The sequence below is a fragment of the Pseudoalteromonas sp. P1-11 genome, assembly GCF_001399995.1.
Classification (GTDB): domain Bacteria; phylum Pseudomonadota; class Gammaproteobacteria; order Enterobacterales; family Alteromonadaceae; genus Pseudoalteromonas; species Pseudoalteromonas atlantica.
Genome location: NZ_LJSP01000002.1, coordinates 60,172 through 117,842 on the forward strand (window position 1 = coordinate 60,172; position 57,671 = coordinate 117,842).

51 protein-coding genes and 1 riboswitch (1 of these 52 running past the window's edge) are annotated in these 57,671 nt (G+C 40.5%); of the genes, 31 read left to right on the forward strand and 20 right to left on the reverse strand.

Going from position 1 to position 57,671, the window contains the following annotated elements; genetic code table 11:
* Positions 1-26: 26 nt before the first annotated feature.
* Genes AN390_RS02980 through AN390_RS02995 form a run of 4 tightly spaced genes read left to right on the forward strand, consistent with a single transcriptional unit; the run spans position 27 to position 2,100 of the window.
* The gene (locus tag AN390_RS02980; protein WP_173644022.1) at positions 27-539 is read left to right on the forward strand and encodes a hypothetical protein; all 513 of its coding nucleotides are present in this window, start codon (positions 27-29) and stop codon (positions 537-539) included.
* Positions 532-1,053 (forward strand): hypothetical protein, encoded by a 522-nt coding sequence (locus tag AN390_RS02985; protein ID WP_055252932.1) that lies wholly within the window; start codon positions 532-534, stop codon positions 1,051-1,053. The genes AN390_RS02980 and AN390_RS02985 overlap by 8 nt, the downstream gene beginning before the upstream one ends.
* Complete coding sequence (locus tag AN390_RS02990; protein WP_055252933.1) at positions 1,046-1,558, forward strand: hypothetical protein; 513 nt, start codon at positions 1,046-1,048, stop codon at positions 1,556-1,558. The genes AN390_RS02985 and AN390_RS02990 overlap by 8 nt, the downstream gene beginning before the upstream one ends.
* The gene (locus AN390_RS02995; protein ID WP_055252934.1) at positions 1,558-2,100 is read left to right on the forward strand and encodes a hypothetical protein; all 543 of its coding nucleotides are present in this window, start codon (positions 1,558-1,560) and stop codon (positions 2,098-2,100) included. The genes AN390_RS02990 and AN390_RS02995 overlap by 1 nt, the downstream gene beginning before the upstream one ends.
* Before the next feature lie 41 nt (positions 2,101-2,141).
* Here the strand turns inward: AN390_RS02995 and coaD are convergent, their stop codons facing one another.
* Entirely contained in the window at positions 2,142-2,633 is a 492-nt protein-coding gene (gene coaD / locus AN390_RS03000; RefSeq protein WP_054983183.1) for a pantetheine-phosphate adenylyltransferase, read from the reverse strand.
* 325 nt (positions 2,634-2,958) lie between these two features.
* Between coaD and AN390_RS03005 the strand changes: the two genes are divergently transcribed.
* Together AN390_RS03005 and thiI are read left to right on the forward strand one after the other, a co-directional pair.
* Positions 2,959-3,612: a TetR/AcrR family transcriptional regulator gene (locus tag AN390_RS03005; RefSeq protein WP_004588522.1), complete on the forward strand. Its 654-nt coding sequence runs from the start codon at positions 2,959-2,961 to the stop codon at positions 3,610-3,612.
* A gap of 97 nt (positions 3,613-3,709) precedes the next feature.
* The gene (gene thiI / locus AN390_RS03010; RefSeq protein ID WP_029773596.1) at positions 3,710-5,167 is read left to right on the forward strand and encodes a tRNA uracil 4-sulfurtransferase ThiI; all 1,458 of its coding nucleotides are present in this window, start codon (positions 3,710-3,712) and stop codon (positions 5,165-5,167) included.
* A gap of 26 nt (positions 5,168-5,193) precedes the next feature.
* Here thiI and AN390_RS03015 read toward each other — a convergent pair whose 3' ends face one another.
* On the reverse strand, positions 5,194-6,096 hold the full coding sequence (locus AN390_RS03015; RefSeq protein WP_029773597.1) for a ketopantoate reductase family protein: 903 nt from the start codon (positions 6,094-6,096) through the stop codon (positions 5,194-5,196).
* Complete coding sequence (locus AN390_RS03020; RefSeq protein ID WP_004588519.1) at positions 6,089-6,442, reverse strand: VanZ family protein; 354 nt, start codon at positions 6,440-6,442, stop codon at positions 6,089-6,091. The genes AN390_RS03015 and AN390_RS03020 overlap by 8 nt, the downstream gene beginning before the upstream one ends.
* 150 nt (positions 6,443-6,592) lie before the next feature.
* Here AN390_RS03020 and AN390_RS03025 point away from each other — a divergent pair, with 150 nt between their 5' ends.
* The 3 genes from AN390_RS03025 to AN390_RS03035 all read left to right on the forward strand — a co-directional run bounded on the left by AN390_RS03025 (position 6,593) and on the right by AN390_RS03035 (position 10,241).
* Positions 6,593-7,075, forward strand: a complete 483-nt coding sequence (locus AN390_RS03025; protein WP_004588518.1) for a YajQ family cyclic di-GMP-binding protein — start codon at positions 6,593-6,595, stop codon at positions 7,073-7,075.
* A gap of 267 nt (positions 7,076-7,342) precedes the next feature.
* Positions 7,343-8,125, forward strand: a complete 783-nt coding sequence (locus AN390_RS03030; RefSeq protein ID WP_055252935.1) for a hypothetical protein — start codon at positions 7,343-7,345, stop codon at positions 8,123-8,125.
* Between the two features lie 86 nt (positions 8,126-8,211).
* A riboswitch (cobalamin riboswitch) is annotated at positions 8,212-8,375 on the forward strand.
* Between the two features lie 36 nt (positions 8,376-8,411).
* Positions 8,412-10,241 carry a TonB-dependent receptor domain-containing protein gene (locus AN390_RS03035; RefSeq protein ID WP_055252936.1) on the forward strand — a complete coding sequence of 610 codons (1,830 nt, stop codon included), beginning with the start codon at positions 8,412-8,414 and terminating at the stop codon, positions 10,239-10,241.
* Between the two features lie 179 nt (positions 10,242-10,420).
* Here the strand turns inward: AN390_RS03035 and msrA are convergent, their stop codons facing one another.
* The 3 genes from msrA to AN390_RS03050 all read right to left on the reverse strand — a co-directional run bounded on the left by msrA (position 10,421) and on the right by AN390_RS03050 (position 15,210).
* Positions 10,421-10,957 (reverse strand): peptide-methionine (S)-S-oxide reductase MsrA, encoded by a 537-nt coding sequence (gene msrA / locus AN390_RS03040; RefSeq protein WP_055252937.1) that lies wholly within the window; start codon positions 10,955-10,957, stop codon positions 10,421-10,423.
* 89 nt (positions 10,958-11,046) lie between these two features.
* A complete protein-coding gene (locus AN390_RS03045) occupies positions 11,047-14,154 on the reverse strand; it encodes an efflux RND transporter permease subunit (protein WP_055252938.1) in 3,108 nt (1,035 codons plus the stop codon).
* Positions 14,155-14,157: 3 nt separating this feature from the next.
* Positions 14,158-15,210 (reverse strand): efflux RND transporter periplasmic adaptor subunit, encoded by a 1,053-nt coding sequence (locus AN390_RS03050; protein ID WP_055252939.1) that lies wholly within the window; start codon positions 15,208-15,210, stop codon positions 14,158-14,160.
* Between the two features lie 246 nt (positions 15,211-15,456).
* Between AN390_RS03050 and AN390_RS03055 the strand changes: the two genes are divergently transcribed.
* The 6 genes from AN390_RS03055 to AN390_RS03080 all read left to right on the forward strand — a co-directional run bounded on the left by AN390_RS03055 (position 15,457) and on the right by AN390_RS03080 (position 21,035).
* Positions 15,457-16,161 carry a DUF2982 domain-containing protein gene (locus AN390_RS03055; protein WP_029773870.1) on the forward strand — a complete coding sequence of 235 codons (705 nt, stop codon included), beginning with the start codon at positions 15,457-15,459 and terminating at the stop codon, positions 16,159-16,161.
* 20 nt (positions 16,162-16,181) lie between these two features.
* Positions 16,182-16,514 carry a hypothetical protein gene (locus AN390_RS03060; protein ID WP_024034321.1) on the forward strand — a complete coding sequence of 111 codons (333 nt, stop codon included), beginning with the start codon at positions 16,182-16,184 and terminating at the stop codon, positions 16,512-16,514.
* A gap of 150 nt (positions 16,515-16,664) precedes the next feature.
* A complete protein-coding gene (locus AN390_RS03065) occupies positions 16,665-18,320 on the forward strand; it encodes a DUF1566 domain-containing protein (protein WP_055252940.1) in 1,656 nt (551 codons plus the stop codon).
* A 9-nt stretch (positions 18,321-18,329) separates the two neighbouring features.
* Positions 18,330-18,848 (forward strand): DUF1566 domain-containing protein, encoded by a 519-nt coding sequence (locus AN390_RS03070; RefSeq protein WP_055252941.1) that lies wholly within the window; start codon positions 18,330-18,332, stop codon positions 18,846-18,848.
* 175 nt (positions 18,849-19,023) lie between these two features.
* Positions 19,024-19,941 (forward strand): ExeA family protein, encoded by a 918-nt coding sequence (locus tag AN390_RS03075; protein ID WP_024034318.1) that lies wholly within the window; start codon positions 19,024-19,026, stop codon positions 19,939-19,941.
* A gap of 11 nt (positions 19,942-19,952) precedes the next feature.
* Positions 19,953-21,035 carry a general secretion pathway protein GspB gene (locus tag AN390_RS03080; protein ID WP_055252942.1) on the forward strand — a complete coding sequence of 361 codons (1,083 nt, stop codon included), beginning with the start codon at positions 19,953-19,955 and terminating at the stop codon, positions 21,033-21,035.
* A gap of 49 nt (positions 21,036-21,084) precedes the next feature.
* On the opposite strand, the gene AN390_RS03085 is transcribed toward AN390_RS03080, so the two are convergent.
* Together AN390_RS03085 and putA are read right to left on the reverse strand one after the other, a co-directional pair.
* Complete coding sequence (locus tag AN390_RS03085; protein WP_054983194.1) at positions 21,085-22,278, reverse strand: HD-GYP domain-containing protein; 1,194 nt, start codon at positions 22,276-22,278, stop codon at positions 21,085-21,087.
* Positions 22,279-22,398: 120 nt separating this feature from the next.
* Positions 22,399-26,202 carry a bifunctional proline dehydrogenase/L-glutamate gamma-semialdehyde dehydrogenase PutA gene (putA, locus tag AN390_RS03090; protein ID WP_029773864.1) on the reverse strand — a complete coding sequence of 1,268 codons (3,804 nt, stop codon included), beginning with the start codon at positions 26,200-26,202 and terminating at the stop codon, positions 22,399-22,401.
* A gap of 207 nt (positions 26,203-26,409) precedes the next feature.
* Between putA and AN390_RS03095 the strand changes: the two genes are divergently transcribed.
* Entirely contained in the window at positions 26,410-26,892 is a 483-nt protein-coding gene (locus tag AN390_RS03095) for a winged helix-turn-helix transcriptional regulator (RefSeq protein ID WP_055252943.1), read from the forward strand.
* 111 nt (positions 26,893-27,003) lie between these two features.
* On the opposite strand, the gene AN390_RS03100 is transcribed toward AN390_RS03095, so the two are convergent.
* Complete coding sequence (locus AN390_RS03100) at positions 27,004-27,609, reverse strand: TIGR04211 family SH3 domain-containing protein (RefSeq protein WP_024034313.1); 606 nt, start codon at positions 27,607-27,609, stop codon at positions 27,004-27,006.
* A gap of 215 nt (positions 27,610-27,824) precedes the next feature.
* Between AN390_RS03100 and AN390_RS03105 the strand changes: the two genes are divergently transcribed.
* The 3 genes from AN390_RS03105 to AN390_RS03115 all read left to right on the forward strand — a co-directional run bounded on the left by AN390_RS03105 (position 27,825) and on the right by AN390_RS03115 (position 32,551).
* The gene (locus AN390_RS03105; RefSeq protein ID WP_004587167.1) at positions 27,825-29,345 is read left to right on the forward strand and encodes a CYTH and CHAD domain-containing protein; all 1,521 of its coding nucleotides are present in this window, start codon (positions 27,825-27,827) and stop codon (positions 29,343-29,345) included.
* 163 nt (positions 29,346-29,508) lie between these two features.
* Positions 29,509-30,318 carry a phosphate/phosphite/phosphonate ABC transporter substrate-binding protein gene (locus tag AN390_RS03110; RefSeq protein WP_055252944.1) on the forward strand — a complete coding sequence of 270 codons (810 nt, stop codon included), beginning with the start codon at positions 29,509-29,511 and terminating at the stop codon, positions 30,316-30,318.
* Positions 30,305-32,551 carry an ATP-binding protein gene (locus AN390_RS03115; RefSeq protein WP_055252945.1) on the forward strand — a complete coding sequence of 749 codons (2,247 nt, stop codon included), beginning with the start codon at positions 30,305-30,307 and terminating at the stop codon, positions 32,549-32,551. Before AN390_RS03110 ends, AN390_RS03115 begins: the two co-directional genes overlap by 14 nt.
* A 24-nt stretch (positions 32,552-32,575) precedes the next feature.
* Here AN390_RS03115 and AN390_RS03120 read toward each other — a convergent pair whose 3' ends face one another.
* A complete protein-coding gene (locus AN390_RS03120; RefSeq protein ID WP_055252946.1) occupies positions 32,576-34,093 on the reverse strand; it encodes a S10 family peptidase in 1,518 nt (505 codons plus the stop codon).
* Positions 34,094-34,430: 337 nt separating this feature from the next.
* Between AN390_RS03120 and AN390_RS03125 the strand changes: the two genes are divergently transcribed.
* From AN390_RS03125 to mrcB, 4 genes are all read left to right on the forward strand, one after another.
* Positions 34,431-35,651: a response regulator gene (locus tag AN390_RS03125; protein WP_029773860.1), complete on the forward strand. Its 1,221-nt coding sequence runs from the start codon at positions 34,431-34,433 to the stop codon at positions 35,649-35,651.
* Positions 35,652-35,871: 220 nt separating this feature from the next.
* Positions 35,872-36,210: a P-II family nitrogen regulator gene (locus tag AN390_RS03130; RefSeq protein ID WP_004587162.1), complete on the forward strand. Its 339-nt coding sequence runs from the start codon at positions 35,872-35,874 to the stop codon at positions 36,208-36,210.
* A 12-nt stretch (positions 36,211-36,222) separates the two neighbouring features.
* Complete coding sequence (locus AN390_RS03135; RefSeq protein ID WP_004587161.1) at positions 36,223-37,452, forward strand: ammonium transporter; 1,230 nt, start codon at positions 36,223-36,225, stop codon at positions 37,450-37,452.
* A 149-nt stretch (positions 37,453-37,601) separates the two neighbouring features.
* Positions 37,602-39,944, forward strand: coding sequence for a penicillin-binding protein 1B (gene mrcB / locus AN390_RS03140; protein ID WP_004587160.1), 2,343 nt, complete (start codon positions 37,602-37,604; stop codon positions 39,942-39,944).
* A 62-nt stretch (positions 39,945-40,006) separates the two neighbouring features.
* Here the strand turns inward: mrcB and AN390_RS03145 are convergent, their stop codons facing one another.
* From AN390_RS03145 to AN390_RS03165, 5 genes are all read right to left on the reverse strand, one after another.
* Positions 40,007-41,848, reverse strand: a complete 1,842-nt coding sequence (locus AN390_RS03145) for a methyl-accepting chemotaxis protein (RefSeq protein WP_055253183.1) — start codon at positions 41,846-41,848, stop codon at positions 40,007-40,009.
* 157 nt (positions 41,849-42,005) lie between these two features.
* A complete protein-coding gene (gene hemL, locus AN390_RS03150) occupies positions 42,006-43,286 on the reverse strand; it encodes a glutamate-1-semialdehyde 2,1-aminomutase (RefSeq protein WP_004587157.1) in 1,281 nt (426 codons plus the stop codon).
* A gap of 35 nt (positions 43,287-43,321) precedes the next feature.
* Entirely contained in the window at positions 43,322-44,338 is a 1,017-nt protein-coding gene (locus tag AN390_RS03155; protein WP_004587156.1) for an aspartate carbamoyltransferase, read from the reverse strand.
* Between the two features lie 116 nt (positions 44,339-44,454).
* Complete coding sequence (locus AN390_RS03160) at positions 44,455-44,889, reverse strand: CopD family protein (RefSeq protein WP_055252947.1); 435 nt, start codon at positions 44,887-44,889, stop codon at positions 44,455-44,457.
* 7 nt (positions 44,890-44,896) lie between these two features.
* A complete protein-coding gene (locus tag AN390_RS03165) occupies positions 44,897-46,579 on the reverse strand; it encodes a chloride channel protein (RefSeq protein ID WP_055252948.1) in 1,683 nt (560 codons plus the stop codon).
* A 248-nt stretch (positions 46,580-46,827) separates the two neighbouring features.
* On the opposite strand from AN390_RS03165, the gene erpA reads away from it, so the two are divergent.
* Positions 46,828-47,166, forward strand: a complete 339-nt coding sequence (gene erpA, locus AN390_RS03170; RefSeq protein ID WP_002958911.1) for an iron-sulfur cluster insertion protein ErpA — start codon at positions 46,828-46,830, stop codon at positions 47,164-47,166.
* A gap of 48 nt (positions 47,167-47,214) precedes the next feature.
* Here the strand turns inward: erpA and AN390_RS03175 are convergent, their stop codons facing one another.
* Complete coding sequence (locus AN390_RS03175) at positions 47,215-47,403, reverse strand: hypothetical protein (RefSeq protein WP_004587152.1); 189 nt, start codon at positions 47,401-47,403, stop codon at positions 47,215-47,217.
* A gap of 499 nt (positions 47,404-47,902) precedes the next feature.
* Here AN390_RS03175 and AN390_RS03180 point away from each other — a divergent pair, with 499 nt between their 5' ends.
* Positions 47,903-48,142: a helix-turn-helix domain-containing protein gene (locus AN390_RS03180; RefSeq protein ID WP_004587151.1), complete on the forward strand. Its 240-nt coding sequence runs from the start codon at positions 47,903-47,905 to the stop codon at positions 48,140-48,142.
* Between the two features lie 71 nt (positions 48,143-48,213).
* On the opposite strand, the gene AN390_RS03185 is transcribed toward AN390_RS03180, so the two are convergent.
* The 4 genes from AN390_RS03185 to AN390_RS03200 are packed head-to-tail and all read right to left on the reverse strand — an operon-like array spanning position 48,214 to position 51,964.
* Positions 48,214-49,593: an AmpG family muropeptide MFS transporter gene (locus AN390_RS03185; protein WP_004587150.1), complete on the reverse strand. Its 1,380-nt coding sequence runs from the start codon at positions 49,591-49,593 to the stop codon at positions 48,214-48,216.
* A 46-nt stretch (positions 49,594-49,639) separates the two neighbouring features.
* Entirely contained in the window at positions 49,640-50,257 is a 618-nt protein-coding gene (locus tag AN390_RS03190; protein ID WP_004587149.1) for a peptidylprolyl isomerase, read from the reverse strand.
* A gap of 2 nt (positions 50,258-50,259) precedes the next feature.
* The gene (locus tag AN390_RS03195; protein ID WP_004587148.1) at positions 50,260-50,820 is read right to left on the reverse strand and encodes a YajG family lipoprotein; all 561 of its coding nucleotides are present in this window, start codon (positions 50,818-50,820) and stop codon (positions 50,260-50,262) included.
* A 1-nt stretch (position 50,821) separates the two neighbouring features.
* Positions 50,822-51,964: a methyltransferase gene (locus AN390_RS03200; RefSeq protein ID WP_055252949.1), complete on the reverse strand. Its 1,143-nt coding sequence runs from the start codon at positions 51,962-51,964 to the stop codon at positions 50,822-50,824.
* 42 nt (positions 51,965-52,006) lie between these two features.
* On the opposite strand from AN390_RS03200, the gene AN390_RS03205 reads away from it, so the two are divergent.
* From AN390_RS03205 to AN390_RS03230, 6 genes are all read left to right on the forward strand, one after another.
* Positions 52,007-52,618, forward strand: a complete 612-nt coding sequence (locus AN390_RS03205; protein ID WP_004587146.1) for an alpha-ketoglutarate-dependent dioxygenase AlkB — start codon at positions 52,007-52,009, stop codon at positions 52,616-52,618.
* 55 nt (positions 52,619-52,673) lie between these two features.
* On the forward strand, positions 52,674-52,985 hold the full coding sequence (locus tag AN390_RS03210; protein WP_004587145.1) for a BolA family transcriptional regulator: 312 nt from the start codon (positions 52,674-52,676) through the stop codon (positions 52,983-52,985).
* 124 nt (positions 52,986-53,109) lie between these two features.
* Positions 53,110-54,303 carry an enoyl-ACP reductase FabV gene (gene fabV / locus AN390_RS03215; RefSeq protein WP_024034299.1) on the forward strand — a complete coding sequence of 398 codons (1,194 nt, stop codon included), beginning with the start codon at positions 53,110-53,112 and terminating at the stop codon, positions 54,301-54,303.
* Positions 54,304-54,656: 353 nt separating this feature from the next.
* Entirely contained in the window at positions 54,657-56,000 is a 1,344-nt protein-coding gene (locus AN390_RS03220; protein WP_004587143.1) for a Na(+)-translocating NADH-quinone reductase subunit A, read from the forward strand.
* Between the two features lie 3 nt (positions 56,001-56,003).
* Positions 56,004-57,206: an NADH:ubiquinone reductase (Na(+)-transporting) subunit B gene (locus tag AN390_RS03225; RefSeq protein WP_004587142.1), complete on the forward strand. Its 1,203-nt coding sequence runs from the start codon at positions 56,004-56,006 to the stop codon at positions 57,204-57,206.
* On the forward strand, positions 57,199-57,671 hold the 5' portion of the coding sequence (locus AN390_RS03230) for a Na(+)-translocating NADH-quinone reductase subunit C (RefSeq protein ID WP_004587141.1). Its footprint extends 280 nt past the window's final position; the window shows 473 of its 753 coding nt (coding positions 1-473); it begins with the start codon at positions 57,199-57,201; the stop codon falls past the right edge of the window. Before AN390_RS03225 ends, AN390_RS03230 begins: the two co-directional genes overlap by 8 nt.

Consider the following 57,671-nt stretch of genomic DNA (forward strand, 5'->3'; position numbering starts at 1 on the left):
TCGTTCTTTGCTAAGAAACCGCAATAGTGAATAATGTTCTAATCCCTCCTGAAGTGTCAGTTTATATCGGTGCGTTAGTGCAGTGGGGGTTTTTAATGGCCTTTTTATATTCACTAACAACTAGCATTAACAATCCATCAAAACAGGCAGTATGGCTATCTTTAGTTATGGTAGTTTCTTACTGCTTAAGTACAGTTATAGATATTTACAACATTAGTTACATAGAACTGTTTTGCTATGATGTAGGCACTTTATTTTTTATTTTATTTCTGCGGTATTTCCTACCTGAAAAGCGCATATCTACTTACTTATTATTTGGCTTGAGCATCAATTCGTTATTATTTTTAGCTATGCACATAGATGTGTTTGTACGTGGTAATTACGAACCGTGGTGGTTTTGGTCTGTTTATACAGTTGTTATTAATATGATGGATATCATCATGGTTGGTATTTTTTTCGTTAAAAAGGATTTTTTAATGTTAGTGCATGCTAATGATAAGTTGGTGAACGGTGTTATGAGATTGAAGCAAAGTGGCTGATGTTCTTTGGGGACTGGTCGATTTAGGGTACAACGTAGGTATTTTGTTTACGTGGTTTTTTCTTATTGCCTTTTTGTATAACTTATCGGCAAGTATTAATAAGCCAGATAAGAGCAGGGCACAACTTTCATTTATTATGATGGTATCCTACATAGCTAGTTTGTTTATGGATCCAATTATAGAAACACCGCACTTAAATTATTTTTATTATGATGCTGTAACTATCTTGGTTTTACTTCTGTGGCGTAATTTCACCAAACAAACTATACCTACGCCCTTTTATTATTTAATTGTAGGGCTAAGCTTTAATGCCTGCTTATTTTTAGGTATGCATTACGATATCGAAGTGCGTGGCACATTGTATTATTGGTGGTTTTGGAATGTTTATGTGTTTGGCATGTATTTTACTGATTTATTAATGCCGTTGGTTTTAGTTGTTAATAAAGATATTTTAGGTTTAGCGAGGCTAAGTAATTATTTAACTACAAAGTTGAAGCGTTTCCGATATGCATAGCCTGTTATGGGCGATGGCTGACCTTTATGATTACATAACCATTTTAATTACATGGCTGTTTGTTTTTGCATTTTTATATTGCTTATCTACAAGCATAAATAAGTCAGATAAAAGTTTAGCCCAAATATCATTTATTATGATGGCTTCATATACATCAAGTATGGTTATGGACCCGCAAACAGCCACACCTCACTTAAAACTGTTCTTATTTGATGCAGTTACCATAATCGCTTTGATGATATGGATGATTTTTTTATCGAAAGCTAAACCGATCGCTTTTTATTATTTAATCGTGGGGCTTAGTTTTAATGCGTTTGTATTTTACGGTATGCATTACGATAGTATCGTTGTTGGGAATATAGAGTATTGGTGGTTTTGGGGGCTTTATGGTATTGGGCAGCTTACAAGTGACTTAGTAATGGCATTGGTTTTATTTATAAATAAAGATATTTTAGGGTTAATAAAAGTCAAAAAATATCTCGTTAAAAAAATGGGTGCTTATTAATGCTCCAACATGTATTTATGGCATTGAGCACAGTAAATGACTACCTAAGTATTTTTATTACATGGGCTTTTGTAGTTCCATTTCTTTATAATTTTGCTTGTACAATAAACTGCCGCAATAAGCATATTATGTACATTTCTTTGGTGATGATGCTCTCTTATACGCTCAGCCTATTTATGTTCAAAGCATCATTTATCCTTACAGGCTCAATATATTTAGATTTAGTAATTGCAGATTTACTTACCATTTTCACGCTTGCTTGCCTCTCCTATAATTATAAACACGCTAACGCCACAGCCTATTATTATCTTCTTTGTGGTTTAACGTTTAATGCAACATTACACATGGCTATGCATTACGATTATGTGGTGTTGGTTAGTTATGACTATTGGTGGTTATGGGGGGTCTATGGGGTTGGCCAGTTTTCGAGTGACTTAATAATGGCAATAGTATTAATTATAAACAAAGATATTTTAGGCTTGGTAAGGCTTAAACGCGTTTTATTTAACCACAATGAATTACAAGCTATGGCTAAAAAGTAGTTAGGTATATTAGCGCACCAAAGTGCGCTAATTGTGTTTAATTAGCTTGCGTCGCAGCCTAACCTTTGTTTTAAAGCATCCACTACAAGTGGGCTTACAAATTCGCTCACATCGCCATTATGGCGGGCAACTTCTTTTACCAAGGTTGATGATATAAACGAGTTGCGCTCAGAAGGTGTTAAAAACACGCTTTCTAAATCTGGATTTAGGCGGCGGTTCATATTTGCGAGCTGAAATTCGTAATCAAAATCAGATACCGCTCTAATACCGCGAATAAGCACATCGGCTTTATGATCAAAAGCTAAATCGGCTAGTAAGCCTGAAAAGCCAATCACTTTTACATTACTTAAATGCCCTAAAATAGTGTTGGCTAAATCAACTCGCTCATCGAGACTAAAGCACGGCTTTTTAGAAGGGTTATGAGCAATAGCAACAATAACCGTGCTAAACATTTTAGCTGCGCGCTGAATTAGGTCTGTGTGGCCGTTGGTTAACGGGTCGAATGTACCAGGATAGATTGCCGTAACGTTCATAGATTTCACTAACTATTATTTTTCAAGTAGTCTATCAGTGTTTGTTCTACAAATCAGCCTAGGAGATCAGGTTGAGCTTTTATGTTTGATATTTAATCAGTAAAAGTGCTTTAAATGAGTTACCATTTTTTAAAGTGTAATTACGCTGCTTAGGCTTTGCGTTAGCTAACAGCACTACATTATTGCAAATGTCTGCGTGCAGCATAATCAGACTTCGTTTTTAAAATAGTAAATTATGATGGTATTTAAACCAGCCCGATTTGTTTATACTGCAAGGCTGATATTTAGTGTAATGTAGTTTATAAGTTAAATTGAGTCGTCGCATATGAATACTAAGGATAAAATAATACACACCAGTATTTCGTTATTTAATGAACATGGTGAGCGTGCAATATCAACCAATCATATTGCATCACATTTAGGGATGAGCCCGGGTAATCTTTACTATCATTTTAAAAATAAAGAAGACATTATCCGACATATTTTTGCGCTTTACAGCGAGCATTTACATACTCATTTTAAACCCATTGAAGCAAACGATGATGCGTTTGATCATTTAACTGCTTATTTAGATTCATTATTTGAGCTAATGTGGCGCTATCATTTTTTTTACGACAACTTAGGCGACATCCTCTCCAGAGATGAAAGCTTAAAACAAGCCTACATTGGTTTTCAGTCAACTTTATTAGAGCAGGTTCGCCAAGTTATTTTAGGCCTGCGCGATAACGAAATGATTGCCATAGAAGAGCAAGATGCGCTTGAACTTGCCCATACTCTTAAGCTAACCGTTAGTTTTTGGACTCCGTATATTAAAGCGCGTAGGCTCAGTGGTAATTTAGCTGAGCAAGATATTTATCATGGCATTTTAAAAGTATTAGCATTATTTAGGGCTTACAGCACCGAAAAAAGCATTCTTAAAATGAATCAGTTACGTGAAAAATACACCCAACTTGCAGAGCAAGCGCCAGCGCTTGCCTAACTGCTGTTAGTTGGTTAGTTCCTAGACGCAAAAATTTTTGCTATAATCGCGCGCCCAATGCCTGGGAGCGCGAATTCCCGCAGTCTAAGAGTGAACTATGCTTAAATTTATCGTCAAACTACATCCTGAAATTGCCATTAAAAGCCGTTCGGTACGTAAACGCTTTACTAAAGTGTTAGAAAATAACATTAAAATTGTATTGCGCCGTGTTGACGAAAAAGTACAAGTAAGAAACAACTGGGATAATATTTCTGTTGTAACTAAGCTTGATGATGCACAAACACGCCTAGACTTTATCGATAGCTTGCAGCGCATTCCTGGTATTGTGCAATTTATTGAAGTGACCGAAACTGACTTCACAACGCTTGACGATATCTATAAAAAAACCATAGACCTAGTAGGGCACACCATTGTTGGTAAAACGTTTTGTGTACGCGCAAAGCGTATTGGTCAACACGACTTTACTTCTACGGATTTAGAGCGTTACGTGGGTGGTGGTTTAAACCAGCACGTTGAAGGCGCTCGCGTTAAGTTAAGCCGCCCAGAAGTAACTATTCGCTTAGAAGTAAAAGACGATAAAGCCTACATAGTTACGCAAACTCACCAAGGTATGGCAGGCTTTCCACTGCCAACACAAGAAGACGTGCTTTCGTTAATGTCAGGCGGCTTTGACTCTGGTGTAGCAAGTTATCAGATGATCCGTAAGGGCGCTCGCACGCACTTTTTATTCTTTAATTTAGGTGGCGCAGCACACGAAATTGGTGTTAAACAAGCCAGCTACTACTTATGGAAAAAATTTAGCTCTACTCATAAAGTTAAATTTATCACGGTTGATTTTGAACCGGTTGTTGCCGAAATTTTAGAGAACGTTGAAAACAGCCAAATGGGTGTTGTGCTAAAACGCATGATGATGCGTGCTGGCAGCCAAGTAGCCGAAAAATTAAATATTCAAGCCTTGGTAACTGGTGAGAGTATAGGTCAGGTTTCTAGTCAAACCTTAGCTAATTTAAGTGTGATTGACCGCGTAACAGAAACCCTGATTTTGCGCCCACTTATTCAGCACGACAAACAAGAAATTATTAATATCGCCCGTAAAATTGGCACCGCAGAAATGGCCGAAACCATGCCTGAGTACTGTGGCGTAATATCTAAAAAGCCAACGGTTAAAGCTAAACTTGACGTTATTAAAGCCGAAGAAGAAAAGTTCGACTTTGATGTGCTTAATACTGTTGTTGAAAACGCTCGCATTATGGATGTGCGTGATATAGACGTAGAAGCTAAGCAAGAACTTAAAGAAGCTGAGTCGGTAGTTGATTTACCAGCGGGTGCAGTGGTTGTTGATATTCGCTCACCAGAGGAAGAGGATGCAGCGCCGCTTGAGATTGACGGTATAGATGTAGTGCATTTACCGTTTTTCCGCTTAGCGACTAAATTTGGTGATCTGCCAAAAGATAAGGATTACTACCTGTATTGTGAAAGAGGGGTTATGAGCCAGTTACAGGCGCTTATTCTTCATGAAGCAGGCTTTACGGGTGTAAAAGTTTACCGCCCGTAAAGGTTAACCGTAATTTAGAGCGTGGTTTATACCACGCTTTTTTTTGCCTTAATTTTAGCAAGTAGGGCATCGTTTAGCGGGGTGCTGATATTTAATCGCTTACCTTGTTGGCTAATATAGCCACAAATGGCGTCTATTTCGGTTTGACGGTTATGCGCTACGTCTTGATGCATTGAAGAGTAGTTTTCAGCGGTTAGCATCATAACGTTGTAAGCGTTGTTAAGCGCATCGGCAAGTTTAATATCAAGCTTTAAAGCCTGAGCTACTTGGCATGCCTCAGTTAATAAATTAAAGATAATGCTATTAAAATAAGGGGCACGTAACTGACCATTTTTAATATCATACAGTGCGCTTAATGGGTTAATGGCAATATTTACTAATAGTTTTTCAAAACGTAGCTGCTCAATATTAGTACTGTAGCTTAGCTGCGGCACGTTTTGCAATTGTTCACACATTGCTTGGCGATAACTGTGCGCGCAAGGGTTGCAGGCACCTAATACGCTTTTACCTTCACCGGTGTGCTGTACTATAAAGTCGTTTGTTTTAAAGCCAGCCATGCTGGTGGTTAAAAAGTACAACGCTTGTCGCTTATCGAGTTGCTCATTGAGCGTTTCAACATTACCCATTCCGTTGTGCGATACAACAAGTACACTACTTGGCGATAAAAAGGGTTTAACTTGCGTAAAGGCCGATTGAACCTGAAAAGCCTTTACAGCAAAAATAACAATATCAAACGCGGGCTGTTCATTAATTTGCTTAAGCGTAATAAACCGCGCATTAATTTTTTGCGAAGGCTGTTTTGCTTTGCAATAAAAGCGTGTATTTGCAGTGGCTTTGCGTGTTAACACATGAACAGTGTGAGCTTTAGATAAAAAATGGCTTAGCAATAAACCAATAGCGCCGTCGCCAATAATAAGAATATTAGCCATAAGGGTTCTTTTTTCGAGGAGTAAAAATGGTTCTTAGTAAAAAGTACGTGGCCGCACCGGCAAAATCAGCAACAAAATCACCTAACGAGGCCTGCCTGTAGGGAAGCGCATCTTGCATTATTTCTATTGCTGCACCGTAGCCCGCAAGCAAGAGTACTTGCGTGTACAGCGGTAACTTAAAGGCTTTATCCATAATGATGGCAAGTATAAAAAATATCCCAAAGTGGGCAACTTTATCAACATGTGGAAATAAGTTCGTAACGCCGCCTTTTATTTCTTTGGCAAATAAGAGGGTAAACACCACAATACTAATCAAAAAAACTGCTTGGTAAACACGCCTTGTCACGATAAATCCTAAAACCGCTTAAAAAAGAGGCTGCAGTATATCAAACTAAATTAGTATCGCACCTGAACAACTGGCAGAAAAATGTAAAGATTTATAATTTTAGCGTTATAATCGGCGCATAAATTTAGATTTAATAGTTAGGAGAACCCAATGCCTTCATTTGATATCGTATCAGAAGTAGAAATGAACGAAGCTAAAAATGCAGTAGATAACGCAAACCGTGAGCTAGAAACGCGCTTTGACTTTAGAGGTGTTGACGCATCAATTGAGCTAAACGACAAAACAATTAAACTAAAAGCTGAAGCTGACTCACAAGTTATGCAATTGTTTGATATTTTAGCAGGTAAAATTTCTAAGCGTGGTATGGACGTAGCAAGCTTGGAGCTGCAAGACATCACTCGTGCTGGTAAAAACGTGTTTCGTAATGTTGCACTTAAACAAGGCATTGAGAAAGACATGGCTAAAAAAGTAGTTAAAGCCATTAAAGACTCAAAAGTAAAAGTACAAGCTGCTATTCAAGGTGAAGAAGTACGTGTAACGGGTAAAAAACGTGACGATTTACAAGCCGCTATGCAAGTCGTTCGCACTGCAGATTTAGGTCAGCCTTTCCAGTTTAAAAACTTTCGCGATTAATTAGCTAAGTGTCTTTAGTATTTTAAAGTGAAAATTTAAATGTGTGGTTATTGAATATATTAGCCACACATTTTACCCCGCCCTAATTACAGCCTTTACTTACTCGCAAGCCTAAACCCCTTTTACCTGTGTAAAATTAGTCCACTGTTATTCCATACTCTTTTAACGTTATTTAAATGCATTATTAAACCTGCTTATCACGCAGTTGCGTATATTAGGCTATTCTTAATATCAATATTACTTAATAGCGACTGTTAAAGGCTTTAAATGCTTAAGTTTTTTGTTTTTATACTTATTATTGCGAGCAGTAAGTTTAGCTTTGCCAAGCCAATAAATGTAGATGTGTTGGTAGAGGACGGTTACTTTCCAATTATTATTAATGCCGAAAAAGAGCAAGGGTTAGCGCCTGAGTTTGTAAAAATACTCAATGACTCTCAAAGCGAATATAAATTTACTCTTAACTCTTTGCCTGTAAAAAGGCTCAAAAAGTGGGTCGAATGGGGTGAATTCGACATGTTGTTTTTAATGGCTATGCAATGGGTGCCTGAGGTAGCAAGAAGTGCCTTACAGGAAACGAGCTTTTATGTTATTGCTAAAAATGAGTTGTATACGCTGGCACAAAACACCCAAAAGCAAAGCTATTTCGATGACTTACATGCTTTAACAAAAGCGGGGGTATTAGGGTATTCCTATCGTTTTGCTGATTTTAAAACCGATGCACAATATTTAAGTGAAGAACACCAAGTTAGTTTAACAATCGATGAGTTTAATGTTGTTAAAATGCTGCTATTAAAGCGTGCCGATGTAGGGGTGTTAAATAACATAGCTTATCAATACTTTAAAAAGAACAACATTTTTAATATGAACCTGCTTTATAAGAGTAATACCCCAGATGCTATATACGATACTCATTTTTTAGTTAATCCTGCGCGCAGTAAAATTACGGTAAAACAAATGGATAAGCTTTTAAATTCGCCCGAAATAAAACCTAAAATCACAGTGCTTTTAAGTTTATACGGCGTAACATCCAGCTTTACTGAAAATAAATAATTTAACCTTTAGCTATATAGACGTCCGTTGACATTTGTAAACAAACTGCTCACAATAACCGCCTATTTTCAAGGTGCTTGCTGGTTGCTAAATACAGGGTTTAAAGTATTAAAACTAACAGCGAGATAATCGGGAAGTTGGTGCGCCTTTATGACAAAAGCAATCCCAACACTGCCCCCGCAACGGTAAAGTATTAACGCATTTATGTGTTTACTGAGTCCGGAGACCGGCCTTGAAGTAATCTTACTTACTTAAATCTTTGCGGTGGGCAAAGATAGGGAACATCATGCTAAATAAAACAACTCTTGGCGTTGCTATCTCGGCTGCGCTGTCTTTTTCTGTATCTGCTGCACAAAGCCCAATTGAAAAAATCACTGTTACCGCTAATAAATTTGAACAATCAATAAATAATGTATTAGCGAGCGTTAATGTAATTGAACGCGCCGAAATAGATGCAAGCAATGTACGCGATTTACCAACCTTACTAAGCACACAAGTGGGTTTTCAAATTAATCCTAATGGTGGCTTTGGCCAAACGTCGGGCGTATCTTTGCGTGGTACAGGTTCTGGCGATACGCTAATTTTAATTGATGGTGTACGCACGGGCTCAGCCACGCTAGGACAAAAAGCATTAAGTAACGTGCCGCTAAATAGTATTGAGCGAATCGAGATCATAAAGGGCTCGCGTGCAGCTGTGTATGGCTCAGATGCATTAGCTGGGGTTATTAATATAATAACGCGTGAAGCGAGCAATGTATCACTTGATGCCACATTTGGCTCTAACGCTTATCAAAACTATCAACTTGCAGGTTCAGTAAAATCAGATGAAGTGGTTAGCGCATTCAATGCAGGCTTTGAAAAAACCGATGGTTTTGATGCATTACAAGGTATAGCGCCCGATGACGACAGCTATGAAAATAAAAACGTAGGCTTTAAAGTAAACTATGCAGATGCACACTACGGTAACTTTAAGCTACTAGGCCAGTACAGCGAAGGTTACGCGGATTACGATAGCAGCTTTAGCCCTGCAACGAGCACGGTTGAAAGAGGGGACTTTAAAAACTATCAACTGTCGGCGCAGTGGAGCAAAAATTACACTAACCAATCTCATGCTATAGATGTTGCTTTTGCAACCGATGATTCTGACAGCACATATGTGGACTCTTTTACCGGCGGGCCATTAACCAGTACATTTATTACTAAGCGCTCGCAAGTAGATTACAGCGGCCAATACCGCTTAACAAATGCGCTTAATATTAGCGGCGGCGTTAATTGGTATAACGATGATGTATCGCACAGCTCGCAAGCATTTGATGAGGATAGCCGCGATGTATTAGCAGTGTTTGTTGGGGCTTATTACGACACCGACACTGTGCTTGCCAATTTAACTCTTCGCCAAGACGACGATGAACAGTTTGGTGATGAAACAACCTATACTGCGGCGGCTGGTTATCATTTATCTGAAAATTCAACATTTAGAATTAGTCAAAGCACAGGTTTTAAAGCGCCAACATTTAACGATTTATACTACCCAAATTTTGGTAATCCAGATCTCCAACCTGAAAAATCAATAAACCGCGAGCTTGGTGTAAATGTTAATTTTGACAGTGCACAAGTCGATTTTGCAATTTTTAGAAACGACATCGAAGATAAAATTGATTACGATGAAAACTTTGCGTTAGCTAATATAAACGAAGCTCGCTATGAAGGGGTTGAGTTTAGCCTTACACAACAAATTTTAGGGTTTGATAGCCACTTTAATTTTGCATACTTAAGTGCCGAAAACAAAGAAACCGGCGATGAGCTACGCAATGTTGCCAAGCGCACTGTTAATTGGGAGCTCGCAAAGCAATTTGGTGATTTTGATGCTCGCATTGATATGCAATACCGCAGTGATCGCGAGGGGGCAGTAACGCGCCTAGGATCGTATACACTTTGGAACCTAGCGGGTAACTATCATGTAAACGATAATATTGAGCTGTCGCTGCGTGTAGAGAACCTATTTGACAGAGATTACAATGTGGTTGACTCAAGAGCTGACTTTACAAGCGGTGACGTATATTACTACAACACCCCAGAGCGCCGCTTTTTTGCAGGTGCAAGCTATCAGTTTTAATAGCGTTTTTTAATGTGTATTTATACCAATTCGCATTAATACTTAATCATTTTCAGGGGCTAAATGTGTCGCTATCTGCTTTAAAAAATTCTCGTTTAGAACAAACGTTTATCCATCCTCAAAATAGATCACTTAATTATGCGGATTGGTATTAGAATTATTTTAACAACGCAAATTAGCTAGTCAGCTAAAAACTCTTTAAATACAGTTTCAAACTTGTGTAACTTAGGCGCAATTAAAATACTACAGTAACCCTGCTGTGGGTTTTCGTTGTAGTAATCTTGATGATAATGCTCTGCTGGGTAATATGTGGTCGCAGGGCTAACCTCTGTCACTATTGGCTCGCTAATATGGTTTTGTAACTGGGCTATCATCTCATTGGTTTGACTTAATTGCGCATCGTTGTGGTAATAAACAACACTTCTATACTGTGTGCCAATATCGTTACCTTGGCGATTTAATTGCGTGGCATCGTGTAACGTAAAAAACATGCTAAGCAGTGTTTCAAAACTCACTACAGCGCTGTCAAATTCCAGTTGCACAACCTCAGCATGGCCTGTTGTACCAGAGCAGACTGATTTATACGTGGGGTTGTCGGTATGGCCGCCGGTGTAACCTGAGCTTACGTTTAGTACACCTTTTACTCGTCTGAATGCAGCGTCTATACACCAAAAACAGCCTCCACCAAATGTTGCTAGTTGTGTTGATGTGCTCATAAGTTGTCCTAATTATGTCTGTTACAGTATTAAGGCGAGCATAAATTGAATACGCCGTAACAGCAAGTTACGGCGCAGTGTAAGCTCAGTTAAATTTCTTCGCTGTCTTTTAACGGGTGAGAGTCGGCTTGCTTATTTAATTTTTGCTGTAAGAACTCTGGCGACTGTGTGTTGCGGGCTAGGGCATAATACGCTGCAGGCACAACATAAAGTGTTAGCAATGTTGATACAATAACCCCTGTAAATACCACCACACCAATTACCATGCGGCTCTCTGCGCCTGGGCCTGATGCCAATACTAAAGGCACTGCGCTCATTACCGTAGTCAGAGAGGTCATTATTATTGGGCGCAGGCGCTGAGTGGCCGCTTGCAAAATAGCCTCGCTAAATTCTACGCCTTTATCACGCAGTTGGTTGGTAAATTCGACTATTAAAATACCATTTTTAGCGCTTAAACCTATCAGCATTACAATACCAATTTGGCTATAAATATTAAGCGTTAAGCCAGTTGTCCATAGGCCAAACATGGCACCCATTAGGCCAAGTGGTACTGTTAGCATAATGACAAACGGGTGCATAAAGCTTTCAAATTGAGCAGCTAAAACTAAAAAGGTCACAGTTAGGGCAAGCACAAATACATAGGTCATGGCCGATGCGCCTTCGTAATATAATTGTGATTCACCTTTATAATCTACAGCGCCGTCTATGTCGTTTTCCTCAGCGGCTACTTTGTTTAAAAAGTTAAGTGCTTGTTCAAGTGTATAACCGTCAGCAAGATTAGCGCTTAGTGTAATGGCGCGCATTCGGTTATAACGGTTTAAGCGCGATGCTGTGGCCTCTTCTTTTAAGCTTATAAGGCTATCTAGTGGGACCAGCTCACCACTGCGTGATTTAAGGTAAATATTTGAAATGTCAGTAGGGTTTGTAAAGTCTTGTTTAGTGCCTTTTAAAATTACATCGTATTCTTCACCACGGTCAATAAAGGTGGTAACACGGCGCTGCCCCAGCATGGTTTCTAGCGTGGTACCTACATCTGATACCGACACACCTAAATCGGCGGCTTTGTTTTTATCTATGCTGACTAAAAATTGTGGAAAGGTTTCTTTATAGTCGTGATCGATTCTTACCAAGCCTGGATTTTTTTCTGCGCGCTCTATAATGCGGTCGCGCCAATCAGCAAGTTGCTCGTAATCGTTACCTTGTAGTACAAACTCTATGGGGCGAGAGGAGCCGCCACCGCCAATACCACGGCGCATAATAGCAAAGGCACGTACATCTGTTACTTCGGTCATTTTGGCGCTTATTTCGTCCATAACTTCCCAGGTAGAGCGCTTGCGCTTATCCCAATCGGCCATACCAACGATAGCAACACCGCCACTGCCGCCCCAGCCCGGTACGCGTACTAAAACACGGCTTAATTCGCCAGCTTCTGAGTAAGGAAGCAGGCGCTCTTCTATTTTGGCCATGTTGGCTGCGTTATTTTCATAACTTGCGCCTTCAGGGCCGCTCATCATAATAAAAAAGGTACCGCGGTCTTCTTTTGGCGTAAGCTCAGAAGGCACTTGCAAAAACAACGAGTAGCTAACAAAACCAGCAAGTACTAGGCTTATCATTAAGCCCCATTTTTTGGTCATATTTGAGGTAAGCGATTGGCGGTAACTGTTTTCAACTTTGCTAAAAACACGGTCCATCCATTGGCTAAATTTACTTTCTTTTTCTGACGCTTTTAAAACTTTAGAGCACAGCGCCGGCGAGAGCGTAAGGGCAGTAATACTAGAGAAAAACACCGCGGCACTTACAGCCATTGCAAACTCTGTAAACAAAGCGCCAATTCGGCCATCCATAAATACTAAAGGTACAAACACCGAAATAAGCACAAGCGTTGTCGCAATAATTGCAAAGCCTACTTCGCGGGCACCTCTAAAGGCCGCTAATAAAGGTGGCTCGCCAAGCTCAATCCGACGGTGAATATTTTCAAGCATTACAATGGCGTCATCTACGACTAGGCCAATTGCTAATACCAGCGCAAGTAAGGTTAATAAGTTGATTGAATAACCCATGGCAAGTAAAAACATAAAGCTGCCAACAAGTGCTACAGGCACAGTAACGGCGGGGATAAGCGTAGCGCGAATATTACCTAAAAAGATAAATATTATTAACACCACTAACCCCATAGAAATGGCAAGCGTGCTATATACTTCGTTGATTGACTCTTTAATAAAAATAGACGAGTCGTAGCTGTCTTGAATAGTGGTGCCCTCTGGCAAATTACGTTTTATTTTTTCAAGTTCACTGCGGGCGTTGTCTACCACTGTTAAGGTGTTTGCTTTAGCTTGCTTTACTATGCCAAGGCCAATCATGTTACGGCCGTTACCACGGAACAGGCTTTCATCGTCGGCGGCTTCTAAATGTACATCGGCAACTTCACCTAAACGCACAAGGTAGCCGTCTTCACCACGTTTAATAACTAAGTTTTGAAAATCACGTTGGTCTTTATAGCTACGCGCTGTTCGTACGGTAAAATCGCGGTCGATAGATTCAATTTCACCTGCTGGTAGCTCTACGTTTTCACTGCGTAGGGTGTTTTCGATATCACTCGAAGTGATCCCTCGAGCAGCCATGGCTTGGCGGTTTAGCCAAATTTTCATGGCGTATTGGCGCTCACCACCAATACGTACATTTGAAACGCCATCTACAACGGCTAATCGGTCGACAATAAAGCGCTGTGCATAATCGCTCAATTGCAGCGAGTTCATGGTTTCACTGTTAAGTACAAACCAAGCAATAGGGCTCTCGTCGCTGTTTGACTTAGACACCTCTGGTGGGCGCACTTGCTCTGGTAGATTGTCTAGTGCGCGAGCAACTCGCTCTCGTACATCGTTTGAGGCTGCGTCAATATCACGGCTTATATCAAACTCAATAACGATATTAGAGCGCCCATTTCTGCTTGAAGAATTAATACTTTTAATGCCTTCAATACCCGATATTCGGTTTTCTAATATTTGCGTTATTTTTGTCTCGACTATTTCTGCCGAAGCACCAGTGTAGTCAGTACTAATACTAACAATAGGGGTTTCAATATCGGGGTATTCTCTAAGTGGTAGCATCGAAAAAGCCACCAAGCCAAATGTTAGCAGTAGTAAGTTAATTACTATGGCAAAAACAGGGCGTTTAACACTCGTATCTGTAATTTTCACCGATTAACCCTCAACACTTACTTTGCTACCAGGGCGAATTTTAATAATGCCTTCGGTAATCACTTGCTCGCCATCGCTAAGGCCTTCATCAATCGCTACCCAGCCGTTATTTCTGCTTGCAACATGCACTTCTACCTTGTTGGCAATACCCTCTTTTACTTGGTATACAAAATGTTTATCTTGCAGTGGGATCACGGCTTTTTCTGGCACCATAAGCGCCTGATTACTACTAAGCTCCAAAGCGGTGTTTAAAAGCATACCAGGGCGTAATAGCCCGGATTTATTAGCAAAGCTTGCGGTTACTTCTACACTGCGAGTAATCGAGTCGATACGAGAACTAATATGGGTCACTTTGCCGGTGAAAGTGCGCCCTGGGTAGGCATCGTTTTGAGTATGTACTTTCATGCCTAGGTTAAGTTGAGATAAATATTTTTCAGGAACTTTAAAGTCAACTTTTATAATACTAATATCATCAAGCGTTGTAATAATTGTATCGCTACTTACATAAGCACCAACCGACACTTCTCGTTTGCCTAATAAGCCAGAAAACGGTGCGGTAATTAGCATTTCATCAAGTTTGGTTTTAGCGCTTTCTAGTTGGGCTTGCGTGGCATCTACGCGAGAAAGCTGCTCTTCTAATAATGATTTAGCGGTAGATTGCGTACGAGAAAGCTCAGTAAGGCGGCTTAACTGACGTTTTTCTTCTTTTAAGTTAATGCCTAGCTCTTTTACAGCGTATTGTTCTTGCTGATTTTGCAGCTGCACAAGGCGTTGGCCTTTACTTACTAAGTCGCCATCTTCAAAATATATGTGTGTAACATAATCGCTTTGTGCGCTTTTTATATAAATTGCTTGGTTTGCGCGTGCACTGCCTATGGCTTCAATCATAACGGTGTTTTCTTGAGACGATACTGTATGAGCCATTACCTGTGTGGGTGTATCACTTGAATTAGATTGTTCACCATGGCTAGATGGCAAATATAAGTACACACTTAAAATAACAAGAAGCGTAATTAAAAATGGAAAAAGAGCTTTACCTGACTGTTTTGAATACATCGTTTTCATACCTGAAAATAAATTGTAAGTATTGTACGAAATAAGACCGTGAAAAGGCGGTTATGTGTCTCATAAATTTGTGCGTTAGGCGTAAAAATTTATGAGACTAATTACTTGTTCCCATTTAACACTAAAATTATGATAAAACGATGAAGCAACCACCGCAGTGTAAAACCTGTTTAACAATGAGAAAAATAATACTTTGGGGTATTGTTATGTTTTTATTTTATATGGCTTTTTACCAATATGGGTAAGCCAAGTTCAATAATAAAATACAGGGCGCAAGGGGCGCGCAATGGCATTGAAGTACTTACTGTAGGCAGCGTAGGTTTGGTATTTATTATGCTGTTTAATTTACTGCGCCCGGGTGAAATTAGCTTAATAGAAATTTTTTTAGTAAGCATGTGCATAGCTGCTATTTTTATTGGTTTTTTAAAAACACAGGAACCTTATTACAGTTTAGTGCTTAGTGAGTCCTTACTTGTGTATCAGCATAAGTATGGCCAGTGGCAGTTACATGTTAGTAACTTACACCACAGCGGTATTCCTAAGGTGGCTGACGGCCTTGAATACCTTGAATTAAACGCAGTAGGTTTAAAACTTAATGATATGGACGAATTTTTAAGCGCTATACACCCACGCATTGCCGGAAAACTACTGATAGAGCAGCGTAATTTATTTATGCAAGCTGTTCAAAAACATTGCAAAAATGGCAATTGCCCATCAGAATGGTTAATAGAAGAGACACAATACACCTCACCTAAAGGATTTAGCTATACTGGACTTATAGCTATGTTTGCTAACAGAGCCAAGCACCTTGAGTTGTTAACGGGATATAATTTACTGTTACCCGCAAGTGTATTAGAGACAGACATTTGGTCGTTCAGTGCCGATTTAAATAAATGGAAACGCGCACCTGAACGGTTTATAGCATCGCAAGTTGGACACTAAATGCGATAGTAGGAAAAATAATGAGCCAAGAAAGATCTTTTATAAAGAGTGGTCGCAACACCATCATCCATAAAGATAAAAAGCTTGATCTAGTCATTGTAAATGCAGAGCAGCACCCACGTATAAAGGTAACTCAAAATGGTTTGGAGCCATTTAAAGAGGACCTACCTAAAAACCGGCGTGATGCCAAAGAGCGTTACCTTGAAATTGTTAATGTAAGTAGCGCTGATATTTTTGGTGAAGAAAAACAGCTGTTGTTTATTCAGGCGCTTGATGGGCGTGAATACAAAGTAGATTACTCAAAAATAGGCACTAAGCTGTTTGTGCGTATTCATCAAGATACGTATATGTAATACCAATCCACAATAATGCTTAATCATTTTGCGACACGTTTTCCAGCCTCAAAATGGATCACTTAATTAAGCGAATTGGTATAACTCTAAATGGCACCTTTATTGCTAGTGATTACACTATAGTAATTATTTGACATTTAGGTGCGTTTTATGAAAGCGTTTGCTTTTACTCCCCTTATATCTTGTTTTTTATTGGCTGCCTGTGGCGGTGGAGGCGGCGGTAGTGAAGACTCTACTGTTGAAACCTCGGTTAATGCCGGAACCGATCTTCAAGTTGTAGAAAAAACAGAGTTTACAATCACCGCACAAGGCTCACCAGCCGACGGTACCTTTACTTGGCAGCGCGTTAGCGGCCCATCTGTGGACGGCTTCCCGCTTGAAGGTGCAGAGCAAACAATTACTGCGCCCGATGTTAAAGCCGATAGTGAACTTGTACTATCTGTAAGCTATCAAACAGATAATGGCAGCTTAGTTAGTGACAACGTGAGCATATTTATTACCTCAAGTAATCAATTACCGCTTGCTGTTGTTAGTCAAACAGCCCCAGAAATACTGCCTTCAACCTATAACGACACCGTAACGTTAAGCGCTGAAGAGTCGAGCGACCCTGACGAAAATGGCCAAATTAATAGCTATCAGTGGCAATTAATTTCAGGCCCTGATTTAGATGTAACCGACTTTGACAACTCTACGGTAAGTTTTAGCCACCCGCTGCTTGAATCAAATACTAATTTAATATGGCAATTAAGCGTTACCGACGACGAGGGCGGCGAGGCAAGTACTGAATACAGTATGACATTAAATAAAACAGACGAGCTGGTTGTGGCCAATGCCGGAGATGACCAAAACGTTGAAGAATTTGAGGAAGTGACCTTAGATGCAAGTGAAAGTGACACCCTAACAGATACGTTTTCATGTAGCTGGCAACAATTAACGGGCAATGCCGAAACGCTGGCAAATACTAGCCAATGTACCACGACATTTTTTGCCTCCGACGTTGATTTAGATACCACGTTGAGCTTTGAAGTCACTGTTACTGATTCTAAAGGGCGCACTGACACCGATACCGTATTTATTGACGTATCACCAAAAGCATTAGGGTTAATTAACGACAGTGGCCTAGGCGAGTGTTATAACAATACCCAGCGTATCAATTGCCAAAGTAGTGACTTTCCGGGTCAAGATGCAGAGCTTGGTCGAGACAGCTTTGCCAACCAACTCGATAAAGCAGGCCAAGGTAACCTTGCGTTTGACTACACTAAGCTAAATCAGTTTGCTGATGAAGTAGCGGATGATAGTGACGACTTTACTTGTATACGCGACAACGTAACGGGGCTTGTATGGGAAGTGAAAAGTGTAGAGTCAGGTACATTACCTAATACCACCTTACGCGATGGCCAAAATCATTACTTTTGGGATTTAGGCACGACAACCTTTACCGATACCAGTACCGCTAATACCACCTGTCCAGATGATACAAGCTGTGGTGTGCAAACCTATATAAATGAAGTGAACGACTTAGATTTTTGCGGCGGTACCAATTGGCGCTTACCAACTTACACTGAGCTGTTGAGCTTAATAGATTATGGCAAGCAGGGCGAAAACGTATTAATTGATGAAGCGTTTTTTCCAAATATGCCAGAAGCAGGCGCTATAGATGATGTGAATTTACCGTACTGGACATCACAAACTGCAGCCGATGGTACCAGCTTATCGCAAGCGTACATTATCGATATGAGCAACGGGAATGACTTAGCCTACCCGAAAGAAAAATACGCGTATGTACGTTTAGTCAGAAGCCGATAGGAGAAAATCATGAAAACATGCTTACTATTTTCAATGGCTGTATTTAGCGCAAGCTTTCAACTAGCCGCAGCGCAAACGTGTTACGACGGGGCGGATACAACAACACCAACCACTCGCTTCACTCTTAATGACGATGGCACAGTGTTAGATACAGAAACAGGCCTAATGTGGCAACGTTGTAGCTACGGACAAGTTTACGATAGCGACACTGAAACATGCACAGGCTCTTCTCCGTCACTTAATTGGCAAGAAGCACTTAGAGGCGCAGAAAACGACACCACTGCCGATTACGACGATTGGCAGGTGCCTAATGTTAAAGAGCTTGCCAGTATTTTAGAGCACAGCTGCACCGAACCAAGTATTAACGAAGAGGTGTTTTTAGGCACTAAATTGCAAAACTACTGGAGTAATACCTCAGGGGTAAGCACGATGAGCTCAGCATGGGTTTACCAGTTTGATAGTGGGCTTAATAGCTTACATGCTAAAACCAGTGACGTGTATTTACGTTTGGTGCGTTACGAAAACTAAGTAAAATAAAATAGCCAAGCACTTAGCTTTAATACAAAAGCGCCGCTAAATTTAGCGGCGCTTTTTTGTTTTACATAAATTTACGTTATTTCAATAATAAAGCGCATACAACGTTGTTACTTTGTCGTTTTTTTTGCCATTATAGGCCGAGTTTTAATGACGAAGGAACATTGCGGTGTATTTAAGCTACTTTGGCTTGAGCGAAAAGCCATTTTCGATCTCGCCCAACCCCCATTATTTATTTTTAAGCGAACGCCACAAAGAGGCACTTGCCCACTTAACCTATGGTTTAGGCGAAGATGGCGGGTTTGTATTGCTAACCGGCGAAGTGGGAACAGGCAAAACCACCATTACCCGCAGTATGTTAGAGCAACTGCCAGAGAATACTCAAGTTGCAATGATCCATAATCCGGCGCTGTCGGAGCTTGAGCTTTTGGCCAGTATTTGTGATGAGCTAAACATTACTTACGATGCCCAAAATGCCACCCTTAAAAGTTTAACCGACATTATTAAGCAGCACTTAGAGGCTAATAACAAAGCGGGCGGGCACACAATTTTAATTATTGATGAAGCGCAGCTCCTTGCCCCCGATGTGCTTGAGCAATTACGACTATTAACCAACATAGAAACTGATCATAAAAAACTGTTACAAATAGTCTTAGTGGGTCAACCAGAGCTTCAGGCATTATTAAAACGTACTGAGCTTAGGCAGTTAGCGCAGCGAATTACAGCACGGTATCATTTATTACCGCTCACCCAAGGGCAAACAGTTGCGTATATAAAGCATCGTTTACATATTGCCGGGTGTGATAAAGGCGTTTTTTCGCTCGATGCTATGCAAGCTGTACATCAGTTAACTGGCGGCATTCCACGCTTAATGAATTTAGTCTGTGAGCGCGCGTTAGTCGGGGCTTTTTCTAAGCAGCAGCTTATTGTTGATAGTGATATTATAAAACAATCAGCCCAAGAATCACTGCCTATGGACTTTGTGGCTGCGCAGAATAATGCGCCTAAATCCACTGGCCGTGTTTATTATTACTTAGCATTTGCTGCTTTGTTTGCAGTAGGTGTTGGCATGTCGTTTATTATATAGTTAGGTAATTTATGTCTTATTTATTAGATGCATTAAAGCAATCTCAACAAGCAGATATGAGCGCCGAGCAATATGATTTGCAGTCAGCGCAGTTAAAACAGCAGCAAGCACTTACGCGCTATAAAAAAATGGTGTGGCTACTTGGCGGCGCAATTGCAGCATTTATTGCTATAGCGGGTGGCTTTACAGCAGGTAAGTGGTTTCAAAGCAGCGCACTATTAAACACAAGCCAGACGGTTGATGTTGTTAGCACTGATAGCAAAAAGCAAAAACAAGCAGTAACAGATAAGCCAACTACAGCGCAAAATAAAGCCGAAAAGCCTGTAACATCACCTTCTTCAGAGGCTGAAAAAAATAGTAATAAAGCAACGATTGAAGGGCAGTTGGTGTATGTACAAACACCTACCGGGGTACAAAAAATGTTGCTTACCCCACAAGGGCAGTATATCCCTATTAATGATAATCCGGCGCAGCAGCAACCAGGTTACAATGTGCAAACCCCTATAAATGCTAACGGGTATAATCAAAATGCGTTTAATCAGCAAACTTACAATGCACAGCTACCTAATACGCAAAGCTATAATCCACTTGCTTATAATGCACACGGCCAAAACACGCAATTTATGCAGCCACAAACACAAAATACAAGCTCAGCAGGTTTAGATATGAGCAAGTATAAAGTGCTTGGAAAACCACTGAATGGTGAGAATACCCCAAGCACGCAAGCGCCGCAAAGTAGTCCGGAGCTTGATGCTGTACCGAGTAAATTAAAAGATGCCTTTGCGCAAGCGATAAAAGACTCGGAGCAAGAACAAGATTACGAAGTAACCCAGGCCTCACGCAGCTCATCTCGAGTTAAACCGGTTGAGCTATTACCTGATGGCTTACAAGCCATGCTGCCAAGCATTAAATACCAAGCACATATATACTCTTCAAGTGCAGATAAACGCTGGATAAAGCTTAATGGGAGAGAGCTACACGAAGGGGAGAGCATTGGGGCACTAACAGTGCGCGAAATTACCCCAGAGCAAAGTGTACTTGATTTTGATGGTTATGAATTCAGTATTAAAGCTTTGCAGGATTGGCCGCAATAAAGCGCAGCTAATAAAGTAAGGCCGCAAAACTGCGGCTTTACTTTTTAACTCAGGGTAAAATAGCGTTTTTGTAAAAGCGCTCTAAATCAATGTTGTAGTCGGTCGGCTTAACAGTTGATTCGAGCTTGTCAGCTGTTTTTTTATTTGCCAAGTTTATATCTTGCATTTCCGTGTAGCGACCGTGTTTAGCACTATAAAATGTTTTAACCACCGGCTTTAAAGGTGTTTCAGGGTTACTCTGTGTAACCAAGCCTACTTTTTGGCTAGATAAGCGCACCAAGGTGCCTACTGGGTGAATGCCAATACATTGGATAAACTTAGTAAGTAGCTCACCATCAAAGCTATCAGGGCAACCATCTTTTAAAATTTTAAACGCTTTTATAGGCTCCATACCTGCTTTATATACCCGCTCTGCCGTAAGTGCATCATATACATCTACAATTGACGCCATACGTACGTATTGGCTTATCTCATCGCCTTTTTTGGCAAACGGATAGCCTTTTCCGTCTAACCGCTCATGGTGTAGGCCGGCAATATCTACAGCAATCCCCGTTAATCCTGCTTCTTCCAAAATTTGCTTAGAATACAGAGCATGGTTTTGCATAATTTTAAATTCGTCATCACTAAAGCGGCCCGGTTTATTGAGCACTTTGTCAGGAATTTTAATTTTTCCTATGTCATGCAACAAAGCACCTGTAGTGAGCTCTACAATAATGTCGCGTTCTATGCCTAAGTGCTTTGCAAAAATACCCATTAAAATAGAAACGTTGATAGAGTGCTCTAATAAGTAAGCATCTTTTTGACGCATTTGGGTTAAGCAGGCTAGGGCATCTTGGTTTCTAAAAATAGAGTCCATAAAGCCACTGGCAAGCTCTTTAAAAGGCGCTATGTCTATATCTCTACCCGCTTTTATATCGCCAAAGGCCTTTTGTTGAAGTGTTTTAGCTTCGTCGTAGAGCTTTTTAGCTTTGCCCATTTCTTGTTCGCTACTATGAACTTTAAGCCAAGGGTCGCGTTTTTTAATCTCAGCCTTAGGCGCTGGGGCTTGGGTGTCGGGCTCGGGTGTAGTTAATGTTTTATCTGGATCTATCTCTATTTCTAAAATGCCCGCTTTTTTGAGCTTATCGATACTCGTCTGAGTTTTAACCCAGCCTTGGTTTTTAATTTTAATGCGCCCAGTTTGTTTTGTAACACTTTGAACAAACATGCCAGGCTGTAATTGCGAAATAGAGATGACTTTCAATTTTTTTGCTTCTGTAATGGGTCTTTGTTTAAATTAGCATCATTATACGTTTCAATATAAAAAAAAAGGCACTTTTTAAGTGCCTTTTTTTACATTTTTAGTTAATTAGTATTGGATGGGCTATTCGTCATCTTCTACTAGGGTCATCAGTGAAGTATTACCACCAGATGCGGTAGTATCTATACTGATCGTTTTTTCAGTAATTAAGCGCTTAATTAACGTATCGTAATACTCTGAAGTAATTACTGGTAAAATAGCGCCTTTACGCTGTGCAAGTTGTTGGCTGAAGTAACCTAAACGAGACGAACGTGCAGCAACCACCGCACCCGCTAAGTGAGGGTGAGCCAAAATAGCTTGTAGCTGATTAGGTTTTGCAACCTGGAACACGCCCTCAGCAACGCCTGTGGCAATAAACTTATCTTTAAAGGCTACCGCTTCGTCGTAAAATAGCTCTGATGCTACCGTAATTACTGTATTACCTGCAGCAAGTGCTGTAATGATTGAAAGCGCCCAAAAGTTAAATGACGTGCTTTTATCTGCATAACATACTACACAACCACGTGCTTCAAGGTGCAAGGTGTTTGATTCACCAGTAGGCCCAGGCAAAGTAGTAAACTTACGCATATGTTTTTCTAAACGGTTAAGTTGTGCACGCGCTTCTGAAAGCGTTAATGCCAAATCGTCCGCTAGGTCATCAATAATTTCGACCGTTGCTACTTTAGCAAGCAACTGACGAACAGCCGATACACGGTCATTTAACGGTGTTGCACGCCAAATTTTCTCATCGCGCATTGAGTTAGCCATCAGCTTTTCAACTTGCTCGTTTGCACCGCTGTAATGGTGTAAATCAAGCTCATCTGGCGTTAGGTTAGTCATTTGCACGTTATCAGGTGATGCTTTCTCTTTTACTAAACGCTGCAGGTAGTTAGGGCCACCGGCTTTAGGGCCAGTACCAGATAAACCACGGCCACCAAATGGTTGCACACCTACAATGGCACCAATCATGTTGCGGTTTACATATACGTTACCCGCACGCGACATTTTAGCTAGGTACTCACAACGCTCTTCAATACGTGAGTGAACACCCATTGTTAAGCCGTAACCTGTGTTGTTAATTTGGTCAATCACGTTGTCGATATCATTCGCTTTAAAGCGAACAATGTGCACACATGGACCAAATACTTCACGTTTAAGTACTGATAAATCTTCGATTTCGTATAAACGAGGGGCAAAAAAGTAGGCGCCATTTTCGGTGTTATCAGGGATCTTACACTCGTAATGAAGTGTTGCATTACCTTTTAAGTATTCAACATGATCATTTAGCGTTTTAAGGGCTTTTTCATCAATTACTGGGCCTACATCGGTAGAAAGTAATGACGGATCGCCAATATGCAGCTCGGCGAGTGCGCCTTTAAGCATTTCTATAATGCCATCGGCTACATCTTCTTGTATAAATAATACACGTAGTGCTGAACAACGCTGGCCTGCACTTTGGAAACCTGAGCTTATTACATCATCAACAACTTGCTCTGGCAGCGCTGTTGAATCCACAATCATACAGTTTTGGCCACCGGTTTCTGCAATTAGCGGTACTTGAATATCGTTACGCGCAGCCAGTGTTTGTGAAATCAGTGTGCCTGTTTCTGTAGAACCAGTAAACATAACTGCCTGAATACGCTCATCAGGTACGATTGTTTTACCTACCTCAGAACCGCGGGCAATCACCGGCTGTACTACATGCTCTGGTAAGCCAACCGAAAGCATTAACTCAATAGCGCGAAGTGCGATTAAGCTTGTTTGCTCTGCAGGTTTTGCAATAACAGTATTACCAGTCACAATGGCAGCGGCCACCTGACCTAAGAAAATAGCAAGCGGGAAGTTCCACGGGCTAATACATAAAATCACACCGCGTGCTTCAAAGCGCTCATCGCTTGCAAGTTCTTCTGCACGTGCCGCGTAGTAACGACAAAAATCAACGGCTTCACGTACTTCGTCAATACCATCTTGCGCAATTTTACCGGCTTCTTTAATACATATAGCTACGAGCTCATCGTGGTGACGCTCTAAAATATCTGCCACGCGGCGTAATAAATTAGCACGCTCTTTTACAGATGTTTGCGACCATGACTCAAATGCCGCTTCTGCATTGGCCAAAATGTCTTTCATCTCATCGCCAGATTGCAGTTTAACGTGGCCGATGATTTCGTTGTGATTAGCTGGGTTTTTAACTGCTAATGCGCCTTCAGGTACTTGGCTTTGATCAATTAAGTGATCGTTAAACCAGTTTTCAAGGTTTTCTTTGAATGGCGTAATTACATTAATATCGGTTAAGTCCATGCCTTTAGAGTTAGCGCGTTCATCGCCGTATAAGTCGATTGGCATTTTAATTTGCGTATTGTACTTATTACGTAAACCTTGCAGTGTTTCTACTGGATCAGGTAATAGCGACTCAACAGGTTTAGTGGTATCTACAATGGCGTTTACAAACGATGAGTTAGCGCCATTTTCTAGTAAACGACGTACTAAGTAGGCAAGTAGGTCTTCGTGCTGGCCAACGGGTGCATAAACACGGCATTGAATTTTTTCTTCATTTACGATTTGGTCAAATAAAGATTCGCCCATACCGTGTAAACGCTGGAATTCAAACCCGGTGTTATCGCCTTTAGCAACTTCTAAAATAGTGGCTGCAGTGTAAGCGTTGTGTGTTGCAAATTGCGGGTACAGTACATCGCGTGCTTCTAGCATTCTAATAGCACAAGCTTTGTAAGATACATCGGTAGTTGCTTTACGCGTAAATACTGGGTAGTGCTCTAAACCATCTTGTTGCGTGGTTTTAATTTCTGTATCCCAGTAGGCACCTTTTACAAGGCGAACCATCATTTTACGGCCTACACGAGTAGCAAGTTCAGTTACCCATTCAATAACAAAAATAGCGCGCTTTTGGTATGCTTGTACGGCTAAACCAAAACCTTGCCAGTTACCTAAATCTTCATCGCTAAATACCGCTTCTATAACATCTAACGAAATATCTAAGCGGTCAGCTTCTTCTGCATCAACTGTAAAGCCAATGTCGTATTTTTTAGCAGCAAGCGCGAGCTCTTTTAGTTTAGGCACAATTTCGGCCATTACGCGGTCTTTATGCGTGAACTCATAACGTGGATGAATAGCAGAAAGTTTAACTGAAATACCAGGGCTTTTAACTGGGCCACGGCCATTTGCCGCTTTACCAATTGCATGGATTGCGTTCATGTAGCTGTCGAAGTAACGCTTGGCATCTTTCATTGTGCGCGCGCCTTCGCCTAACATGTCGTATGAGTAAACGTAGCCTTTTTGCTCTTTTTCAGCAGCGCGTTCAATGGCTTCGTCAATGGTGCGACCCATAACGAACTGCTTACCCATAATTTTCATGGCAAAGTTTACAGACTTGCGAATCACAGGCTCGCCTAAACGACCTATGGTCTTTTTAAGCATGCCAAATTGCTGTTCTTTGGTTTTATCTGTGTAGTTAACCATTTTACCGGTTACTAATAATCCCCACGAAGAAGCATTAACGAATAAAGAATCGCTGCTTCCTAAATGAGAACTCCAATCACCTTTAGCAAGCTTGTCACGAATTAACGTATCTTGCGTGGCTTTGTCTGGTACGCGAAGTAGGGCTTCGGCCAAACACATTAACACTACACCTTCCTCACTAGAGAGTGAGAATTCATTTAAAAGTGCGTCTACACCGCTTTGACCGTCTTGATCTTTTCGAATGTTTAAAACAATCTGGCGAGCTCTTTCCCATGCACGGCTTCGTGCTTTAACACCCACTTCTGCAAGTGGTAAAATATGATCAATAACAGCATTTTCATCAATGCGGTAAAAATCACGAATTTTCTGTCTTGTAGGACAGGTTGTTGTCAAATCGCCATTGAATAACATAAGCAACCCTTAGGAATGTTAATATGTAAATAGTAGAACAAAATTTATGTGCTTGGGCTGTTGAGCTAAAGCAACTTTGCTACCAATAAATTACCAGTGATGTAATGCGTGCATTCTAATTAAATTTCAGCAGAATATGCTGGTTAAATTTCACGATTTACGATAATTTACAGGGCATATTTTCAACTTATCCGTATAAAATTCTGTATGACAAGTCCAAATAGATTACGCCTGCTTGATCGTATCGATTTAGCAATATTAGACGTTCTTCAAAAGAACGGCAGAATTTCTAATGTTAACCTAGCAAAACAGGTTAATTTAAGTCCTAGTCCATGCCTTGACCGTGTAAAACGTTTAGAGCAAGAAGGCTATATAGAAGGGTACTTTGCAAAGCTTAGCGAACAAAAGCTGAATCAGAGCTTAGTAGCACATGTGCAAGTATCGCTGGTGACATCTAACACGGCTGTTTTTAAAGTATTTAAAGAGCATATACTTAAAATTGAGCAAGTTGTAGAGTGCGATATGGTAGCGGGGGGGTACGACTACCTGCTAAAAATTAGGGTCTCGGATATGGATGAGTATCGACAGGTGCTAGGAGACTTGGTCGATATTCCGGGAGTAGGTACTCACCATACTTACATGGTAATAGAAAAAATTAAGCAGGATCCTGGTTTACGTTTGGATATTTAAAAACCAAATGCTTATTGCAATACATTACACACACATTAAAAAAGCACCTAAGGGTGCTTTTTTAATGATTAGCCAGCGGCTTTAAACTTAGTTAATTAAAGTTTAGGTTAATTAAGCCCACCCTTCGTAGCGCTTACGGCGCGAAAGTACAACGGTAAGTATAATACCTAAAAACAAACCTATAAAAGCAATAGCGCCACCATAAGTAAGTAGTTGGCGTTTTTCTTTTGCAGTGGCTGCTTGTTTTTGAGCGCGTTCTTGCTCAAGCGTTGTTTGCAGCTCAGTAATTTGTTGATTAAGCAATTTGTTTTGATTAGTTAAGCTTTGATTATGTTCTTGTAACTGAGGTAGTTCAACTTGTGCTTGGCGTAGTTTGTTTTGCACTGTGCTCATTTCGCTACTGAGTGTTTGATACTGCTGATGAAGCCCTGGCGTTTGCGATATAAATTTAGACTCAACCCAACCTTCACGGTCTTTATCGTCTTTTATTTTTATAAAGCCGTTTTCTTCTTTTGATAGCACGGTTAATTTAGTACCCGCATCTACAGAGCCAAGTAAGCGGTAGTTTTTACCTGCGCCAGAGCGCATAAAGGTATATAGATTATCGATTATATAAGCTGAATTTGCATCTGATGAATTGGCTGTTTGAGCTTCTTGTGCTTGGCTTATAAACGAGGTGGCTGTTAAAAGTAGCCCTAGTAAACAGTGTTTTAGCATTTATCTACCTTGTTAGTCTATCCGTGTCCGTTGTGGTTGTGATTGAGATTTTCACATAAGTAGTGAGATAGTATGGATTAAACGCGTTAATAGCAAGGTTGATATTGTAACCCAGTGCGGGTGTTGCTCAGCCAAAAAGGTTAAAAAATTTGCAAAATGAGGTGGCTTTGTTTATTTTGAGCACTTATTTATTTTAAAGGTAATCCTCAACCCTAATGGATACTGAGATAGAACTGAAGTTTTTGGTATCAGATGCCGTTGTTCCACTGATCCCCTCGCTAATCACACAATTTGCTAAAACGGTTATTAATAAACCTTCACGTAGTTTGCAAAATGCCTATTACGATACCCCAAGTAGAGAGCTAAGAGCCCTTGATATAGGTTTTAGAACCCGCTGTGCCGACAGTAAATGCGAACAAACAATAAAGCTTGCTGGCGAAGTTGTGGGTGGGCTACACCAACGTCCTGAATACAACTTACCAATTGAATCAAGCCGTCCTGATTTATTAGCATTTAATAATGCTATTTGGCCTCATGGTATGCAAGTAAATGCTATTAGCAATAATTTATATCCAATTTTTAGCACTAACTTTATTCGTCGTACTTGGTTAATAGAAACCCCCAATGGCGCAAAAATTGAAGTCGTGCTAGATAAGGGCGAAATAGCTGCATCGGGTAAGGTTGATATTATTAGCGAGCTAGAAATAGAGCTTGTTGAGGGCAACAGAGACGAGCTATTTGCTTTGGCAGATAAACTTGTTAGCCAAAACTGTATTCGTTTAGGGCTTTATTCAAAAGCAGCTAGAGGCTACCGACTAGCCGATGAAACACCGCTTAAACCAAGTAAGTCTATTGGGTTTGTAAAATTAAAAAAACAAGCAACTCAAGAGCAAGCACTAATAGAAGCCATGAACTTTGGTATTCGTTTTGTGCAAAAACATGAGCAGTGTTATTTTGACAAACCAAGTTTAAAAACGCTCAAACGTGTGACTGATGGCATTAGCTTAATTAGGCATAATTTTTGGTTGTTTGACGATATTGTAAGTAAAGACAGTACTGAGCAATTAAGAACAGAGTTAAAGTGGCTGTTAAGTGAATTAGCTTGGGTTGAAAATGCAATTCAGCTAAAAACTTATACATCTAAACGCCATGCATTTTATAAAAAAATAAATGCAGCGCCTGCATTAGCGCAAGTTATTAACGATTTAAAAGAGCTACAGCCAAGCATTGATGATATTAATGCTTTGTTTCAAAGCGCGCGATACAATCGTTTATTGCTGTCGTTGACTACTTGGTTGGTAGATAAACAATGGCGTAAGTTTTGGGGGCAAACTCAACTACAGGCAGCAGAGCAGCCAGTAGCTAAAATTGCAAAACGTTTATTTAATAAAGATTGGCAAAATTTAGATAAGTTACTTCCTAAAGAGCAAACGCTTACAGCACAAGATTATTTAAGCTTACGCACCCAATTAGAAAACAGCTTATTAAGCGGTAATTGCTTAGGGTCATTGTTTGACAAAGAAGAGCGCTTAGAGTTTAGGCTACCGTGGCTGGATATTTCTCATGGTATGTACGAGCTCAGCACGCTGGAATATTTAAAGCAGCTTTGCGGCGGGCAAGAAGACGAGCAGTTGGCTAAAATTCAACAGTGGCTAGATCAAAAGTCAGATTACTTAGTCAGTGCAATGGAGCAAAGCCGTTTAGCGTCTTTTGATATAGAGCCGTACTGGCAGTAATATATTTAAGCAGGTGTGTATGGGCGCCTGCTTTTATCTTTTTGTTGAAACTTTCTTAAACCTCCTTAATTAAATAACCTCTTAATTTCTACGTAATAAAAATGGTGCGTTAGTCACTCGTTAACTATGCTTATAGTCATAAACCTACAACGGTAAGACTAATATGAAGTGTAGTGTTGTTTTGCTTTTTTTATTCAATAGTATGGGTATCTATGCTCAAACCTTTACTTTTGGTGTAGTTCCGCAATATGAGCCACAAAAACTCACTGCAATATGGCAGCCCTTTCTTAATAAAGTAACCGAAAAAACAGGCGTGCAACTAAAGCTGGTTACCGTGGAATCAATCCCGGTTTTTGAGCAAGGGTTTGCAGATGGCGATTACGATTTTGCTTATATGAACCCATGGCATAGTGTGATTGCTTACGACAAGCAAGGCTATTTACCGATAGTGAAAGATGCTGCGCGCCATTTGCAAGGCGTATTAGTGGTCAATAAAAACAGTAATATTGAATCCGTTGAGCAGCTTGAAGGCGCCGAAATTGCTTTTCCTGCGCCTAATGCGTTAGGCGCTTCTTTATTAATGCGGGCGGAGCTTGCCCTATTATATGGCTTAACAATAAAGCCTGTGTATGTACAAACGCACTCATCTGTTTATTTAAACGTGGCACTTAACGCAACACCTGCCGGCGGCGGGGTGATGGGCACATTAAAGCAACAGCCTCAAAATTTGCAGCAAAAGCTAAAAGTTATTTACAAAACGCGGAAAGTTAGCCGCCACCCCATTGTGGTTCACCCTAGAGTAAATAATCAGGTACAAGCGCAAGTTCAACAAGCAATTATAGAAATAGGGAGCGACCCTAAACAAAAACACTTACTAGCGGGTATTCCTATAATTAACCCAAGTAAAGCAAGCATTGACGATTATAAACAATTAACGCAATGGGGTTTACGCTCGTTTTATGTTGAAAATTAACTGGTGGCGCAGCCTAAGGGTTCAAAGCTTTATTGCGGTAATGGCATTTGGCTTTTTATTAATATGTTTATTTATTTTTTACGCTTTGCCAGAGCAAGCTAGGTGGGTAAACGATGGCCTTTCTAGCGCAGCGCAGCGCTCTTTACAGCAACTATCCACATCAATAAAAACCCCTTTATTAACGCGTCAATACGCACAGCTGTATGAGCAAATAGACGCGCAACTTAATACAAACCCTAATTGGAAAGCAATTAGGGTAGTAGAGCCTTCTACAGGTAATCAGTTATACCCTTTAGATGAGTGGCACCTGTTAGCGCAGCAGGGCAATGTTACGTTAAATGAGCATGTAACTTTTTTAGATAAACCTTTGGCTGAAATAACGTTAGTCGTTAATTTTGAAGACGAAATAAACGAAGCGGCCAAGCTACATTACACGTTAATTTATATTCAGTTTTTTATACTTGTGGTGTTTTTTATTGGCTTAGCTTGGTTGGTCGATTATAGAATTACCAGCCCTTTACGGGCGCTCGAAGTCGCCTTTTCTAAACTGGCTAAAGGGAACTTTGATTGCCACGTTAGCGTCCAGCAAAAAAATGAGATTGGCAGCGTCATAAATGCATTTAATAAAATGGCCGGTGAGGTTGCTACTAATCATCAAAAAGTAAACGCGCTGAGAATTCAAGCCGAGTCGGCCAGTAAGGCTAAGTCTGACTTTATGGCGAGTATGAGCCATGAGCTTAGAACGCCGTTAAATGCGATTTTAGGGTTAGCGCAGCTTTATCAATATGACAGTAAAGCAACCGAGGTACACAAAGACAATGCGCAAAGTATTTACCAAGCTGGGGAGCATTTACTTTTACTAATAAACGACGTGCTAGATTTAACTTCTATTGAGTCGGGGAATATGCAGTTTAATTTTGAATATGCCCCCGTGAAAGACATGCTACAGCATAGTATTGAAATGGTGAGCGAACTTGCCAGAGTTGAGCTTGTTACTATAGATACTCACAATATTGACTCCCTAGAAGGTATTTACTTATATGTAGATAAGCGCCGTTTTAAACAGGTACTGCTTAATTTACTTTCCAACGCAATAAAATATAACAAAGTGCGAGGTAAAATAGATATACGTTGCGAGATTGCTGATTCAAGCCGCTGTAATATTGATATTGAAGATACAGGGTGCGGTTTTTCAGAAGATGATATTTTAAGGCTTTTTAAACCCTTTGATAGACTAGGGGCAGAGACCAGTAAAACACATGGTACGGGCATAGGTTTAGTTATTACTAAAGAGCTTGTAGAGCGTATGCAAGGGCAGCTACAAGTAAATAGCCAAATAAATAAAGGCGCGTGCTTTACCATTAGCTTTAATAGTTTTAAAGAAAGCGCTTTAACCACTATACAAGCTGATGAACCGATAAATCACCCCAGCAGTGAGCCTGCAAACTCAGCCACAGGTAAACTCCCAGTATTAAATGTGCTGGTGGCAGAAGATCAACTGACTAATCAGCAGGTTTTAAAGCAGCAACTGACCATGCTTGGTGTTAATTCAACGTTTGCAAATAATGGTGAACAGGCCTGGCAAATGCTCCAAGATAAGTCCTTCGATATGCTACTTACCGATATTCAAATGCCGTTGTTAAATGGCCTTGAGTTGGCTAAAAAAATCCGAAAAAACACACAGTTCAATGAGCTAATAATTATTGCTGTTACTGCCAATATAATGAAAAAAAACATACAAGATTGTTACAGCGCTGGGATGAACGGTTTTTTAACTAAACCGATAGAGCTTGAAAGCCTAAAAGCACTGTTGATGAAACACTCGCAAGGCATTGTTCCTTCGCATACACAGCCGCTGCAAATTACAGCGCAAGCAAGCTCTATGTACAGTCAATTAGATATGCCTTTATTGTTTTCGATGTTAGGAAAAGATACGCATGTACATTGTTTAGTCTTTCAGGCGTTTTTACAAACCGCTTATGAGCAAGTTAAATTAATTGAAGCGTATACACATAGTTTAAATTACGCCGATTTATCTTTTCAGGCGCATGGTTTAAAGTCATCAGCTAAATCGATTGCAGCGTTAAAGTTAAGTGACATTTGCCAGCAAATAGAAAGCTTAGCCGCGCAAAATAAGGTCGATGAAGCGTTATTATTTGCACTACAAACAGGGTTTAATGAAGTGGTTACACAGTTAAAAGTGTACTGTAATAAACATGAGGCATCTTCTTAATGCCTCATGTAATGGCCCTTTTAATTAATATTTAGCGGCCTGCCCTTTAGCGGGTAGGGAGCTTAAAATGAAGTCGCGTAAATCGTTATTTGAAAGCTTAAGATCTTCATGTCGTAGGTACATCATATGGCCGCTGCGGTACCCTTTAAAGCTTAACCTGTCTTTCATTTTTCCACTTGGGTCAAGCTGCCATAACGTGTATTTAGCATCAAAGTAATTTGTTGCGCCATCGTAGTAACCCGCTTGAATCATGACGTTTAAATACGGGTTTTGCGCCATCGCTAAACGTAAGTTTTCGCCGGTATTATTTTTACTGCGATCCCATGGGTGAACATTGCCAAATAAGTTGTATTTTACATCCGTTTTATAGTTGAGCTCTTCACGCAGGTAATAGTTAATTGCAGGCGTAAATGAGTGCAGCCAAGAGGTAAGCTCAGCCCAGTAATCAGGTGATTCACCAGCATCGCGTTTATCAATACCTAAATAGCGCGAATCTAGACGTCCGACAGTTTGTCCACGCTCACGTAAAAGTTCTTTCCAAAAAAATCGAGTGGGAATATCTAAGTTGTTTTGCGCTACAAACTGCTCTGAAAGACCAGCATATTCGGCCATTTTCTTTATTATTTGGCGTTTTTTATCGGCATCGATAAAGCCACCTTTAGCGAGGGCAGGAATAAGCTCATTAATAGTGAACTGTTCTACTTCGGGTAAAAGTTCATTGAGATCTTTTTCTTGCCAGTTTTTATTCAGTGCTTTGTGATACCACGCAGTTGCAGCAAAATAAGGTAAGCGATTAGCCGCTTTTATAGGACCGTCGCGCTTTATACCAATATCGGTCGGCGATACTAATACCACACCATTAATGTACATCCATTGACTGTTTTGTAGTTCATGGGCAAGGCCTGATACACGAGTAGTGCCGTAGCTTTCTCCAATTAAAAACTTAGGTGAGCGCCAGCGCTCGTTTCGGTTAACAAAGGTATTTAGCCATTCAGCTAAGTATTTTATGTCGGCATTCACACCAAAAAAGTGCTCTTTTTGTTGCTCTTTCGAAAGCATTTCACCTTTGGCGTTTTCTACTACGCGTGAATAACCTGTATTTACCGGATTTACATAAACAATATCTGCTACATCTAATACTGAGTAGGGGTTATCTTTTACGCCATAAGGCTGAATGGGGTAGCCTTCGTCATCAATTTTTAATACGCGTGGGCCAGTATAGGCTAAGTGCATCCATACAGATGCAGAGCCTGGCCCGCCATTAAACGATATCAGTAATGGGCGAGCTGCGGTGTCATCGACTTTATCTCGTGTGTAATAGGTATATTGTAATGTGGCAATGGCATCGCCATTATCATTCCACACCGGCTGAGTGCCTGTTTTAACGGTGTAGCTAAAGCGTTCACCATTAATTTTTGCTTTATGCTTAGTGACTACGTGGCTATCAATGTCTATTTTTCGTTGGTTTTCTGCTGTTGCAGTACTGCTAAGCAATACGATGGCAAGCGCTAAGGTGTAACGAGTTAATTGGACAAGCTTCATTGTCGTTCCTTATTTTTGTTTAGATGCTATTTAAAATAAAAAACACACAAATAACAAAAGTATTGAGATTAATGGTCGATAATACTGGTTAAGTCTAAACTTATACACGGCGTGTTTGTTTATTTAGGGTTAATTTATCCTAGCGTGTTTAGCTTAGCTAAAAAATCAAGTATATTTGGTCGACTTTGTATTTGAATTAAATACAAGCCTTGCGCTTACATTAATGGACCTAGCCTACTTACTGGCTACATAAACAGAACTTTACTGGATGTTTTTCATAGCTTGTCGCTTCAGTGCAAGTTTAAGTACGTAAAATAACAAGATTAAAGAGAAGTTTATGCAAAGAGTATTAGTGGTTGAAGACAGTAAAGTAGTGCAGCAGGTGCTACGCCACTTAACGGCTCAATATTTAGATGTCGCTGTCGATTTCGCATGGTCATTAAATGAATGCCAAGACTATATTGAGAAACATAAATACTCGCTGGCTTTAGTTGATTTAACTTTGCCTGATGCACCTAATGGCGAGGTCGCTAAATTTACACTTTCACACGCTATTCCTACTGTGGTACTTACCTCAAAAATTGATGAATATAAGCGCCAACAAATGCTAGAGCTTGGTGTTATTGATTACGTAATTAAAGACAATCGCGATTCATACCATTACGCTATCAAGTTAGTGGCTCAGCTTCTGAGAAATCAAGGCTGTAAGGCCTTGGTTGCTGATGATTCGGTGTTAAGCCGCTCCTTAATGAAGCAAATGCTAGAAAAGCAATTATTTGATGTAACCGATGCGCAAGATGGTCAGCAAGCACTCGAAATAATAAAAAGTAACCCTAATATAAAATTGCTCATGACCGATTATGCGATGCCATTAATGGATGGCTTTGAACTGGTTAAAGCGGTGCGTAATTTTAGAGGGCGCGATGATTTGGCCATTATCGGGCTTTCGGGTGCAGGTAAACATGGGTTATCGGCTCGGTTTATTAAATACGGTGCCAACGACTTTTTAACAAAGCCATTTATGAATGAAGAGTTTCATTGTCGTGTTATGCAAACAATGGAGCAGTTGTCACTGATTGCGGATATTAAAGAAAGTGCTTACAGAGACTATTTAACGGGTATGTATAACCGCCGTTATTTTTACCAATATGCAGAGCAACTATTAAAAAAACAACAGCAAAATACGCTTGCATTACTCGATATAGATTTTTTTAAAAATATTAATGACACCTTAGGCCACGAAGCGGGCGATCAGGCACTAAAGCAGGTAGCCACGTTAATTAAAACTACGTTTTCTAAGTTTACCGTTGCGCGGGTGGGCGGCGAAGAGTTTGCCATTATATTAGATGATATAGACACGGCGCGTGGGCGAGAGTACTTAGAAGGCTTTAGAAAAAAACTCGCTAAACATGAATTTTTAATCGATGAAAAACCGTTTTCTATCACCATTAGTATTGGTGTTGCTGATTTTCAAAACACTGATTTAACTCAGGCCATGCGCATCGCAGATGCGGCCCTTTACGAAGCCAAAAACAATGGCCGAAACTGTGTTGTGTAAATATAAAAATAACACTAATTACAAGCTAGTAGGGCATCACTTTTGGTGATGCACCAATGTAGCTAAGTTGTTAAAAAAGCGCACCTTGATGGTGCGTTTTTTTTGTTTTAAATTTACTATTTACGTTTATCTTATTGATATTAAGTGTTTTTTAATAGTGGCACAAAGGTTGGATTATGTAAGCCAACAGGATAACAATAAAGCGTCCGAGGGGGCCACTATGAAAATGATTAGTGCAATCATAAAACCATTTAAATTAGATGATGTGCGTGAAGCGCTCGCTGATTTAGGTATTGAAGGGATGACCGTAGTTGATGTTAAAGGTTTTGGACGTCAACGAGGCCATACAGAGCTGTATCGTGGAGCAGAGTATCAGGTAGATTTTATTCCTAAGATCAAACTTGAAATTGCTACTCGTACTGAAAATTGCCAACGCGTAGTTGAAGCAATTACCAAAATTGCATCAACAGGCAAAATTGGTGACGGTAAAATTTTCGTGTACGACTTAGATCAAATTGTGCGTATTCGTACGGGCGAACTTGATGAAGAAGCAATTTAAGGGGGCTGATTAATGGAAAACACAATTGTAGAACTCAAATTTTCACTCGACACCTTTTATTTTCTGGTGTCGGGTATATTAGTAATGTGGATGGCAGCAGGTTTTGCCATGTTAGAAGCGGGTTTAGTTCGCTCTAAAAACACCACTGAAATTTTAACTAAAAACGTGGCGCTGTATTCTATCGCATGTACCATGTTTTTATTAGTTGGCTACAACATTATGTATGTAGACAACGCTGAAGGCGGTATTATCCCTTCAATTGGCGCATTAATTGGCACGCAAGCGGCCGATGCTGACCACTCTTTAGAATCTGACTTTTTCTTCCAAGTAGTATTTGTTGCAACGGCTATGTCGATTGTATCGGGTGCCGTGGCTGAACGTATGAAGTTATTTGCTTTCTTAGCATTTGCAGTTGTTTTAACTGGCTTTATTTACCCAATGGAAGGTTACTGGACATGGGGCGGCGGTTTCTTATCAGAAATGGGCTTTGTTGACTTTGCAGGCTCTGCAATTGTTCATGGTGCCGGTGCTGCAGCTGCTTTAGCAGGTGTAATTTTACTTGGCGCTCGTAAAGGTAAATACGGTAAAAACGGTGAAATTTACCCAATTCCAGGTTCTAACCTACCACTTGCTACATTAGGTACGTTTATTTTATGGATGGGTTGGTTTGGTTTTAACGGTGGTTCGCAATTACTTCTTTCAGATAAAGAAAATGCAACAGCTGTAGGTCAAATTTTACTTAACACCAATGCCGCAGCGGCAATGGGTGCAATTGCTGCACTGTTTGTATGTAAAGTGTTGTGGGGTAAAGCTGATTTAACTATGGTACTAAACGGCGCATTAGCAGGTTTAGTTGTTATTACAGCAGACCCACTTTCACCATCTCCATTAATGGCGTGTTTACTAGGTATTTTAGGTGGCTCACTGGTTGTATTTAGCATTGTAGCTCTAGATAAAGCGAAGATTGATGACCCAGTAGGTGCTATCTCTGTTCACGGTGTATGTGGCGCGCTAGGTATTATGTTAGTGCCTGTATCTAACGGCGATGCAAACTTTGTAACACAGCTTATTGGTTTAGTGACTATTTTAGCCTTTGTTTTTGTAGCTTCATTTATTGTGTGGGCTATTTTAAAGCAAACTATGGGTATTCGCGTAACCGAAGAAGAAGAGCTAAGCGGTATGGACCAACACGATTGTGGTGTTGATGCTTACCCTGAATTTGTATCTGTTCGCAGTAACTAATATTAAATAGATTAATCATTGTGTTCACAAAGCCCTACCTTGGTAGGGCTTTTTTTCGTTTCAGGGAAGGTTAACTTTTCAGGTGTTAGGCTATACCCAATATGCTAAGCTCACACTCGTGAATAAACCTTGGAATAAATTACACTTAAATGGCTGACAACAAAAAAACACCCAGTAGTAAAACCACTCCTAAGCGTGCACCTAAAGCAACCAGCTCGCCACGTAAAGCTAAATCAAAAACGACTAAAAAAACGTCAAACACTGTTGTTAAACGCACATTTATGCGAAAAACATGGTCTGTTTTTTGGAAATTGAGCTTAGCTGTTTTTATTGCTATGGCCATGTATCTTATTTATTTAGATTCAAAAACAACACGTATATTTGAAGGTAATAAATGGCAGTTACCTGCCCAAGTATACGCACGCTCAATGGAGTTTTACCCAGGGCAGTTTTTATCTAGCCAAGAGGTTGTGTGGGAGCTTGAGCGCCTCAATTATTCATCAGTTAATAGGCTAAGCCGCACGGGGCAGTTTGTAAAAACAGCCGATAGCATAAAAATTTACCGACGCGACTTTGAGTTTTATGATGGCCTTGAAGAATCGCACATTATTGAGCTGCGTTTTGCGGGGCAAAAGGTAGCAACCATTAAAGATAAATTTGGCAGACGCCTAAACAGCGCTCGCCTAGAGCCTGTGCAAATAGCCCGTATTGGAAATGATTCAAAGCAAGATAGAGAGTTTGTACCGCTTGATAAGTTTCCGCCTATGTTGAAAGACACGTTATTAGTGGTAGAAGATCGGGATTTTTATCAGCACCATGGTGTGTCGGTATTTTCTATTTTGCGCGCGCTCTATTCAAACATTAAAGCAGGGCGTACCGTGCAAGGTGGTAGCACCTTAACGCAGCAGCTTGCAAAAAATATATACCTAACGCGTGAGCGTTCTTTAGTGCGTAAAATAAATGAAGCATTTATTGCGCTTATTTTAGATTACCGTTATTCAAAAGATCAGATTTTAGAAGCTTATTTAAATGAAGTTTACCTAGGGCAATCTTATAACCAAGGCGTGCATGGCATGGGCTTGGCCTCTGAGTTTTATTTTTCAAAGCCTGTTGATGAGCTGGAATATGACCAAATAGCGCTGCTGGTAGCGATGGTCAAAGGGCCTTCGTATTACAATCCTCGACGCTATAAAGAACGCACTATGGAGCGTCGCGACCTAGTACTGCGCTTAATGGTTGAAAACAAGCTACTAACTACAAAAGAATACCGTGCATCACTTAAACGCCCAATTGATATAGCGCCTATGAAAGCAAGTTTACAAAAGTCATACCCTGGCTTTTTAGAACTTGTAAACCGTGAGCTTAAGCAGTTATTACCTGATCAAAAAACACTAGATGCTGGGGTTCGTGTATTTACTTACTTTGATTTGCAAAAACAAACGGCGATGGAAGAGTCCATTCAAAAAAGTTTACCGTATTTAGAAAAACGCCCTAACACCGATAAACTCGAAGCAGCCATGATCTCAGTTAATGTAGAAAAAGGCGGTGTGTCGGCTTTAGTGTCGGGGCGCGATGTTCGCTACTCAGGTTTCAACCGAGTGCTCGATACTAAACGAAATATTGGCTCTTTAGTTAAACCCGCGGTGTACTTAACAGCCCTGCAGTTACCACATTATAACTTAGCCACATTACTTGATGACTCCCCTGTGCAGGTAACAAATGAGCAAGGTAAAGTGTGGCAACCTGAGAACTTTGATCACCAATACCGAGGTGCATTGCCACTTTATAAAGCCTTTAGTAACAGTATTAATATTCCTGCGGTAAATTTAGGCCTAGATGTAGGTGTTGATAAAGTAGCAAATACGCTCAAAGGATTAGGCGCAAAAGGTAATATAGATGAATACCCCTCGCTGCTACTTGGTGCTGTAGAAATGTCGAGCTTTGAGGTTGCCCAGCTTTATACCACTATCGCAGCAGATGGCGAGTATAGAGAGCTTACCTCTGTATCTGCCCTTACAGACTCGGTAGGTAACGTTTTGTATAAGCATAAAGTTAAGTCTGAGCCGCGCTTTGCAAAAGACGCAGTATATATGACTAAATATGCCATGAAGCGAGTGACAAAAGACGGCACCGCTAAGCGTTTAAATTTACACTTTCCATCAATTCAGCTTGCCGGTAAAACAGGCACTAGTAATGATTTACGTGATAGCTGGTTTGCAGGGTTTGATCAAAACACAGTGACCGTTGCATGGCTTGGTAGAGACGATAATAGAAGCACCGGTTTAACAGGGAGTGTGGGCGCGTTAGAAGCTTATATACGTTACTTAAAACCGCTCAACCCTGAAGCAATAGCAGATACACGCCCGCCATCAATAAGATGGGCTTTCGTCAATGAAAGAACGGGTTTACAAGCACCGCCCGGATGCGGAAAAGTCATTCAGTTACCACTAAGAGCCAGTGAGTTTGAACCTAGGCCGCAGTGTATACGCTAATAAAATAAAGTCCTTAATAATAAAACCGCTAACTCAGCGGTTTTATTATATTTAGCTTCCTATCAAGATTTAAAAAACTGCATTGATTTAGTTAAGTCATCAGAGAGCTGACTAAGTTGCTGTGCGTCTTGCAATGTAGATTGTGCAGAGAGAAGAGTTTGATCTGCTAAGTTACTGACTTCTTGTGCATCACTTAATGCTTGGGTGGTTGCGTTAGATTGCTCTTTAACCCGAAGTGCTATCTCTTCGCCTTGGTGTTTTATATCGCCCATGCTTTGCTCTGCACTTTGTAAAATATCGTTTGTTTCGGTGGCGGCTTTTACCGATTGTTCCATCTTCTGGAGACTTGAGCGCATTTTTTGTTGTGTATCGTCAGAAGCTTGTTGGAGTGAGCTAATTATTTGGTGAATTTCTTGGGTTTGAGTTTGTGTACGCTGGGCAAGGGTTCTTACTTCATCAGCTACCACGGCAAAACCACGGCCATGTTCACTGGCTCGTGCTGCCTCAATGGCGGCATTAAGTGCAAGTAAGTTAGTTTGATCGGCTATTTCGCTAATACCTTTACTTACTTTACTAATTTCTTGGCTATCTTGAGCTAGTCTATCTAAGGCTTGTTGGCTTTCGGTAAATTCAACTTGAAGGTCTTGCATGTATTTGGCTAGTTCCATGGTGTTGTTAGAGCCTTGCTTTACATGCTGCGCGGCATCTTGTGCTGTTAACATCGCTTGATTAGCAGAGTCTTCAACACTTAGCGCACTTTGCTCCATATTACTTAGTGCATCATGAATAGCGTTTACCCGCATTTGCTGTTTTTCAACATCGTTACTCGTTTGGCTGCTTGCCTGTGAAAGCGATTTAGTGGCGCCGCATAGCTCCACAGTACTTGCTTTTACATTCTCTAAAAGTTTTGAAAAGGCATTAAGAAGTGCGTTATATCGCGCTGCAATAATATCCATTTCATCATTAGTACTTGAGTTGATAACCGCATTTAAGTCGCCACTTGCTGCTCTTTGCGCAGCTTCGGCAAAGCGATTAATGGTATCGACCACAGCAAAGTAAAAACCTATCATCAAGTAAAACGCAAAGAGTAAACTTATTACAGATGCTGCTAATACTGTGTTTCTGATCCACTGCTGTGTTTGAAGTTTATTTTCAATAAGGGTTTCAAGGGTAGGGATGCTTTTATCAATTAGTTGGCTAATACGACTTAGCACTTGGCTGGTAAGCCCTGCAAATTCGTTTTGTGTAAGCTGTATATCATCTGGTTCAAGCAGCTTTTTATCAATGGCTGTTTTAAAAGCGGCTATGGCGTTATGTAAATTAGTGAGAGAGGGCGTGAGTGCTTTATTTACAGATGCATCGGCCGTGGTGGCAATTGTAAGTATTTTATCGAGTTGCTGCTGGTACAAAGGGAGCGACTTACTTAAGTTTGAAAGCGCAATAAAAGTCTCTGGTGTAAAACGCTGGTTAGTAAGAACAGTATTAGCGCTTTGCGCTGTCGCACTTATCTGCATGATAAGCGCAGGTATAGGCGTAACTAATGCGCGATTAACATAAGCACTCGCAAGTTGGTTATCTAAGGCTAAATTAGACTGTATTGAAACCAGCTCAAGTACGTCATTTATTTGCTCATCTTTTACATTAAAACCACGTGCTTTAGCTACTTTTACATTTTTATAGGTTTCACCCTGCATTTGATTTGCAAGAATGTCTCTGTAGCTCAGTAATCCTTGTTTTTGCATTTGAGAGACGCTTATACTCTCGCTTAATAAAGAGACTAAAAAAAACAAACTAAGCGCAAGGGGTAATAATAAAATACCAAAAACTAAACCAATTTTAGTTTTATATTTTAAGTTGCCCATTAATGATATAGCAGGTGCTGCTAAGTGCCTTAAGCTCGTCATACGTTTCTCTTGTGGGGTAAAAGTGAGTCTAAAAAGTGAGACCGTATAAAGGCTAAAAACCATTCAATTATCAATACGCACAAATAAAAAAAGCCCGTAAGGGCTTTTTTTAACTACAGAGTTAATAACGCACATTATTAACACATGTGTTGGATGCTTATAGCTTAGCGAAGGCGCGCTCTGCAGCTTCAATAGTCGCTTGTACTTCTTGCTCTGTGTGCGCAGCACACACAAAGCCTGCTTCAAATGCAGAAGGTGCTAGGTATACACCTTCTTCAAGCATTAAGTGGAAAAAGCGTTTAAAGCGTTCTAAATCACATTCTGTAGCTTGTTTATAAGTGGTTACTTTTTCTGCTTCAGTGAAGAAAAAGCCATACATACCGCCAGCGTAGTTAGTGGTTAAAGGAATGCCTGCTTTTTTAGCGCCTGCTTCAAAACCTTCACAAATAGCTTTAGAAATAGCTTCTAACTTATCGTGCAAACCTGGTTCACTTAATAGCTCAAGCGATTTTAAACCCGCAGCCATTGCAATAGGGTTACCAGAAAGAGTACCAGCTTGGTAAACCGGACCTACTGGCGCAATGTAATCCATAATTTCGGTTTTGCCGCCAAAGGCACCAACAGGCATGCCGCCGCCAATGACTTTACCTAAACATGTTAAGTCAGGTTTGATGTTGTAATACGCCTGAGCGCCACCTAATGCAACACGAAATCCGGTCATTACTTCGTCAAAAATAAGCACCGATTTGTACTCATCACATACTGCACGCAAGCCTTCTAAAAAGCCTTCTACAGGAGGAATACAGTTCATGTTACCCGCTACTGGCTCAACGATAATACAGGCAATGTCGTCTGCGTATTTTTCAAATACAGCTTTTACTTCATCAAGGTTATTAAACGATACGGTAAGCGTGTGCTTTGCAAAATCCTCAGGGATACCAGGTGAATTTGGCACACCCATGGTTAATGCGCCAGAGCCTGCTTTTACTAATAATGAGTCGGCATGGCCGTGGTAACAACCTTCAAACTTAAGGATTTTATCACGCCCTGTATAGCCACGTGCTAAGCGAATGGCGCTCATTGTTGCTTCGGTACCCGAGCTTACCATACGTACTTTTTCGATTGAGGGTACAAGCGCTTTTACTTTTTCGGCCATTAAAATTTCGGCTTCAGTGGGCGCCCCATAACTTAAACCGTTTTCTACCGCTTCGTGAACAGCTTGCTTTATAGCTGGGTGGTTATGGCCCATGATCATCGGACCCCACGAACCTACGTAATCAATATAACGGTTGCCATCAGCGTCAAAGGTAAAGGCACCCTCGGCTTTGGTAATAAATAGTGGCGTACCACCTACACCGTTAAATGCACGTACAGGTGAATTTACGCCACCAGGAATTGAAGTTTGTGCACGATTAAATAAATCTTGGCTAATTGTCATGAAAAATCCTATTAGTTGTCGCTTGGTAAAAGTGTTTAGCTGTCGCGTTTGCGGCTAAACCAAGGTACGTCTACTTCATATTGCTCGACTTTGTTTTCTACGCCGAGGGTTAAAGCAAACAGTGCCATACGAATTAACACGCCATTTTGTACTTGGCGGAATATAGCTAAATTGTCGTTACTGTTTAAGTCGTTATCAAGCTCATTAGCTTCTAAACGGCTATCGCGTGGTAGCGGGTGCATAAGCACGGAGTTTGGCTTACAGTGCGCGTTATAAATTGATTGGCTAATTCTAAAGCCGCCACGGTATTTATTGGCTTCTTCTTGTGAAGGGAAGCGCTCTTCTTGAATACGTGTTTGGTACACAATATCGGCTGCTAAGTTCCCTTCCATTTTGTTGACTAATTGTATTTTATGGCCTGCATTTTCTACCGCATCTAAAATACTCGTTGGCATTTGCAGGCCGTCGGGCGCCACCATCGAAAATTTTACGTTTTTGTAATGGCACAATAATTTAGATAGTGAATGTACTGTGCGGCCATATTTTAAATCGCCAACTAAGGCGATATGCATGCCATCAATGTTTTGATCAAATCGGTTGAGTTCACGTTCAATAGTAAGCAAGTCAAGTAGTGCTTGAGTAGGGTGCTCGTTTGGGCCATCACCGCCGTTAATTACCGGTACGGTACAACCGTCTGCAAATTCGCTTACCGAGCCTGCATCAGGATGGCGCATAGCGACAGCATCAGCGTACGCTGAAATAACGCGCGCAGTGTCGTAAAGCGATTCGCCTTTAGCAAGGGCTGAGCTTTGCATGCCGGTTGTTTCGCGCACGCCACCGCCTAATAAATTAAAGGCAGTACCAAAGCTTACACGCGTACGCGTGCTTGGTTCAAAAAACAAATTAGCTAAAATAGCGCCTTCTAGCACTGTTGTTTGCTTTTGTTTTTTAGCATAAGGCTCCATTTTTTTCGCTACTGCAAAAATACGCTCAATGCAGTCTCTGTCGAGTTGATTTACCGACAGTATATGTTCACCTTGGAAACTTAACATGGGGTTGTTCCTAATCAATCAAAGGGGCGCGATAATCCATTAAAATGGGGCACGCAATCGCGCGTGTTATAGCAAGTATTGTAAATTGCAGCGCAGTTTAACATGCGCTACACAGCTTATAAATTAGGTTTTATTACCGCAAGCGCTACAATCATTAGCAGCGCAATAACTGGGAGCTCATTAAAAATACGATAAAAACGGTCCGTTTTGGTATTTCTGTCGTGTTTAAAGTCGCTCAGTAATTTAAAGCAGTAGCCGTGGTATAGATATAAAATAATGACCAGTACCAGTTTGTAGTGCAGCCACATGCTATATCTAAACCACTCACGGCCATATTCTACAATAGTGAGTACACCAAAAACGGCCGTTAAAATAGCAAACGGGGTAACAAAAAAGAGTAGCCGGCGTTCCATCACTTTAAGCATAGAGTTACAGGCTTTTTCTTCGCTCATTGCGTGGTATACAAATAACCGAGGTAAATAAAAAATACCGGCAAACCAGGCAATCATAAAAAAAATGTGCAGTGTTTTATAAATTAGTAAAGCGCTCATAAGAATCCTAAAGTAGGCTGTTACGAATAGTTAAAATATTATTTATTTGATCCCAGCGTAATAGCCCCATTATTTGCTGATCATCTAGCAAGTTGTATACATACAGGGCACCGCTGCGTTTATCTTTTAAAATATCAAAGGCATCAGCTAAGGTCGACTGGCTGCTAATGCCTTGTAAGCTAATGTAGTTTATATTTATGTTTTCGCCCGACATCAGGGTAAGGTCATACTCTGCTAGGCGATAGCCGTTTTCTTCATCGTAAACTATTAAAGGGGTTTGGCTGTCCATGGCGTCTAAGGTGTTTTTAATTTGCTCTTTATCGTCTGAATAAAGCAGTTTAAAGTCCTCATCCATATCATCCATTATACCCACTTTTTGTAGCGCCTCCGTTGCGGGCGATACATGATAGGGTAGCCCCTGAAAATCAAGCTGTTGCAAAAATATAGACCGATTGCCAAATACTTGCAGCGCCGTTACATAGGCGGTTGTTATCACTAACATGGCCGGTACAATAATCTCTGGCGAGGACGTAAGCTCCATCACAGTTGTTAATGCTGCTAACGGCGCATGTAATGTAGCCGCGAGTAACCCTGCCATTCCTAATACGCCGTAAGTGCCTGCAATGTCAGCACCTGGGCTTATAAATTGAGCAAAAAAGGCCATTAAAGTACCTGTTAATACACCTAGTCCAATTACGGGGCCTATTAAGCCGCCCGGTATTCCTAGGCCAATGGCAAACAAGGTCGCCAGCAGTTTAGCTATTAAAATAGTGGTAAGTAGCTGCGCGTTTTCAGGCGATTCAACCGCAATAGTAATCGCACTCATACCCGAACCCATCGCTTGGGGCACTGCATAGGCAATAATACTTGCAATACAACCTGCAATGAGTAAACGAGGAAACATGCTTAAAGGTTTAAATGTTTTTATGATCAGCATTAAATTTTGGTTAAAGCTATAGGCAATTGCCCCTAAGGCCATGCCACATAAAATTAAATATGGGTAATGCCAACCACTCAATGGCGTAATGCTAATAAGTGCAAGCTCTGAGCCTTCACCAAACACAAATTGGGTTGCTAATGCACCAGTTAGTGCGGCAAGCATAATTGGCACAAAAATATGCACTTTGTACTCACGTAGCACCACTTCCATTACAAAAATAACCGCAGCCAGTGGGGTATTAAACGAGGCCGCAATACCAGCGGCGACACCACAGCCACTTAATGTACGCATGGCGTTATGCGGTAAATGAAGTTTATCGGCTAATATACTTGCGCCAGTGGCGCCCATATGAACAGATGGCCCTTCGCGGCCCACCGAAAAACCACTAATAAGTGCCAGTGCACCACCAACAAATTGGTTTACGGTGTTGTAAAGCGGCATTTGCCCGTAGTGGCGTTTAATGCGATGAATAACAAAAGGAATGCCTAATCGGTAGTGCTTAAAGCCAGTAAATGCAGCAAATGTAGCAATCAGTAGCGCAGCAATCAACGGCATTAAAACTCGTTCAAGAGTGGGGATAGTAGTAAAATTATCGGGAGTGTCTAAAAATAAGCTTTGAAAAAACAGAATCGTTAAGCGAAATAAAATAATAAAAAATGCAGCAATTAAACCAGCACTTACGCCTAATAAGCATAATTGCACAGAGGTTTTTGGTTTTGCTAATCGACGCCTGAGTTGCTCAAGCCACATGCTGTATTCTCCGCCACATTTTTTCAGCGAGCAGTTTAACAAAAGTGTGCAGGTAAGTCCTTGTGATTTTGCAATTTTAAACACTTATATTAACAAATATTACAGCAATCACTGAAAACACATTTTGCTATCGTATCGGCTAAAGCAATAGTTAAAAGCCTAAGATAGCACAAGAGATGTTTGACTATACTTGATTAAAACACTCGGGTATTAGATAATCACGCCATTGCGATATTGAGGGTTTTAAAATGTCTGAAGAATTACCAATAAAGTTCAGCGATGCTGCTGCTGTTCGTGTTAAACAGTTAATCGACGAAGAAGAAAATCCAGATTTAAAACTGCGTGTTTACGTAACAGGTGGTGGTTGTTCTGGTTTTCAATATGGTTTTACTTTTGATGAAAAAGCAAATCCTGGCGATTTAGAAATAGTTAAAAATGGTGTAACCCTGGTTATTGACCCAATGAGTATTCAGTACTTAGTTGATGGCGAAGTGGATTACACAGAAGGGTTAGAAGGCGCACGCTTTTTTGTATCTAATCCTAATGCAACGACTACCTGTGGGTGTGGTGCAAGTTTTAGCGTTTAAGCAATTTACGCTTAGCTATTAAAGCCGCGTTAGCGGCTTTTTTAATGCCTAAAATTCAATTGGGCTGTAATGGGTAAACTGCATTATTAATACAAAAAAGCCTAATACAAAAGCAGAAAAGGCAAGTATGTATAAAAAGCCTTTTTTACCTTGTTTAATGGGTACTCCGTAGTGACGTAAAAACAAAAACCATAAAAAGCATAGTAAAATAGGCAACAAAAATAATACTCTAAACATACTTCCTCTTTAGTCCCTCAGTTAGGGAAAAACGTTATTTATGGGAACTTTTTTACCCTTACTGTTGTTTAAACATCAATACAGCAAGGTTATTCGCACGTTAATTTGTAACAAAGTGCTTTTATCTTACAATTAATTTTTTAGGAAAAAACCTAATATTTTTGGTACGTTAACTTAAATATTCAGCATAAGTAAAGGTTAGTGGTTGGGTAAATTTATGCAAACTATGTAATTAATTATTTAACCGAACTGTTAATAGTATATAATGTATCCAAGAGTGAGACGGGCAAAATTTCACTCTTAATAAAAATAAACCTATATCCTATTTTTGCGGGTTAGCACTGAATAGATTGGTAGGTTGAATAAGTAGCAATACCTTTGCTTATTTAAGCAATAGCTTGCTATTGAATAATGTAGTGGGTATCTGCTTATATGCCTCCAATCATTGTGTGACTACTGCTTTGACGGGTATGTCATATCATCTAGTAGGAGATGTAAAATGATGGGCAAGACTGTTTCTTCTGAAGAAAACGAAAAGCTAACTAAATGGCTTAAAACAAAACGCCATGAAAAGGGTCATACAATGCGTAGCCTGGCACAAGTGCTAGGAACACCTCACTCATTTATCGGTAAGATTGAAAATCAAGAACGCCGCTTAGATGTTATTGAGTTTGTACGTTACTGTAATGCACTTGAAGTTGATCCGCATGAAGCGCTAGGCTTAATTAAAGCGGATTAATATTGTTTTGCTTAGGGTGTTATAAGGGGCACTTGAACGGCCTAAGCAAATCACGTTAATGCAGGGATGCATTACATATTTTTATGGTAATTTTGCTCTAACTGATAGAGCTTATGCCTAATCAAATATAAAAACACCAGCGAAGGTATTACCATTAATGCCGTTAACACAAAAAATAATGCCCAATTTCCCATTAGCCAATCATCAATAACCACACCACTGTAACTTGAAAGCAATGTACGCCCTAAATTACCAAGCGAAGCCAGTAATGCATAATGTGTTGCACTAAATGCCCGGTCACATAACATCGATATAAATGCCACCATAGCCACTAACGACCAAGCCTGAGTAAAGCCGTCAATTACAATAGCAAAAGCGTATAAGCCCAAATTAGGGCCAACCAGCGCAATAGCCGAAAATGCTAAATTAGACCCCGCCATAGCAACACCACTTATAAATAGCCCTTTTACAATGCCGTACTTTTGATTGAACAAGCTGCCCACAAAGGTAAAAGCAATGGTGAGTACTGCAGTGCCTACTTTTGAAAAAGTGGCTATATCGCTGTTGCTAAAGCCTATTTCTTTATAAAAAACAATCGACATACGCCCTAAAAAAGCTTCGCCTATTTTAAATAAGAAAATAAATGCTAATAAGGCAAGGGCTGTTTTAACCCCATTTTTAGCAAAAAAGGTTTTAAAGGGATCAACCACTGTAACGCCAAGCCAAGCAATCACTTTAGTAAAGGGCGTTTGCTTAATGCTGGCTAGTTTTTCAAGGTATACGCGCTCAAGCTCTGCGTGAACAGCTTCTCGGTTTGATTTAGGCTCTTTGGCAAATAACACGCCGCTCATTAGTATCAACATAACAGCGGCTAAAAAGTAATACACTTGTGGCCAATCTAAAGAGGGGATATCGGCCATGTAAAAAGGAATAGCACCCAGTAATGCGTAACCTGTCCACCAACCCGATGTGGCCATAGCAGCAGCTGCAGTGGCTTTATGAGATTCGTTTTCGCTTAACGTGTCTATTCTAAAAGCATCAATTGCTATGTCTTGTGTGGCAGAGGCGACTGCGATGAGTAAACATAAGCCGGCGGCAATCGCTAAGTTTGCTTTTAAATCAAGCCCCGCTAAAAGCAGGGTGCCAATAAACATAAAGCTTTGGCAAAATAAAATCCAGCTGCGACGTTGCCCAAACCATTTGTACAATAATGGCAGTTTGGTTCTATCAATAAGCGGCGACCACATAAAGTTAATGCTATATGCGCCAAATACAATACCAAATAAGCCAATCATACTGCGGCTTAGGCCTTCATCTTTTAGCCAAGCCGACATCACAGAGCCAATCAGTACCCATGGAAAACCACTGCTCATACCAAATATAAAAATATTGATTAAACGTTTATCTTTAAAATACGAGAAATATTCGCTTACTGAGAGGGTTTTGCTCATAGGGCCTTCATTGGCGTTGGGTGCAACTTAGTTGCACCTCAGTGATTTATAATGGGGTTTGCTCAAGTACTTTAATATTTAAAATAACAACGGGCGTTTTTGGTACAAAGTCGTAGCCAATTTTTTCATTAAAGCCGGTTTCAACAGCCATAATTTTATCTAGCGTGTCGTAACCATCCATTACATTGCCAAACACGGCAAAGCCCCAATCTCTACCTGGGTTTAAATGATCGTTATCATCCATATTAAAAAAGAACTGGCGAGTTCCTGAATGCGGTTCACGGTCTTGATACGCCATAGCGATGCTGTACATATCATTTTTTAAACCGTTGCCACTTTCGTTAAATATAGGGTCGTTTTCGTGTAAGCCATCAAGGTCTTTATCGTAGCCACCGCCTTGTATTACAAAGTCACGGTCGTTTTCAACATCACGTTCTACACGGTGGAATATACTGCCTTGGTAACTTTTATCCATTACGTAGGTTAAAAAGTTATTTACCGTAATAGGAGCTTTTGAGCGGTCTAGCTCAACCACAATGCTACCCAATGACGTGACTATTTCTACACGCGGGAAAATATTGTCTTTTTGAACAAAACGGCCTTCTTGCGCGGCAAAGGTGCTTACACTAAATAGTAGGCTTAAGCAGATTAAAAATCGTTTCATTGTTAACCTTCTAAAAATTCAATTAATTCTGGGTCCGATACAATGCGGGTTATAATTTGTTCCGTCAACTTATTGAGTTGACCTTCAATTTTGGCGCGATCGTGGCTCAGCGGCCCTTCTAAATTAGCACTGCCACGATACACTTTACTAAAATTGCTGGTAGAGCGAATGACCCGTACGCCTAGCTCAATGTGCGCTTCGCTGGTATGGCTCATGAGCTTTTCAGTCACCTTTGCTTGTAGGGCATGAATATCTAGTTCAAAGCGGGTTGTTGCTAGGTTAGAAATACTTGCTCCGTTACGATTTAGCGCGCTATCTAATACGCTTTTAACAGAGGTTACAATATCTTGGCTGGCAAAGGTCTTGGTTTTGTCCGACTCAACAAGCTTAAGGGTTGCGCTATCACCACGTAAATCAATAACGCTGGTACTTAAACTGGCTGAAATAACGCTAATTTGGCCACTTTTATAAACCGGGTTTAATATCACTTGGTTTGGCTGGTTACTGCATGCGCTAAACACCAGCATGGAGCAACAGGCTAAAATAAATTTAGTTAATTTCATTTTATAGCATCCCACTATTTTTAGTTGCGCTGAGCACTACAAACTTTTTGTTTGAACCTAATAGCTTACAGTTACCAAACATACGATTTAATTTATCGTGATAATCTAAATGACGATTACCAATAATACGCAGCTCGCCACCTTCTTTTAATGTATCTTTTGCTTGTTTAAACATTTGCCACGCAATGTGGTCGGTAACAGCTTGGGCTTGGTGAAATGGAGGGTTACACAACACCATATCTACACTGTCTCTTGCAAAGCCGGTTAAACAATCGTTTTCTATAAATTGGCAATCATCAAATTTATTTGCTTGGTTAAGTTCTACATTTAAACGTGCAGATTCGACCGCCATGTACGACTCATCAACAAAGGTTACCGACGCATTTGGACAGCGTGATAACGTCATTAAGCCCACCACACCATTACCACAACCTAAGTCGATAATACTTTTTGCTTTTGAGGTTTGCGGCAAGTAATTAAAAAAGAACCGCGCACCTATATCTAACGAATCGCGCGAAAACACATTGGCATGGTTCGTTATATTAAAATCAGTGCCTTCAAGCTGCCAACTTACCGGGAAGTTAGCTTCTTTATAGCCGCCTTTAGCTGTACTTAATATTAAACGCGACTTTTTAACGGCCAAGCTTGTTTTGGTCTCGCCAATAAATTGCTCAAACGCTTTTATAGTTGAGTTATGAATTTCCTTTGTTTTACCCGCGGCAATAACCGGTGTGCCAGGGGCAAGTACTTCACTCAACTCGCTTAATTGAAACTGTAAAAACCCGACGTTACGCGGTATTTTTATAAGTACTAAATCAACCTCTTCAGGCAGCGCAGATAAGCTATCTAACTGTGTAAATTGGGCTGTTGATAGTTTATTTTCTTTTAAATTATAGGCTGCAGCTTGGTGGCTAATATAAGAATCGTTAACTGAACAAACCGTTAATTCACTAAAATAACAGGCAAGGGCACCAAACGTGTCGTTTAAAATTAGTAATGAGCGACAATCTGGGTGATGTTCGTTAACATAATTGATAAGGTACTCGTCGGCCGAATCCCACGCTTGTAAACTGCGGTTTTTTTGATCCAAAGGGAAACGTTCAAGAGTAAATGTTTTATCGCCTAGCTGGGCTTGCGTCGTCATAATGGTTTGTTGATCAGTAATCTAATGTAGGTAAATTCTAACATGCAACGGCAAAACGCCAACCCCCAACAGTTACCAAACGGCTTTTCTTATCAAAGTAAGGCGCTTAGTGCGCAAAAAAGCCTCGATTTATTTTATTATTTACAAAAAAATCTTAATTGGCAGCAGCCTAATGTCACTGTGTATGGCAGAACAGGGCCCATTCCACGTTTGCAATGCTTTATGAGCGACTTAAATATTGAATATGGTTACTCACACAGTAAACAAATAGTAGAGCCGTGGGATGAGGTGCTTTTAGCAATGCGAAAACGTTTAGAGCGACATTTAAATAAGCCGCTTAATTCGTTATTAGTCAATTATTACCGTGATGGTAACGACACCATGGGCTGGCACAGTGATGATGAAATAGAGCTAGGCCCTGAGCCTACCATTGTATGTATATCGCTTGGTGCTGAGCGCGTACTTAAATTAAAGCAAAAAGCTACTAATAAAGTCACCGACTTAAAATTACAAAGCGGTAGTTGCTTAGTGATGAGTGGGCATAGTCAGCGCGACTACCAGCACGCAATCCCCAAACAAACAACGCTTGCTCACCCACGGATCAGCTTAACGTACCGCTTTATTGAGCACATTAAGCAAAAGCAATTTAGTTAGTTAAATTAACTTGTTATAGTAGCTGCACAAATCAGTGACTAAATATGGTGTTTTAATGTCAATGCAACAACAAATTCAAGACAAGCTTAGTAGCGCGATTGCCTGTAAGCATTTAAACGTAATTAACGAAAGCCATATGCACAGCGCCGGTACTGAGTCGCATTTTAAAGTAATTGTGGTAAGCGAAGAATTTGCGGGTAAACGATTACTACAGCGCCACCGCCAAATTAACGAAGTACTAAAAGATGAGCTAGCAAATCATATTCATGCCTTAGCAATTCATACGTACACGCCAGATGAATTTTCAGAGCAGGGTGGCGAAGCGCCTGACTCTCCAAATTGTATGGGCGGCTCAAAGCTAAATTAACCCCAATGTAGGTTAGCCAATATAAATAGGGGTATTTGATCAGGTTTAACTGATCAGATCAGTGTTTTTAGTATTAGCCTTTAAACTAGCGCTAATTTTTATTGTAAAAGATATAGGATGATCAATGGTCATTAAGCCTAAAATTCGTGGATTTATTTGTACTAACGCACACCCTGTAGGATGTGCAGAGCATGTTCAAGAGCAAATTAACTATGTAAAACAACAAGGCGAATTAAAAGATGCGCCTAAAAATGTACTCGTAATTGGGGCATCTACTGGTTACGGCTTAGCGTCTCGTATTACGGCGGCATTTGGCGGTGGGGCTAAAACACTGGGTATTTTCTTTGAAAAAGAAGGTACAGAGCGTAAAACAGGTTCTGCTGGTTGGTACAATACAGCAGCATTTCAAGACGCTGCAGATGAAGCTGGGCTTTGGTCAAAAAATATTAATGGCGATGCGTTTTCTAACGAAATTAAGCAAAAAGCAATCGAGACAATCAAAGCAGATTTAGGCAAAGTAGACTGTATTATTTACAGCTTAGCATCGCCTCGTCGTACCGATCCAAATACAGGTGAGGTGTATTCATCTACACTTAAACCTATTGGCAGTGCTGTAACTACAAAAAACTTAAATACGTCAAAGCGCGAAATTGACGAAGTAACAGTAGAAGCCGCAAGCCAAGATGACATCGACAACACCATTAAAGTGATGGGCGGTGAAGATTGGGAAATGTGGATTGATGCATTAAAAGAAGCAGACGTACTAGCCGATAACTTTAAAACCACGGCTTATACTTATATAGGTAAAGAGTTAACGTGGCCAATCTACGGGCACGCAACAATAGGTAAAGCAAAAGAAGATTTAGACCGTGCAACTGCCGCAATTAAAGAATCGACAAAAGATTTAAATGGTCAAGCCTATGTGTCGTCGTTAAATGCTGTTGTTACTCAGGCAAGCTCTGCTATTCCTATTATGCCGCTATATATCTCTGCTTTATTTAAAGTAATGAAAGCCGATGGCACTTATGAAGGCACTATTGAGCAAATTCATGCTTTATTTAGCGAAAACCTATACGGTGAAAACCCACGCTTTGACGAGGGCGGTCACTTATTCCAAAACTACAAAGAGCTAGAGGACGATGTACAAGCACGTGTGCAAGCTGTTTGGGATAAAGTAGATACGAGCTCAATTGATGAGCTAACCGATTATGTAGGCTACCATAACGAATTTTTACGTTTATTTGGTTTTGGCATTGACGCTGTTGACTATGAGCAAGATGTAGATGCAGTGAAGCCAATTGCAAACATGATTGACTAATCATACTTTGTAATTATAAAAAGTCGCTTATTGCGGCTTTTTTGCTTTTAGTGTTTTAGATATTTTGTGGCAGTTAGGTGCTTAGGCTACCACTTTGGTCTACCTTGATTTTTATTTAAAACACTTAACAAAACTAAATAAGCGTTTCTGTCGTATAATTTTCATAAATACACTCGCATAGTCGTACATAATGATGTTAAAATCGAAGCAATATGTGAGGAGTTTTACTGCGTTGCTTGTTTGATATTCCTAGCAAGTTGTTCTTTTGTACCTTGATATATCTTGGATAACTCAAGTGGCGACGTGGTTGATACGATTTTTCAGTTTCTTTCCGTTAATTAATGCAAGTGCGTATGATCAACATAAAAAAAGGTCTGGATTTACCCATAGAGGGCGCGCCTCAGCAAGTTATTCATGATGGTTCTGCCATCAAACGTGTAGCTGTGCTAGGTGAAGAGTTTATCGGTATGCGTCCAACCATGCATGTTCGTGTGGATGACCAAGTCAAAAAAGGCCAGGTACTTTTTGAAGACAAAAAGAACCCAGGCGTCCTATTTACTGCACCAGCTTCTGGTACAGTAAAAGAAATTAATCGTGGTGCTAAACGTGTGCTGCAATCTGTTGTTATTGAAGTAAACGGCAGTGAGCAAATCACCTTTGACTCTTTCAATGCAGATGAGCTTGCAAGCTTATCGCGTGAAAAAGCCAAAGAAGTACTTGTTCAGTCAGGTCAATGGACAGCACTTCGTGCTCGCCCATTTAGCAAAATAGCTGCGTTGGATGCAAATCCTAGCTCTATATTTGTAACCGCTATCGACACAAACCCTCTTGCTGCAGATCCTGCAGTAATTATTGCCGAAAATGCAGCTGCATTTGAAGCGGGTCTTGCTGTTGTTTCGCGTTTGACCGATGGCAAAGTATTTGTATGTAAGCAAGCTGGCAGTCAAGTTCCTAGCTCGTCTATCGCTCAAGTAGAAGTACATGAGTTCGGTGGCGTGCATCCAGCAGGCTTAGTTGGTACTCATATTCATCACCTTGATGCAGTATCTGTTAATAAACAAGTTTGGCATATTGGTTACCAAGACGTTATCGCGTATGGTCACTTATTCCTTACTGGTGAAATCAACACAGACCGTGTTATTTCGCTTGCAGGTCCTCGCGTTAAAAACCCTCGTTTAGTGAAAACACAACTAGGTGCTTCATTAGATGATTTAGTGGCAGGCGAATTAGAAGACGGTGATAACCGTGTTATTTCTGGTTCTGTTTTATCTGGCGCTATTTCTTCAGGTCCTCATGCATTCTTAGGCCGCTACCACGTTCAAGTATCTGTTTTACTTGAAGGTCGCGAAAAAGAGCTGTTTGGTTGGATTGCACCAGGTAGTGATAAATTCTCTGTAACGCGTACATTCCTTTCTCACCTTGCACCGAGTCGTTTATTTAAAATGACAACGTCTACAGGTGGTTCAAAACGTGCCATGGTACCAATTGGTAGCTACGAGCGCGTAATGCCGCTAGATATTTTGCCAACCCTATTATTACGTGACTTAATTTCACGTGACTTAGACAGTGCAATTTCATTAGGTGCGCTTGAACTTGATGAAGAAGATTTAGCGTTATGTACCTTCGTTTGTCCGGGCAAATACGAGTATGGTTCTATCCTACGCGATTGCTTAACAACGATCGAGAAGGAAGGCTAAGAGATGGGTTTAAAGAAATTTTTAGAAGACATTGAGCCGCATTTTGAACCAGGTGGTAAACACGAAAAATGGTACGCCCTGTATGAAGCAGCCGCGACTATTTTTTACACGCCAGGTTATGTAAATAAAGGCGCAACTCACGTTCGCGATAATATCGACCTAAAACGCATGATGATTTTAGTGTGGATGGCGACGTTCCCAGCTATGTTTTTTGGTATGTTCAACATCGGTCATCAGGCCGCGGGTGCTTTAGCACAAGGTTTTGAACTAGCAAACTCTTGGCAGGTTGGCTTGTTCCAGTTATTTGGTGGTGAATTAACCGCTGAGTCGGGCTGGGGCGCTAAAATGTTCTACGGGGCATGCTTCTTCTTACCAATATACGCCGTTACTTTTGCAGTAGGTGGTTTTTGGGAAGTACTATTTGCTTCTGTGCGTAAGCATGAAGTTAACGAAGGTTTCTTCGTAACCTCTGTATTATTTGCACTTATTTTGCCTGCGACTATTCCTTTATGGCAAGTGGCGTTAGGTATTACGTTTGGTGTTGTTATTGCTAAAGAAATCTTTGGTGGTACAGGCCGTAACTTCTTAAACCCTGCATTAGCGGGCCGTGCGTTTTTATTCTTCGCATACCCTGCACAAATTTCAGGTGACACAGTATGGACTGCAGTAGACTCGTTCTCTGGTGCAACTATGCTAGGTCAAGCGTTTGTTGGCACTCTTGATTACAGCAACATGGAGCTATGGTGGAATGCGTTTTACGGTTTCATTCAAGGTTCTGTAGGTGAGACATCTACGCTTGCTGTGCTTATTGGTGGCTTATTCTTAATTTACGTTCGCATCGCTTCTTGGCGCATTGTACTAGGTGTATTCCTAGGTATGGTGGCAACTGCATTCTTATTAAATGCGGTTGGCTCTGAGAGCAACCCTGTATTTGCAATGCCTTGGCATTGGCATTTAGTACTGGGTGGTTTTGCGTTTGGTATGTTCTTTATGGCTACTGACCCTGTATCAGCTGCATTTACCGATAAAGGTAAGTTCGCATACGGCGCGCTTATTGGCTTTATGGTAGTTATGATCCGTGTAGTAAACCCTGCTTTCCCAGAAGGCATGATGCTAGCAATCTTATTTGCTAACTTATTTGCTCCACTGTTCGATCACTTTGTAGTGCAAGCTAATATCAAGCGGAGGTTGGCACGTAATGTCTAGTAATAACGAATCAATCGGCAAAACGTTAACGGTTGTTGTGGCACTATGTTTAGTGTGTGCAATTATTGTATCGTTTGCTTCTGTACAGCTTCGTCCTTTACAGCAAGCTAATAAAACTCAAGATATTCAACGTAATATCTTAGCAGCAGCTGATATTGAAATCGCAAACTCTGTATCTGACACATTCGATGGCAAAATCGAAGCACGTGTTGTTGATATGGACACTGGCGAATTTGTTGAAGATGCTGATCCAAACTCATTTGATTTCGAAAAATCGAAATTCGACCAACAAAGAAGTTTTGCACTTAAAGCAGAAGGGATTAAGGACATCGCTGGTATTCAGCGTATGACTAAAAACTCACCTGTTTACATCTCTAAAAAAGAAGATGGTTCTACAGATGCAATCATTTTACCTATCCAAGGTTACGGCCTTTGGGGTGTAATGTATGGTTTCTTAGCGCTTGA

Excerpts from the sequence above, each read along its gene's own strand:
- AN390_RS03210 (WP_004587145.1), top strand. The coding sequence starts at position 52,674 with ATGTCAATGCAACAACAAATTCAAGACAAGCTTAGTAGCGCGATTGCC.
- AN390_RS03025 (WP_004588518.1), top strand. The coding sequence starts at position 6,593 with ATGCCTTCATTTGATATCGTATCAGAAGTAGAAATGAACGAAGCTAAA.
- AN390_RS03175 (WP_004587152.1), bottom strand. The coding sequence starts at position 47,403 with ATGTTTAGAGTATTATTTTTGTTGCCTATTTTACTATGCTTTTTATGG.
- AN390_RS03110 (WP_055252944.1), top strand. The coding sequence starts at position 29,509 with ATGAAGTGTAGTGTTGTTTTGCTTTTTTTATTCAATAGTATGGGTATC.
- AN390_RS03080 (WP_055252942.1), top strand. The coding sequence starts at position 19,953 with ATGTCTTATTTATTAGATGCATTAAAGCAATCTCAACAAGCAGATATG.
- AN390_RS03065 (WP_055252940.1), top strand. The coding sequence starts at position 16,665 with ATGAAAGCGTTTGCTTTTACTCCCCTTATATCTTGTTTTTTATTGGCT.
- AN390_RS03195 (WP_004587148.1), bottom strand. The coding sequence starts at position 50,820 with ATGAAATTAACTAAATTTATTTTAGCCTGTTGCTCCATGCTGGTGTTT.
- AN390_RS02995 (WP_055252934.1), top strand. The coding sequence starts at position 1,558 with ATGCTCCAACATGTATTTATGGCATTGAGCACAGTAAATGACTACCTA.
- AN390_RS03225 (WP_004587142.1), top strand. The coding sequence starts at position 56,004 with ATGGGTTTAAAGAAATTTTTAGAAGACATTGAGCCGCATTTTGAACCA.
- AN390_RS03050 (WP_055252939.1), bottom strand. The coding sequence starts at position 15,210 with ATGTATTCAAAACAGTCAGGTAAAGCTCTTTTTCCATTTTTAATTACG.
- AN390_RS03220 (WP_004587143.1), top strand. The coding sequence starts at position 54,657 with ATGATCAACATAAAAAAAGGTCTGGATTTACCCATAGAGGGCGCGCCT.
- AN390_RS03070 (WP_055252941.1), top strand. The coding sequence starts at position 18,330 with ATGAAAACATGCTTACTATTTTCAATGGCTGTATTTAGCGCAAGCTTT.
- AN390_RS03095 (WP_055252943.1), top strand. The coding sequence starts at position 26,410 with ATGACAAGTCCAAATAGATTACGCCTGCTTGATCGTATCGATTTAGCA.
- AN390_RS03035 (WP_055252936.1), top strand. The coding sequence starts at position 8,412 with ATGCTAAATAAAACAACTCTTGGCGTTGCTATCTCGGCTGCGCTGTCT.
- mrcB (WP_004587160.1), top strand. The coding sequence starts at position 37,602 with ATGGCTGACAACAAAAAAACACCCAGTAGTAAAACCACTCCTAAGCGT.
- AN390_RS03125 (WP_029773860.1), top strand. The coding sequence starts at position 34,431 with ATGCAAAGAGTATTAGTGGTTGAAGACAGTAAAGTAGTGCAGCAGGTG.
- fabV (WP_024034299.1), top strand. The coding sequence starts at position 53,110 with ATGGTCATTAAGCCTAAAATTCGTGGATTTATTTGTACTAACGCACAC.
- AN390_RS03130 (WP_004587162.1), top strand. The coding sequence starts at position 35,872 with ATGAAAATGATTAGTGCAATCATAAAACCATTTAAATTAGATGATGTG.
- AN390_RS03015 (WP_029773597.1), bottom strand. The coding sequence starts at position 6,096 with ATGGCTAATATTCTTATTATTGGCGACGGCGCTATTGGTTTATTGCTA.
- AN390_RS03115 (WP_055252945.1), top strand. The coding sequence starts at position 30,305 with ATGTTGAAAATTAACTGGTGGCGCAGCCTAAGGGTTCAAAGCTTTATT.
- putA (WP_029773864.1), bottom strand. The coding sequence starts at position 26,202 with ATGTTATTCAATGGCGATTTGACAACAACCTGTCCTACAAGACAGAAA.
- AN390_RS03200 (WP_055252949.1), bottom strand. The coding sequence starts at position 51,964 with ATGACGACGCAAGCCCAGCTAGGCGATAAAACATTTACTCTTGAACGT.
- coaD (WP_054983183.1), bottom strand. The coding sequence starts at position 2,633 with ATGAACGTTACGGCAATCTATCCTGGTACATTCGACCCGTTAACCAAC.
- AN390_RS03180 (WP_004587151.1), top strand. The coding sequence starts at position 47,903 with ATGATGGGCAAGACTGTTTCTTCTGAAGAAAACGAAAAGCTAACTAAA.
- AN390_RS03005 (WP_004588522.1), top strand. The coding sequence starts at position 2,959 with ATGAATACTAAGGATAAAATAATACACACCAGTATTTCGTTATTTAAT.
- AN390_RS03190 (WP_004587149.1), bottom strand. The coding sequence starts at position 50,257 with ATGAAACGATTTTTAATCTGCTTAAGCCTACTATTTAGTGTAAGCACC.
- AN390_RS03030 (WP_055252935.1), top strand. The coding sequence starts at position 7,343 with ATGCTTAAGTTTTTTGTTTTTATACTTATTATTGCGAGCAGTAAGTTT.
- erpA (WP_002958911.1), top strand. The coding sequence starts at position 46,828 with ATGTCTGAAGAATTACCAATAAAGTTCAGCGATGCTGCTGCTGTTCGT.
- AN390_RS03160 (WP_055252947.1), bottom strand. The coding sequence starts at position 44,889 with ATGAGCGCTTTACTAATTTATAAAACACTGCACATTTTTTTTATGATT.
- AN390_RS03165 (WP_055252948.1), bottom strand. The coding sequence starts at position 46,579 with ATGTGGCTTGAGCAACTCAGGCGTCGATTAGCAAAACCAAAAACCTCT.
- AN390_RS02990 (WP_055252933.1), top strand. The coding sequence starts at position 1,046 with ATGCATAGCCTGTTATGGGCGATGGCTGACCTTTATGATTACATAACC.
- thiI (WP_029773596.1), top strand. The coding sequence starts at position 3,710 with ATGCTTAAATTTATCGTCAAACTACATCCTGAAATTGCCATTAAAAGC.
- AN390_RS03055 (WP_029773870.1), top strand. The coding sequence starts at position 15,457 with ATGGGTAAGCCAAGTTCAATAATAAAATACAGGGCGCAAGGGGCGCGC.
- AN390_RS03155 (WP_004587156.1), bottom strand. The coding sequence starts at position 44,338 with ATGTTAAGTTTCCAAGGTGAACATATACTGTCGGTAAATCAACTCGAC.
- AN390_RS03120 (WP_055252946.1), bottom strand. The coding sequence starts at position 34,093 with ATGAAGCTTGTCCAATTAACTCGTTACACCTTAGCGCTTGCCATCGTA.
- AN390_RS03105 (WP_004587167.1), top strand. The coding sequence starts at position 27,825 with ATGGATACTGAGATAGAACTGAAGTTTTTGGTATCAGATGCCGTTGTT.
- AN390_RS03185 (WP_004587150.1), bottom strand. The coding sequence starts at position 49,593 with ATGAGCAAAACCCTCTCAGTAAGCGAATATTTCTCGTATTTTAAAGAT.
- AN390_RS03145 (WP_055253183.1), bottom strand. The coding sequence starts at position 41,848 with ATGACGAGCTTAAGGCACTTAGCAGCACCTGCTATATCATTAATGGGC.
- AN390_RS03135 (WP_004587161.1), top strand. The coding sequence starts at position 36,223 with ATGGAAAACACAATTGTAGAACTCAAATTTTCACTCGACACCTTTTAT.
- hemL (WP_004587157.1), bottom strand. The coding sequence starts at position 43,286 with ATGACAATTAGCCAAGATTTATTTAATCGTGCACAAACTTCAATTCCT.
- AN390_RS03100 (WP_024034313.1), bottom strand. The coding sequence starts at position 27,609 with ATGCTAAAACACTGTTTACTAGGGCTACTTTTAACAGCCACCTCGTTT.
- msrA (WP_055252937.1), bottom strand. The coding sequence starts at position 10,957 with ATGAGCACATCAACACAACTAGCAACATTTGGTGGAGGCTGTTTTTGG.
- AN390_RS03060 (WP_024034321.1), top strand. The coding sequence starts at position 16,182 with ATGAGCCAAGAAAGATCTTTTATAAAGAGTGGTCGCAACACCATCATC.
- AN390_RS03205 (WP_004587146.1), top strand. The coding sequence starts at position 52,007 with ATGCAACGGCAAAACGCCAACCCCCAACAGTTACCAAACGGCTTTTCT.